This window comes from Nucisporomicrobium flavum (assembly GCF_016464385.1).
Taxonomy (GTDB): domain Bacteria; phylum Actinomycetota; class Actinomycetes; order Mycobacteriales; family Micromonosporaceae; genus Actinoplanes; species Actinoplanes flavus_A.
Map to the genome: position 1 here is coordinate 360,683 of NZ_JADMLH010000007.1, position 46,789 is coordinate 407,471.

Sequence of the window (46,789 nt, forward strand, 5' to 3'; positions counted from 1 at the left end):
GATGTCCGGCAACCTCTTCCGCAACGGCGCGAGGTCGACCGTGGTGCCCGGACGCTGCAGGAACTTGCGGAACCGGCTCTTCAGCCGCTGAGACACACCCATGGCGGGTTACGGTACTTCACTTTCCTGCGAGCGGGATGCCGACTCCCACCCGTTCACGGATCCGGCACGAGCAATTGGTGCGTGGCCAGCTCGCGGTAGAGCGGGCTGCCGGCGAGGAGCTTGTCGTGCGTACCGGCGGCGACGACCCGGCCCGCCTCGAGGACGACGATCAGGTCGCTGTCGACGACCGTGGAGAGCCGGTGCGCCACCACGATCAGCGTCCGCCGGGTCGCGGCGGCCGCGATGGCCTCGCGCAACGCCGCCTCGTTACGCGCGTCGAGGTTGCTGGTGGGCTCGTCGAGCAGCAGGATCGGCGACTCCGCGAGCAGGCTGCGCGCGATCGCGAGGCGCTGCCGTTCGCCGCCGGAGAGCATCACGCCGCCCTCGCCCACCTGCACGTCGAGCCCGTCGGGCGTACGGGTGGCGAGCGCCTCCAGGTTGACCTCCGCGAGCGCCCGCCGCAGCCGGGCCTCGTCGGCGTCCGGGGCGGTCAGCAGCAGGTTGTCGCGCAGCGTCCCGGCCAGCACCGGCGCCTCCTGCTCGACGTACCCGAGCCGGCGGCGCAGCGCGTCGCGGGGCAGCTGCCGGACGTCGGCGCCGTCGACGCGGACAGCCCCGCCGGTCACCTCGTAGAACCGCTCGATCAGGGCCAGCAGCGTCGACTTGCCCGCGCCCGACGGGCCGACGAGCGCGACCCGGGAGCCGCGAGGGACGGAGAAGCTCACCCCTCGCAGGACCGGGCTGCCTCCGGGGTACGCGAACGTGACGTCCTCGAAGGTCACCGCGTCGGCGTCCGCGCGGGTCGATCCGGTGCCGGCCGGCACGTCCGCCGCGGTCTCCGACGGCAGGTTCAGCACCTCCTCGATGCGCTGCAGGGCGCCCAGGCCGGTCTGCAGCCGGGTGTACGCGTGCAGCGCCTGACCCAGCGGCAGCACCAGGAAGAACAGGAAGAGGATGAACGCCACCAGGTCGCCGACCGAGATGGCGCCCGCCGCGACCCGGGCCCCGCCGACGGCCAGGACCAGCAGGAACGCGCCCTGGGTCGCCGCCGCCGCGACCGGGCCGATCACGGTTTCCAGGCGGGCCACCCGCATGCCGGCCGCGTACGCCTGCTCGGCGCTGCGGGTGACGGCGCGCGCCTCCCGCTCCTCCGCGCCGCCGGCCCGGATCGTCCGGACGGCCGAGATCGCCCGCTCCACCGCGGAGGTCATCTCGCCGAGCCGGGCCTGCGCCTGCTCGGACAGGCCACGGACCCGCCGGGAGACGACGAGCGCCACCGTCATTCCCACGGCGAGGCCGCCGGCGGCCACCACCAGCAGCACCGGGTCGAGCAGCGCCATGGCGATCGTCGCGCCGGCGACCATGACGACGCCCGTGACCAGCTCCAACAGGCCGGAGGTGACCACGGCCCGCAGCAGCGTCGTGTCGGCGCCCACCCGGGACAGCAGGTCACCGGTGCGGCGACGGTCGTACTCGGCGATCGGCAGCCGCAGCAGGTGCCGGGCGAGCCGGCGCCGCGTGGTCAGCACGACCCCCTCGGCCGTGCGCTGCAGCAGATAGTCCCGGATCCCGCCGAGCGCGGCGCCGGTGAGCAGCAGGGAGACCAGCAGGGCCACCGTCCCGCCGGTCGGGCGGCCCGCCGCGACGGCGTCGAGAAGATCGCGGACCAGCACCGGCTGTGCGAGCGAGGCACCCGCCGCCAGCAGGGACAACCCGGCGACGACCGCGAGCGTCCCGCGGTGCCGGCGCAGGTACGGCAGCAGCGCGGCGGGACCCACCTTCCCGGCGACCATGAGGGAAGCGTATCCATCACGCACCCGCCGCCGTTTCCGTCGTTGCACCGCAGACGTGGCGTCCGGGTTTGACCGGGCGCGCGGGCGGGCACAGGGTGCGGACGACGTGACGGCCACGACGCGACGCGGCGAGGCGGAGGGAGGCGGATGTCGAGCCAACTGGTCTGCCGGCCCGAGCAGGAACTGCCGGTCGCGATCCTGCGGGTCAGCGGGGTGCTCGACACCGTCACGGGTGACGCCCTCGAGCAGGCGGTCGCCCGCTGCCTGTCCGCGCAGCCCGAGGCTCTCCTGGTGGACGTCGCCGGCCTGGACGTCGCCGACCCGGTCGCGCTCGACGTGCTGAGCTCGGTGGTCTGCCGTACGGCCGAGTGGCCCGCGGCCCCGGTGATCCTGTGCGGGGCGGGACCGGGCACCGCGCGCGCCATCGCCCAGTGGCCCGGCTGCGACACCATCGAGGTCGCCGACGACTGCGGCAAGGCCCTCGCCGGGCTGCACGGGGCGCAGGAGACGCAACGGATCCGGGTCCGGCTGCGGCCCGTACCCGACGCCTGCCGCCAGGTGCGCCAGCTCGTCGCCCAGACCTGCGCCGCCTGGCACCACAAGGAACTAGCCGCCACGGTCGGGCTGATCGCCACCGAACTGGTGGCCAACGTGGTCCGGCACGCGCACACCACGATGGAACTCACCCTGGGGCTGCGCGACGGACGCGTCTGGCTGGCCGTACGCGACGGCAGCCGGCTCCTGCCCCGGCCCAAGGAGCCCGGCGTCTCCGAGGCCGGCGGCCGGGGTCTGCAACTCGTCCGCGAGCTCACCGACGCCTGGGGCGTGCTGCCGGTGCCCGACGGTAAGGTGGTCTGGACCAGACTGACGGCGTGAGCGGCGTGACGAGCGAGCACCGTGACGTCCTCAACGTGGACGTCGGGCTGCCGTTCGAGCAGTTCGGACCGCTGCTACGCGGCGCGCTCAGCGACGGCGGCGCGGCCGGTGAGATCTCCCTCGACGCGATCAACCGCCGCGGGCGGGCCGTCGTGGTCCGGGTGGCCTGCGCCCCGCTGCGCGGCCAGGACGCGGCCGGGGGACCCGAAGGTGCCATCATGGTCATGGAGGCGAACGACGTCTGACGTTTCGCCTGTGAGGCGCTGGGTACTCCGCGGCGTCGGCGGGCAGGAGGACACGGCAGTGGGCGTCGAAACGCAGGTGCACGCGGACGAAGGACGGGCGATCGTCCACGTCTCCGGACGCCTCGACCTGACCGACACGGCGCCGTTGCGCAACCGGCTCCTGAAGTGCCTGGCGGACCAGCCCGAGGCGTTGCTCGTCAACCTGGCCCGGCTGACCGTGCGGGAGCCGCTGGCCCTCGCGGTCTTCTCGGCGGTCGCACGCCAGGCGGCCCGCTGGCCCGCCATCCCGGTGGCGCTCTGCGCGCCGGAGCCGCACGTACGCCGGTCCCTGAGCCTCGCGGCGTACCAGCGCGTGCCGGTGTACGCCTCCGTGCAGGCGGCCAAGGACGGCCTCCCCGACCACCGGGCGGCGCTGCGCGCGCTCAGCGACGAACTCCTGCCGATCGCCGGAGCCGCGCGCCAGGCCCGCAACCGGGCGACCGAGGCCTGCGTGCTCTGGGACCTGCCCGAGCTGGTGGCGCCGGCCAGCCTGATCGCCAGCGAACTGGTCAGCAACGTCATCGACCATGCCGGCACGATGATGACGCTGCGGCTCACTCTGCGCAGCCGCTACCTGCAGATCGCGGTCACCGACGGCTCGACCGCGGTGCCGGCGCTGCAGATCGTCGCGCCGGCGCAAGTCTCCAGCGGGCGCGGGCTGATGCTCGTGGACGCGACCGCCCATGCCTGGGGGTGGCTGCCCTGCAACGGCGGCAAGGTGGTCTGGGCCTCCCTGCGCACCCCCTGATCCGGGCCTGCGGTGCCGCCGGTCAGCGCCGGCGTCAGCGCATCAAGCTCTGCAGACCCGACACACCGAGGATGCGGGCCACGTAGGGCTGCGCGCCGGTCAGGGTCAGCTCAGCCTCTGCCACGGCCGCCGCGGAAGCGGCATCGAGCAGGACCGCCACCCCGGCCGCGTCCACGAGCGGCACCGCCGCCAGGTCGATGACCAGCCCTCGGCCCGCCAGCGACGAGACGGCGTGCCGCACCACCGTCCGCAGCCGCTCGGCGGTGTCCCGGTCGACCTCGCCCCGGACCTGGACGGTCACCACACCGCCGCCGGACTGCACCGCGATCTGCATGCCGTGCGGGTCGGTCGGGCCGTTCGCGCCCTCCCAGCGCGGCAGGGTGTCGTTGAGCATCGCCTCGCGCAGCCATGCCAGCGACCGGCTGAGCAGCCGGGACACGTGCATCTGCGAGATGCCGAGCTCAACGGCGATCTCCGCCTGCGTCCGGTTGCCGTAGAAGCGCATCGCGAGCATCCGCCGCTCCCGGGCCGGCAGGCGCAGCAACAGACCGGCGACGGTCAGCTTGTCGTCGACCATCTCGAGGTCACTGTCCGTGCCGCCCAGCAGGTCACCGAACTCGGCGGCCCCGTCACCGCCCGCGGGGGCGTTGAGCGACGACGGCGAATACCCGGCAGCGGACTCCAGGGCCTCCAGCACGGCCGGCAGCGACACGTTGAGCCGCGCGGCGATCTCGGCCGGCGTAGGCGTGCGGGACAGCTCCGTGGTCAGCACCATCGAGGCGTGCCCGACCTCCAGGCTCAGGTCCTGCACCCGCCGCGGCACGTGCACCCCCCACGTCCGGTCACGGAAGTGCCGCTTGATCTCACCGGAGATCGTGATGACCGCGTACGCCGTGAAGGAGCCGCGCTCGGGGTCGTACCGGTCGATCGCCTTCACCAGGCCGAGCCGGGCGACCTGCTCGAGGTCCTCGAGATTCTCGCCCCGCCCGCGGTACCGGCGCGCCATGCGACCGGCGAACGGCAGGCAGATCCGCGTCAGCTCGTCACGCAACGCCGCCCGCGCGGGACCCGAGGCGCCGGCGATCCGCGTGGCGTAGTCCACGGCGGCGGCGTCGAGGTCTTCGAGGACGCGCGTCGATGAGTCCTCCTGTGCAGGCATGCTGCTCTCTCCCAGCCGGTGCGACAGATCATGACCGTGATGCGCGGCCACTGCTCCAGCGATATCGCGATATGACACGAACCGGCGGCGATCACGTGCCCGTCGGCGACCCAGTTCGCGGACGCTACTGCCCCCGGCGCGCCGGGCTAAACACACCCTCCGGATCGGTGACGCTCAGTGTACGCCCGAACACGGCCGTACCCGTGGACGTGGCCGGGATGTCACCCGTCCGTCACTGCTGCGGGCGCTGCGGGAGACCGCTCGGCGCGCCGTCCCCGTCGGCCTCCGGCGCACCCGGCTCAGCGTCCCGAGGCGGCGCGGCGGGTGCCTGACCCGCGGACTCCGGCTGCAGGGGCCGGTTGAGCTGGCCCATCTGCGGCGGCTCCAGCGGCGGACGGTTCGGCCGCGAAGGTGGCTGCTGCCCGGGTCCGGCGGCCGCGCCGGATCCGAACGGCGTCCGTCCGAGGCCCGACGGGGTGTTCGGACCCGGGCTGTCCACGCCCTGGACGGGATGGCCCAGGCCGGAGGGGGCGCCCTGACCGGGACGGCCCGGGCCGGACGGCGCGCCCTGAGCGGGGCGGCCCAGGCCCGACGGCGGCTCGGCGTCCGGGGCGGGACGGCCCAGACCCGACGGGGCTTCAGCGTCCGGGGCGGGACGGCCGAAGGCGGACTGCGGCGCGGCCGGGGCGGGACGACCGGGACCGGACTGCGGTACGGCACGGCCGAGGCCCGAGGGTGACTCGGCCTCCTGGCCAGGACGGCCCAGCCCCGACGGTGACTGGGCCTCCGGGGCGGGACGGCGCAGGCCGGAGGGTGACTGGGCGTCCTGCGCGGGACGGCCCAGACCCGCCGGCGACTGGGCATCCTGCGCGGGACGTCCCAGGCCCGACGGCGACTGGGCGTCCTGTGCGGGACGGCCGAGGCCGGAGGGCATGGCCGTCGCCGGGGCGGACGGGTGACCCGGAGCCGTCGGCGCGCCGGAGGCCACCGGTGGGCGGCCGAGGCCGGACGGTGCCGCCTGACCGGGAGCCGTCGGTGAGCCGGCGGCGGGCGGCGTGGGGGCGCCGGGCGGGCGCAGGAACGCGGACGAAAGATCGGGGCGGCCCGGCTCCGGGACCGGCCGGCCCCCGGACGCCGACTCGGGCACGGCGGGCGCCGGCGCCGCCGGACCGGACATCGGCGCCGCCGGACCGGACATCGACGCGGCCGGACCGGACATCGGCGCCGCCGGGCCGGGCAGGCCTGACCCGGGCGCGGGCGGTGCGGCGTTGCCGGGCGCGGCCGGGGCGTGTGCCTGGGCGCCCGCGTGCGGCGAATCCCAGCCGGAAGCAGGCGCGATGGGACCCGGCGCGGGCACGGTACCGGGACCCGGCGCGGTTGAACCCGACCCGGGCGGGGTCGGGCCCGGGGCATGCGGGGTTGAACCTGGCGCGGTCAGGCCCGGGGCAGGGGTGGACGGACCCGAGGCTGGGGCGGAGGCTCCCGGCGCAGGGGCCCCGGGAGCAGAGGCGGGCCGGCCGGCTGCAGGCGCAGCGGAACCCGCACCGGGCGCCGCGCCCGGAGCCGGCTCCGGGGGACGCGCCGAGGGGGTGAAGCGGGGCGCGTCCAGGGGACGGTTCTGCTGGACGAACAGGGGCGGGCCGAGCAGCAGCGGGTCCATGTCCGCGATGTCACGGGCCGTGGGAGCGCCCGGGGCCGGTTGGGCGGACGACTGCGCCGGCCCGGGCTGCCGGGCCGGCTGCTGCGGTCCGGGCCCCCCGGGCGCGGGCATGCGCGATCCGGTGGCCTCCGGCCCCGGCGGCCGGGAAGCCGGGGTGGCCGGCGCGGACGGCGAGGCGCCAGGACCGGCCGGCGCAGGCGGCCAGGCACCCGAACCACCCGGCGCGGACGGCGAGCCACCAGGACCGCCCGGCGCAGGCGGCCAGGCACCCGAACCACCCGGCGCGGACGGCGAGGCGCCAGGACCGGCCGGCGCGGGCGGCCAGGCGCCGGGGGCGGCCGGCGGCGGCGACTGGCCGCCGAACGACTCCGGCGCGGACATCCAGTCCCGGGCCGGCTCCGACCCGGGCTGCCGGTCCCCGGGCGGCTCCGGGGCGGACGCCCACTTCCCGGGCAGGTCAGGGCCGGACGGCTGGCCACCGGCTGCACCCGGCCCGGACGCCCGCTCCCCCGGCGGGCCGGACGGCGGGAACAACCGGCCGGGAGAAGCCGGCTCGGGCCTGGCACCGGCGTCCGCAGGCTGCGGCGAGGCCGGCTGGTCCGGACCGGCGGCGGGTTCCGGGGACGAGGACTCCGGGATCAGACCGGCCCGGGCGGCGAACGGGATGAAGCCCTCCGGGGCCCGGGCGGGCGGCTCGGTGCCCCGGGCCGGGTCGGCAGGGTCCGGTGCGGTCAGCCAGGCGGGTGCCGGGAGCTCCTCGGCGGGCGGGGTGAACGACGGTACGTCGCCGCGGGGCGGGTTCGCCGGCGGGAAGGCCGGTGCCGAGGCGGCCGGGGCGAATGCGGACGCCACCGGCGGGGTCGAGGGCGTCGGTACCGGCCCGGAGTCGAGCCGGACGGTGGCCTGCTGCGCGCCGGAGGCCGGGAGGCCGAGCGGGGAGGGCCCGAGGCCGCCGCGGGCCGCCTCGATCAGGCCGGACGACTCGGCCAGGCCGGCCGCCTCCACGACCTCGGCCGCGGCCCGGCCGGCCGCGCAGGGCAGGGGTTCGCCGCAGACCGGGCAGATCGTGATGCCGTCGTGCGGTCCGCGTCCGCCGGCGTGCGCCTGGACCATCTCCCAGGCCGTCCGCGCGAGCACGCTCTGCGGATTGATGTACTGCGTACCGATCGTGGCCATGCCGTTCGCACCCCCGTAGCTCGCCTGCGACAGGCGTCACCGGTCCAGTTCACCGTGAACCGGGCAGCTCCGCGCCGCTTTCGCGCAATCGGTAGACGTACGGGTCGGTGCGGGTTTCCGGGTGGGGTCCGCCGGGCAACCGCTGCGGCATGAGTGTTGCGGCTGATGACCACGGGGCGACGATCATCCCGTACGAGGATGGTCCGTACCTGCTGCGCGGGAACTTCACGTTGCGCACCCCGGACGGGGAGGTCATCGAGCCGGGGCGGGGCACGGTCGCGCTGTGCCGCTGCGGCAAGTCCGCGATCAAGCCTTTCTGCGACGGTACGCACAAGGCCATCGGCTTCCGCGCCGGAACCCGCCGGGACTCCCCCGCACCCCGCGACGCCTGATCACGAGCGCAGCGACGACTCGCCCGCCTCCCAGCGCGACAGGACGTACGCCGCCCAGCGGTCCTCCATCGTCAGCACGCAGCGGGCGCCGAACAGCACGTCCGCGGCGAGCTCCGGTTCGGCCGCGCAGAACGAGCCGCACATGTCGAAGGCCGCGATCTGCTCGTGGACCGCGTCCGCCTCGACGTGCTCGTCGTAGAAGCGGGTGGCGGACGCGTCCCCGCCGAGGCGGCGCAGCCCGTTGCCGTACGCGCGGTTCGGCCCGGTCGAGGTCATCTCGTACGCGGCCAGGTGCCCGAGCAGCGCCCCGCGCAGGCGCCGGTGCAGCCCGAACAGCGACATGACGTTGTTGTTGGCGAGGGTCTGCCAGGGCACTACGTCGACGTACGCCCCGTACGTGGTGTCGAGGCCGAGCGCCGTCATCGTGTCCTTGAACATCTCCTGGTGCATGCGGTGGGTCACGCCTCCGCCGTACTCGTCGATCTGGACCTCGATGAGGGCGGCCTTGGCCGCGCCGGCGAGCCGCGGGATCGCGAAGGTGTGCGGGTCCGCCTCGCGCAGGTGGTAGACCGAGCGGTGGGTGGCGAACTCCCGGAACTGTTCCCGGGTGGCACGCCCGCGGATGTACCCGGACAGCGACGGCCCGCCGGTCTCCCGGGTCATCTCGATGAGCGCGTGCGGCACGTCGTCCGTGGCGTCGGGTACGGGCAGCTCGCGCAGCGTGGCCTCGAAGCGCGCCTCGAGCCGGGCCCGGAGGCCGAGCAGCGCCGGGTGCCATTCCCACGTGTCGTCGACGCCGTCCCAGCCGCGGTAGTGCAGCTCGTACAGGAGGAACAGGGTGAGGTGCAGGTCGTCGTCGGAGCCGGGCTCTCCGGCGGTGAAGTCGTGCGGCGCCTGGACGAGGGCGTCGATGACCGCGTCGGAGACGGGTCCACGGGGTGAAGGCAGCTTCATGCAGCACTTCCTCCAGAGAGAAGGACGGACCGGATGAATGCCCGGCCCGACCCCTCCCAAACGATCACGCTTCCGGTCGCGGTGGGTACATGAATCGCAAATTCACTCACTGTGTCGGAAACGTCGCTCTCCGTACCATGAGATCACCCCTGGAGGTGATTCCCATGGATGACACCGAGCTGTACCGCGAGCAGATCCTCCGGCATGCCGGTCCGGTCGTCACCGGGCGGTTCCTCGGCTATCGCGCCTCGTACACCCGCGAGGTCAAGGTCGGGCAGCCGCTGCTCATCGCGGTGTTCGTGACCGCCACCATCGCCCAGCTGCTCGGCACGCTGCTGGTGGCCCTGCTGCGCACCGGCGGCACCGGCGGCGCGCGGCGCAAGTTCAAGGAGCTCAAGAAAGGGCCGGAGTACCTCGTCACGCCGGTCCGGCTGCGCGACGACCTCGGGCAGACGTACGAGGTCGAGATGCACGGCCAGCTCCCCCAGTCGGCGCTGCACCGCGGCGACCTGGTGCAGGTGCGTACGGTCCTGCAGAAGGACCCGGACCTGCCGGCGAAGCTGCAGCAGGTCCTGAACCTCGAGACGCTGCAGCCCTACACGCCGAGGATCCCGACGATGTGGTCCCACCTCGGGCCGGGGCTGCTGATCCAGGCCGTGCTCGGCCTGTCGGTGGCGACAGCCGTGGCAGCGGCCTGGATCGCCTGACGCGGCTACAGCTCCGACAGCGGGACCACCGCGGCCATCGCCGCGTCACCGGCGTCGTTGGGGTGCAGGTGGTCACCGCTGTCGTACGCGGGCAGCAGCCGCTGCGGGTCCGCCGGGTCCCGGGTCGCGGCGTCGAAGTCGGCGACCGCGTCCAGCGCCCCGTCGCCGCCCGCGCGGAGCCACGCGTTGACCGCCACCCGGACCTGCTCGAGCTCGAGCGTCCACGAGTTCCAGCCCTTCCAGGCCATGATGGTGGCGCCGACGACCCGCAGCCCGCGCGCCCGCGCCTGGGCGGAGATCTGCGCGAGCCCGACGATGATCTGCTGCGGGTCGGTCTGGTGCGGGGTCTGCTGGATGTCGTTGATGCCCTCGAACACGATGACCGTCCGGGCGCCGGCCCGCTCGAGCACGTCCCGGTCGAGCCGGGCGAGCGCGCTGGGCCCGAACGTGTCGTAGATCGTGTAGTCGGGCGCGTTGCTGTCGAGCAGCACCCGGTTGCCGCTGATGCCGGAGTTGGCGACGCCGTAGTCGGGCGCCGGGTCGGCGGCGAGGCGAGCGGCCAGGTAGTCGGTCCAGCGCCGGTTGGCGCCCCACGTCGAGGTGACGCCGTCGGTGATGGAGTCGCCGAGCGCCACGACCGTGCCGGGCCCGCCGGAGACGTCGACGCCGGTGACGTAGTGCCAGACGCGGGTGGTCTCGCCGTACGCCGTGGCCGCCTCGTCGCCCGCGTGGTCGGCCGGGCCGCGGCTGAAGAACGAGTCCTGCATCGCGGCCGGGTGGTAGGTCACCGTGCCGGACGGCTGCGGCGTCCACGTGCTGACGAGCAGATCCTGGTCGGCCGGTACGCGCAGCCGCACGGGGTCGCTCAGCACCTCGGCCCGCGCGGGGATCGTGACCTGCGCGCGCCCGTTGAACAGCACCTCGCGGACGGTGCCGGGCCGGGCCGAGCCGTCACTGCGGTCGACCGCGCCGTCGCGGCGGCCGCCGGCGTGGGCGGAGATCGCCACGGTCACGTGCCCCATCAGCACCGGCTGGGTGCCGAAGCGGTTGGACAGGTGGATCCGTACGCTCGCCCCGCCGGTGGTGGTGTGCACGACGTTGCGGATCGTGTAGCCGGCGTACCCCTGCTCGACGCCGGACACGGCGGCGGCGGGCGCGGTGGCCCAGGCGGTGGCCCAGCCGGTACCGCGCCGGTCGGCGTCCGCGGGCGCGGCGACGGCACCCAGGACCAGCGCGGACGCGGCGACGAGCCTGAGGAATCTGCGCATGCGTGCCCTCCCGGTCGATGTCGGACAACGATCAGTATCGATGGATGGCATGGGGCTGTGAAGGGCCGGGTACGGCAACGGGCATGTTCGAGGGGTTCACGCTGGAGTACGTGGACGTCGGCGGGGTGACGCTGCGGGTGCGCCACGGTGGCAGCGGCCCGCCGCTCGTCCTGCTGCACGGGCACCCGCGCACGCACGTCACCTGGCAGCATGTCGCGCCGGCGCTGGCGGACAGGTACACGGTGGTCTGCCCGGACCTGCGTGGGTACGGCCGTTCGTCCAAACCCCCGGCCGGCGACGACTTTTCCGGATACTCCAAACGGGCCATGGCGGGTGACGTGGTCGCGCTGATGCGGCACCTCGGCCATGAGCGGTTCGCGGTCGCCGGGCACGACCGCGGCTGCTACGTGGCGATGCGGGTGGCACTGGACTTCCCGGCCGCCGTGACGCATCTCGCCGTGCTGGACGGCGTACCCATAGGCGAAGCCCTCTCCCGGGCCGACGCCCGTTTCGCTCAGCTGTGGTGGCACTGGTTCTTCCTCGGCCAGACGGCGAAGCCGGCGGAACGTGTCATCGGCGCCGACCCGGCGGCGTGGTACCGGCTGCCCGACCACGTGCCGCCGGAGGAGCGCGACGCGATCCTCGACCCCGCGACGGTGCATGCGATGTGCTGCGACTACCGCGCGGGGCTGCGCGCGGACCGCGCCGCGGACGATGCGGACAAGGCCGCCGGGCGCCGGATCGCGTGCCCGGTGCTGTTCGCCTGGTCGACCCGCGACGACCTGGAGCTGCTCTACGGCGACCCGCTGGCCATCTGGAAGCAGTGGGCCGGCGACGTCGAGGGCGTGCCGATCGACAGCGGGCACCACATGGCCGAGGAGAACCCGGCCGCGCTGACGGCCGCGCTGCGGAGCCTGCTTCGACGTCGTTGATTGCGCCGCCGCGGAACCGGGCAGGTATGCGGGCACACACCGGTGGTGCGCGGCGCGGCGAACTGCCAGATTCTAGGGACGAGCTCGGTGAAGGGCGGTGCGCGGTGGGTGAAGAGGTCGAACGCAAGGACTTCACGCGCGAGGACCGGACGCGGTACCGGCAGAAGATCCGGCGCAGCCTCGACGTGTTCGCGTCGATGCTGCGCGAGGCGCGCTTCGACTTCGAGCGGCCGCTGACCGGCATGGAGATCGAGCTGAACCTGGTCGACGGCGACGCCGACCCGGCGATGCGCAACGCCGAGGTGCTCGGCTCGCTCGCCGACCCCGACTTCCAGACCGAACTGGGCCAGTTCAACGTCGAGATCAACGTGGCGCCCCGGCGACTCACCGGCGACGGCAGCGCCGAGCTGGAACGGGAGCTGCGGGCCAGCCTCAACAACGCCGAGGAGCACGCGCGCAGCGCCGGCGCGCACATGGTGATGATCGGCATCCTGCCGACGCTGCGCAAGGAGCACCTGACCGCGGACGCGCTGTCGGCCAACCCCCGGTACGCGCTGCTCAACGAGCAGATCTTCGCGGCCCGCGGCGAGGACCTGGACATCCGCATCGACGGCATCGACCGGCTGGCGGTCACCACCGACACGATCGCGCCCGAGGCGGCCTGCACGAGCACCCAGTTCCACCTGCAGGTCAGCCCGGACCAGTTCGCCGCGTACTGGAACGCCGCCCAGGTGATCGCGGGGGTGCAGGTGGCGCTGGGTGCCAACTCGCCGCTGCTGTTCGGCCGCGAGCTGTGGCGCGAGACCCGCATCCCGCTGTTCGAGCAGGCCACGGACACCCGGTCGGAGGAGATCCGGGCGCAGGGCGTACGCCCCCGGGTGTGGTTCGGCGAGCGCTGGATCACCTCGGTCTTCGACCTGTTCGAGGAGAACGTGCGCTACTTCCCCGCCCTGCTGCCGATCTGCGACGAGGACGACCCGGAGCAGATCCTGGAGAGCGGCGACACCCCCCAGCTGAGCGAGCTGCGGCTGCACAACGGCACGGTGTACCGCTGGAACCGGCCCATCTACGCCGTCGTCAAGGGCCGTCCCCACCTGCGCGTGGAGAACAGGGTGCTGCCGGCCGGCCCGACCGTGGTGGACACCGTCGCCAACGGCGCCTTCTACTACGGCCTGGTCCGCATGCTGGCCGAGGCCGAGCGTCCGGTCTGGACGCAGATGTCGTTCAGCGCCGCGGAGGAGAACTTCCACTCCTGCGCCCGGCACGGCATCGCGGCGTCGGTGTTCTGGCCGGGCCTGGGCTACGTGCCCGTGTCCGAGCTCGTGCTGCGCCGGCTGCTGCCCCTGGCCCGCGAGGGGCTCGACAAATGGGGTGTCGCCCCGGCGGAACGCGACCGGCTGCTCGGCATCATCGAGCAGCGCTGCCTGACCGGCCGCAACGGCGCGACCTGGCAGGTGGAGACGCTGCACGCGCTCGAGGGTGACGGGAAGGACCGGCAGGACGCGCTGCACGAGATGCTGCGCCGCTACCTGCCGCCGATGCACGAGAACGTCCCCGTCCACGAATGGCCGCTGCCCTGATCGTGAATGGAGAAGCTTTCGCCCCTGCTCCCGGCTAGCGTGACAGCACTGCCGAGGAGACGGAGACGCTATGAGCACGGCCCACACCGCCGACAGCCACGACCTCATCCGGGTGACCGGCGCGCGGGAGAACAACCTCAAGGACGTCAGCGTCGAGATCCCGAAGCGCCGGCTCACCGTGTTCACCGGCGTCTCCGGCTCGGGCAAGAGCTCGCTGGTGTTCGGCACGATCGCCGCCGAGTCCCAGCGGATGATCAACGAGACGTACAGCGCGTTCGTGCAGGGCTTCATGCCGACGCTGGCCCGGCCCGACGTCGACGTGCTCGAGGGGCTGACCACCGCGATCATCGTCGACCAGGAGCGGATGGGCGCCAACCCGCGGTCCACGGTCGGCACGGCCACCGACGCCAACGCCATGCTGCGCATCCTGTTCAGCCGGCTCGGCAAGCCGCACATCGGCTCGCCGCAGGCGTTCTCCTTCAACGTCGCGTCGATCAGCGGGGCCGGCGCGGTCACCGTGGAGAAGGCCGGCCGGACGGTGAAGGAGCGCCGCGCCTTCAGCATCACCGGCGGCATGTGCCCGCGCTGCGAGGGCATGGGCAAGGTCTCCGACATCGACCTGGCCCAGCTGTACGACGACAGCAAGTCGCTCAACGAGGGCGCGGTCACGATCCCCGGCTACAGCATGGAGGGCTGGTACGGGCGCATCTTCCGCGGCTGCGGCTTCTTCGACCCGGACAAGCCGATCGCGAAGTTCACCAAGCGCGAGCTCAACGACCTGCTCTACAAGGAACCGACCAAAATCAAGATCGAGGGCATCAACCTCACGTACGCCGGCCTCGTACCGTCGATCCAGAAGTCCTTCCTGTCCAAGGACGTCGACGCCCTGCAGCCGCACATCCGCGCCTTCGTGGACCGCGTGGTGACGTTCGCCGTCTGCCCCGAGTGCGACGGCACCCGGCTCAGCGAGGCCGCCCGCTCCTCGACGATCGAGGGCGTCTCCATCGCCGACGCGTGCGCCATGCAGATCAGTGACCTGGCCCAGTGGGTCGCCGGCCTCGACGAGCCGTCGGTCGCCCCGCTGCTGGGCAAGCTGCGGCACACGCTCGACTCGTTCGTCGGCATCGGGCTCGGCTACCTCAGCCTGGACCGGGCCGCCGGGACGCTGTCCGGCGGCGAGGCCCAGCGCACCAAGATGATCCGCCACCTCGGTTCCTCGCTCACCGACGTCACGTACGTCTTCGACGAGCCCACCATCGGGCTGCACCCGCACGACATCCAGCGGATGAACGAGCTGCTGCTGCAGCTGCGCGACAAGGGCAACACCGTGCTGGTCGTCGAGCACAAGCCGGAGGCCATCGCGATCGCCGACCACGTCGTCGACCTCGGTCCCGGCGCGGGCACCGCCGGCGGCGAGGTGGTGTTCGAGGGCAGTGTGGAGAGCTTGCGCGGCAGCGGCACGCTCACCGGCCGGCACCTGGACGACCGGGCCTCGCTCAAGGACACCGTCCGCGAACCGTCGGGCGCGCTGGAGATCCGCGGCGCCGCGACCCACAACCTGCGCGACGTCGACGTCGACATCCCGCTCGGCGTGCTCGTCGTCGTCACCGGCGTGGCCGGCTCCGGCAAGAGCTCGCTGATCCACGGCTCGGTGGCGGGCCGCGAGGGCGTGGTGGCGGTCGACCAGGCCCCGATCCGCGGGTCGCGGCGCAGCAACCCGGCGACCTACACCGGTCTGCTCGAGCCGATCCGCAAGGCCTTCGCGAAGGCGAACGGCGTGAAGCCGGCCCTGTTCAGCGCCAACTCCGAGGGCGCCTGCCCGGCCTGCAACGGCGCCGGGGTCATCTACACCGACCTGGCCATGATGGCCGGCGTCGCCACCGTCTGCGAGGAGTGCGAGGGCAAGCGGTTCCAGGCCTCGGTGCTCGAGTACACGTTCGGCGGCCGGGACATCAGCGAGGTGCTCGCGATGCCGGTCAGCGACGCCGAGAAGTTCTTCGGCGCCGGCGACGCCCGTACGCCCGCCGCGCACGCGATCCTCGAGCGGCTCGCCGACGTCGGGCTCGGCTACCTCAGCCTCGGCCAGCCGCTCACCACGCTCTCCGGCGGCGAACGGCAGCGGCTCAAGCTCGCCACCCACATGGGCGACAAGGGCGGCGTCTACGTGCTCGACGAGCCCACGACGGGCCTGCACCTCGCCGACGTCGAGCAGCTGCTCGCGCTGCTCGACCGGCTCGTCGACGCGGGCAAGTCGGTCATCGTCATCGAGCATCACCAGGCGGTGATGGCCCACGCCGACTGGATCATCGACCTCGGGCCGGGCGCCGGGCACGACGGGGGCCGGGTCGTCTTCGAGGGCACCCCGGCCGACCTGGTGGCCGGGCGGTCCACGCTCACGGGCGAGCACCTGGCGGCGTACGTGAGCTGACGGCCACCGTCACGCCACCGACCACCGTCTTCTCCAGCAGCAGGAAGGCCCCCGGCCCGGCGGCGAGCAGGGCCGCGGCCTCCGCGACGCTCGGGACGCCGGCGTGCGCCGCCACCACGGCGGACGGGTTCGGCGTCCCGACGCCCGCCAGCTCGCCGGCCGGGTAGGTCACCAGCGCCCAGCCGCGCCCTGCGGCCCAGGGCCCGATGACCGCGGCCCGACGGTCGAGGGTCGCGACGGCACCGACGTGCGCCGGGGTCAGCCGGATCGTCTCCAGGGCGGCGGCGACCGCGCGGTCCAGGTCCTCGGCGCCCACCCGGGAGTGCGCGCCGAGGCCCAGGAACACCGTCACGCGGCGGCGGCCGCCACGACGCGGCGGGCGATGGCCGGGTCGGCGGCCCAGTGCAGGTGCAGGTACGACGCGTGCAGGCGGGGAGCCGCGAAACCCTCGGGATCGGCGCCGCGCCACGCCCAGGCCGCTCCCCCGGCGGGCTCCAGCAGCAGCCCCGAGCGCGGGTGCACGCTCGTGCGATGGAACTCGTGGCCGGTGATCCGCGACCCCGCGGGCAGCAGCGGACTGTCCGACAGCGCCACCGCGTCGCGGTATCCCAGCGTGAGTGACGGGGTCATGGCGGCGTCCGCGTCCAGCACTCCGCACATCGGGGCGCCGTCGAGGGTGCGGCACAGCCAGAGCAGGCCCGCGCACTCGGCGACGATGGGCAGTCCCGCCGCGGCGGCGGACGCCACCGCCTTGCGCAGCTGCTCGTTGGCGGACAGCTCGGCCGCGTACACCTCGGGGAAGCCGCCGCCGACCACGAGCCCGCGGGCGCCCTCCGGCAGGGCCTCGTCGCGCAACGGGTCCACGACCACGACCTCGGCACCGGCCCCGGCGAGCAGCTCGGCCGTCTCGGCGTACGCGAAGGTGAAGGCCGGCCCACCGGCGAGCGCGACCACCGGACGGCCCGCGACCGGCTCCTCGGCCTCCGGCGACCACGGCTCCGCGTGCAGCGCAGGCGCCGAACGGGCCAGCGCGAGCACCGCCTCCAGGTCCACAGAGGACTCCACCAGCGACGCCAGCGCGGCGACCGACGCGAGCGCCTCGGACCGGCGCTCGGCGACCGGCACCAGGCCGAGGTGCCGCGACGGCGCCTCCACGGCGGCGGCCCGGCGCATCGCCCCCAGCACCGGGGTGCCGACCTCCTCGCACGCCTCGCGCAGCAGCGCCTCGTGCCGGTCGGAGCCGACCTGGTTGAGGATCACGCCGCCGATGCGCACCGAGCCGAAGCTGCGGAAGCCGTGCACGAGCGCGGCCACGGACCGGCCCTGCGCGGCGGCGTTGACCACCAGCACGACCGGCGCGTCCAGCAGGGCGGCCACCTGCGCGGTCGAGCCCGTGTCGCCCGCTCCGACCCGGCCGTCGTAGAGCCCCATGACGCCCTCGACCACCGCGAGGTCCGTGCCGGCCGACCCGTGCGCGAACAGCGGCCCGATCCGGTCCTCCCCCACCATCACCGGGTCCAGGTTGCGCCCCGGCCGCCCGGCGGCGAGCGCGTGGTACCCCGGATCGATGTAGTCCGGCCCCACCTTGAAGGGCGCGACCGGCAGACCCCGTTTCGCGTACGCCGCCAGCAGGCCCGTCGCCACGGTGGTCTTGCCGTGGCCGGAGGCCGGCGCCGCGATGACGATCCGGGGGACGCTCACCACTCGATGCCCCGCTGGCCCTTGCGGCCGGCGTCCATCGGATGCTTCACCTTCGTCATCTCGGTGACCAGGTCCGCGGCGGCGAGCAGGTCCGGGTGCGCGTCCCGGCCGGTGATGACCACGTGCTGGGTGCCGGGCCGCCCGCGCAGCGTCTCCACCACGTCCGCGACGTCGACCCAGCCCCACTTCATCGGGTACGTGAACTCGTCCAGCACGTAGAAGGTGTGCGTCTCGGCGGCGAGGTCCCGTTTGATCTGCGCCCAGCCCTCCGCGGCCTCGGCGGCGTGGTCCCGCTCGGTCCCGGCGCGCTGGATCCAGGACCAGCCCTCGCCCATCTTGTGCCAGGCCACGGCCGGGCCGCCGGGGACCTGGCCGAGGGCCTTGAGCGCGGCCTCCTCGCCGACCCGCCACTTCTCGCTCTTCACGAACTGGAACACGCCGATGGACCAGCCGGCGTTCCAGGCGCGCAGCGCCATCCCGAAGGCGGCCGTCGACTTGCCCTTGCCGTGTCCGGTGTGGACGGCGAGCAGCGCCTGGCGGCGGCGCTGCCGGGTGGTGAGCCCGTCGTCGGGCACGCTGGTGACCTGTCCCTGGGGCATCAGGCAGCCCTTCCGATCGATCCGGTCGCCGACAGGGCCTCCAGCGGCAGCACGTCCGCCTCCAGCGCGGCGGCGAGCCGGCGCGCCAGGCCCAGCCGGACCGGTCCGGACTCGCAGTCGACGACGACGGTGGCCACACCGGCCAGGGCGGGCGCGAGCGTCACCGGGTCGGGCCCGCTGGTGGCACGCCCGTCGGTCACCACGATCAGCAGCGGACGCCGGCGCGGGTCCCGCCGCCGCTCGGTGGCGATGGTGCTCGCCGCGGTGCGCAGGCCGGCGGCGAGCGGGGTACGCCCGCCGGTGCGCAACGCGGCCAGCCGCAGCACCCCCACCTCGTGGCTGGAGGTCGGCGGCAGCACCTGCTCGGCCGACGAGCCCCGGAACGTGATCATGCCGATCCGGTCCCGCCGCTGGTACGCGTCCCGCAGCAGCGACAGCACGGCGGTCTTCACGACGGTCATCCGCTTGCGCGCCGCCATCGAACCGGACGCGTCCACGACGAACAGCACCAGGTTGGCCTCGCGGCCGACGTGCACGGCCTCGCGCAGGTCCGAGGGCAGCACGAGCCCGTCCGCGCCCCGGTGGATCGCGGCGCGCAACGTCGCGGGCAGGTGCGGGGCGCCGCGCAGCTTGCCCCGCGGCACGCGCGAGCCGACGACCCGGCCGCGGCGGGCGAAGGCCGGTGAGCGCCGGCCGGCGTGACCCCCCTCGCCGCGAGCGGCGATCCGCAGCGCGCGGGGGCGGTAGGCCGGGCCGGGTGGCGCCGCGCCTTTGTCCGGCGCGTCTTTGCTCGTCGGCGTGTCGGCGGCCCGGGGCGCGTCGTCGGTCGCCGGCGTGTCGGCGGCCTGGGGCGCGTCGTCGGTCGCCGGCGTGTCGGCGGCCTGGGGCGCGTCGTCGTTCCTCGGCGTGTCGCCGGACGCGGGGGCGTCGCCGCTGCCCCCGGGCCCGCCACTGTCCGTCGGGCCGTTGCCCGGACCGTCGTCGCGTGGCCCGCCGCCCGGTGGCGGGGGTGGCGGAGGCGGGTCGTCGTCGGGATCCTCCGCGGCGGCCTGGTCGAGGGCCTCCTCGAGGCGCTGCTCGTCGGTGCCCGGCGGGTCGAGAGGATCCTTGCGGCGGCGGTGCGGCAGCGCGAGGCGGGCGGCGTCGCGGACGTCGTCGGCGGTGACCCGGTCGCGGCCGTGCCACGCGGCGAGCGCCACGGCGCAGCGGGCCACCACGATGTCGGCGCGCATGCCGTCCACCCCGTACGCGAGGCAGACCCGGGCGATCCGGTCGAGTTCGGCGTCGGGCAGCACCACCGAGGGCACGGCCCGGCGCGCGGTGAGGATGCGGGCGGCGAGCGCATCCTCCTCGGCGGCGAACCGGGCCGCGAACGCCTCGGAGCCGGCCTCGTACGCCAGCCGCCGCCGCACCACCTCGGCCCGCTGCCCGGCGTCGCGGGGTGCCGCGACGGTGACGACCAGCCCGAACCGGTCGACGAGCTGCGGGCGCGGCTCCCCCTCCTCCGGGTTCATGGTGCCGACCAGCAGGAACCGGGCGGCGTGCTTGACCGACACGCCGTCGCGCTCGACGTGCGCGCGGCCCATCGCGGCGGCGTCCAGCAGCAGGTCGACGAGGTGGTCGGGGAGCAGGTTGACCTCGTCGACGTAGAGCGCGCCCCGGTGCGCGGCGGCGAGCAGGCCGGGCTCGTACGCCTTCACCCCGTCGCTCAGCGCGCGCTGGATGTCGAGGGTGCCGACCACGCGGTCCTCGGTGGCGCCGACCGGCAGCTCGACGAGGGTGGCCGGGCGGTGCCCGTGCGGGGCGCCGGCCTCGTGCGGCCCGTCGGGGCACTGCGGGTCGGGGGCGGCCGGGTCGCAGGCGAAGCGGCAGCCCCGCACCACGTCGACCTCGGGCAGCAGGGTGGCGAGCGCGCGCACGACGGTGCTCTTGGCGGTGCCCTTCTCGCCGCGGACGAGCACGCCGCCGACGGCGGGTGAGACCGCGGTCAGCAGCAGGGCGAGGCGCAGGTCGTCGAGGCCGACGACGGCGGAGAACGGGTACGGCGTCACGGCCACGGTCCTTTCCGCGGGTGTCCACGCCCGCGTGTGGGAGGAACGAGCGGCCGGAGTCTCCTGGCTCCCGGGCACCGGCGGCGCCCGGTCACAGTGGCGGGACCGTCCCGGATTCGCACCGGGTTCCTCCGCTACCGCTCGCCGGTCACTCTGTCGCACCGCCTCCCGCGCCGTCAACGCGGGGGCCGCGTGGCCGTTCTCACCCGCCCTCGGCTCGTACCCCGGCGGCCTTGTTCCCGCCGACGGCCTTCTCCGTGCCGGGCAGCGGCGACGGGGCGATCCGGTCCAGCTCGGTGAGCACGTCGGTGACCGCGAGCGCCGACTTCTCCACCAGCGGGCGCATCCGCTTGTACAGGGCGGCGCTCTCCGGGTCGGGCCGGGTGTGGGCGGTGATGGCGACCAGCGCGGCGGCCTCGTCCAGGTCGGGCAGGTGGCCGATCGCGTGCAGGCCGAGCAGGCAGGCGCCGAGCGCGGTGCCCTCGGGCGTGTCCGCGATCGCGACGGGCAGGTCCAGCGCCGCCGCGAGCACGCCGACCCAGAGGTCCGAGGCGACCGCGCCGCCGGTGGCGCGTACCTCGGTCATCGGCACGCCCTCGGCCTCGAAGGTGTCACGGACCAGGGCGAGCTGCTGGCACACCCCCTCCACGGCCGCCCGGACCAGATGGGCACGCCCGTGCTCGCGGCGCAGGCCCAGGTACGCCCCGCGCATGCCGCCACGCCACCAGGGCGCCCGCTCCCCCAGCAGGTACGGCAGGCAGAGCAGCCCGTCGCTGCCGGCGCGTACGCCCGCCGCCTCGGTGAGCAGCGCGGCGTCGCGGACGTCGGCGTCCTCCCCCTCCGCGGCGGGACGGTCGAAGCCCTCGGCCATCGTCTGACCGGCCCAGCGCACCACCGAGCCGGCGTTGTTGATGGCGCCGCCCAGCACCCAGCGGTCCTCGGTGAGCGCGTAGCAGAACAGCCGGCCCGCCTTGTCCGCGGTGGGCCCGCCGACGAGGGTCCGCAGCGCCCCGCTGGTGCCGAGCGACACCGCGGCGACGCCGGCCGGGGTGGCGCCGACGCCGAGGTTGGCCAGCGGCCCGTCGGCGGCGCCGATGATCAGCGGCGTGTCCGGCGGCAGCCCGGCGGCGCCGGCGACGTCGGCGTGCAGCTTCAGCGTGGTGGTGGTCGGCACGACCTCGGCCAGCCGGTCGGCGGTGATCCCGGCGATGTCGAGCGCCTCGGGGTCCCAGCGGCGCTCGTGGATGTCGTACAGCCCGGTGCCGGAGGCGATCGAGAGGTCCACGACGAACCCCTCCCGCGCGAGGCCGCCGAGCACGAGCTCCTTCACGCCGCCCCACCGCGGGGTGTCGCGCAGGACGTCCGGGTCGGTGGCGCGCCACCAGGCGAGCTTGGCCAGCGGCGCCATGGGGTGCACCGGGGTGCCGGTGCGCGCCTGCAGCGGCTTGGCACGGCCGGCCTCGGCGAGGGCGTCGCTCTGCGCGGACGAGCGGTTGTCGGCCCAGGTGATCAGCGGGCCCCGCGGGGAGCCGTCGGGGTTCATCGGCGCCAGCCCGTGCAGGAACGCGCTGAGGCTGACGGCGAGGACCCGGTCGCCGCGTTCGCGGCACTGCCGGGCCACGGTCACGAGCGCCTCGACGGCGGCGTCGCGCAGCTGGGTGGAGTCGAGCTCGGCCCGGCCGGGGCCCGGCACGGAGAGCGGGTAGTGCACGCTGGTCACCGCCCGCACCTCGCCGTCCATCCCGGCCGCGATGCCCTTGGTGGCGGTGGTTCCGGTGTCGATCCCGATGACGACGTCCATGCATCCTCCCCGATCGTCCCGGCCGGCGACGCGTACGGAACATGCCCGATGCGCCGCCGCCTCATGCCGGTCTTCAGACGCTCTTCTCGTATGCGACGCGCAGATCCTCCCACCCGTGCGCCATGGCGTCCCGCCCGCGGATGACGCCGACCGGATCGCCGTCCAGCAGCCGGGCCAGGACTGCGACGCACAGGTGCCAGCCGGCCGCGTACATCGGGGCCGCGTCCCGGTCGGCGATCGTGTGCCGCAAGGTGAGGCGGGTGCCGCCCGGCGTCTGCTCGAGGTCCCACCGGAGCAGGTCGCCGCCCCAGGTGTATTCCAGCACGGCCGGCGGTTCGGCCCGCCGTACGGTCGCCGGGGTGTCCGTCCGATCCGGACCGTCGACCATGGTGAGGGTGACGTCGCCAGTCTGCGACAGGTCCCGCCCGGCGGCGAAGGGCGCCCACCGGTCGAGGCGGTGCGGGTCGGTCAGCGCCGACCAGACCTTCTCGCGGGGATGCGGCAGCTCACGGATGAACACGAGCGTCCAGCGGTCGCCGGCGGCCACCACGGTGGCGCCGCCGGCCGGGCCGGGATCGAACGGGGTCATGACTCCTCCAGGTGGCGTTCGAGCGCGTCGAGGTGCCGGTTCCACATCCGCCGGTACGGCGCCAGCCACGCGTCCAGCGCGCGGAACGGGCCGGGCTCGAGGCGGTAGATGCGGTGCTGTGCCGCCGTACGGCTGGACACGAACCCCGCCTCGCGCAGCACCTTGAGGTGCTTGGAGACGGCGGGCTGGCTCAGGTCCAGGGTGGCGACGAGGTCCCCGACGCTGCGTTCGGCGAGCCGCAGCTCGTCGAGGATGCGGCGGCGGGTCGGCTCGGCCAGTACGGCGATGGCGTCCACGGGCACGAGCCGACTATTCCACTCCAGTTATATAACCGTCAAGGCATGTACGGGATGCGAGGATGGCAGGGTGCGGGTACTGATCGTGACCTCCGGCTCGACCGGCGACGTGACCCCGTACACGGGTCTCGGGCAACGGCTGCAGGCCGCCGGTCACGAGGTCACCCTGGCCACCCACGAGCCGTTCCGCGACTCGGTGACGCTGCCGTTCGTGCCGATCCCCGGTGACCTGCGCGAGATCCTGCCCCAGGCGCACGGCCAGGACGGCACGGGCCGCGGCACCGGCCCGCGGGCGCTGCTCCGGCTGATGCGCATCGCCCGGCCCCTGGTCGCCGAGATGGGCGACGGCATCGCCGCCGCGGTGGCGCAGACCCGCGCGGAGGTGGTGCTGCTGTCCACGGTGGTGGCCCCGCTGGGCTACCAGGTCGCGGAGGCCGCGGGCATTCCCTGGGCGGGCGTGTTCCTCCAGCCGGTGTACCCGACCGGCGACTTCGGCCCGGTCCTGGTCGGCGGCCGGTCGGCGGGACGCCTGGGCAACCGGCTGATGGGCCGGGTCACGGAGGTCTCCGCGCATCCCCTCTACCGGCGTCCGGTGCGGCACCTGCGCGACTCGCTCGGCCTGCCCCGCAAGGGAATGGGACGGTTGCAACGCGAGCAGCAGCACCGCTGGCCGACGTTCCACGGCTTCAGCCCGTCGGTGGTGCCCCGGCCGTCCGACTGGCCGCCGTCGCAGGAGGTGGTCGGCTACTGGTGGCCCGCCGCGGCGCCCGGCTGGAGCCCGCCGGCCGAGGTGGACGCGTTCCTCGCCGCCGGACCGCCGCCGGTCTTCGTCGGCTTCGGCAGCATGGCGCCCGGGCACGGCGCCCGCCTGGCGGCACCGGTGCTCGCGGCCGTCCGCGCGGCCGGGGTCCGGGTGATCGTGCAGGCGGGCTGGTCCGGTCTGCACGCCGGGGACGACCCGGATGTGCTCAACGTCGGCCCGATGCCGCACGAGTGGCTCTTCCCCCGGGTGGCGACCGTCGTGCACCACGCGGGCGCGGGGACGACCGCGGCGGCGCTGCGCGCGGGTGTGCCGGCCGTACCGGTGCCGGTGCTGGCGGATCAGCCGTTCTGGGCGCGCCGCCTGCACGCGCTCGGGGTGGCGACGGCACCCATCCCGCTGTCACAGCTGACGGCGGAGCGTCTCGCGGCGGCCCTGCGCGCGGCACCCGACCTGCGCGGACCCGCCGGCGAGATGGCCGCCCGGCTGGCGGCCGAGGACGGTGCCGCGCGGATCCTCGCCTGGCTGGATGGCCTCTGAGACGGCCTGTGACACGCGCACGGCCGCCCCGGAGAACCGGGACGGCCGTGCGGGAGAGCGGGGACCTCAGCGCTCGGTGATGGGCACGAACTGCCGCTCGGCCTGACCGGTGTACAGCTGCCGCGGCCGGCCGATCTTCGTGGTCGGGTCGGCCATCATCTCGCCCCACTGCGCGACCCAGCCGGGCAGCCGGCCCAGCGCGAACAGCACCGTGAACATCTTCGTCGGGAAGCCCATGGCCTTGTAGATCAGGCCGGTGTAGAAGTCCACGTTGGGGTAGAGCTTGCGGGAGACGAAGTAGTCGTCCGCGAGCGCGATCTCCTCGAGCTGGAACGCGAGCTCCAGCAGCGGGTCCGGGCGCTCCATCGTGGCCACGACCTCCTGGGCCGCCTTCTTCACGATGGCGGCGCGGGGGTCGTAGTTCTTGTAGACCCGGTGGCCGAAGCCCATCAGCTTGACGCCCTTCTCCTTCGCCTTGACGCGGCGGACGAAGGACTGCACGTCGCCACCGTCGGCGCGGATGCCCTCGAGCATCTCGAGCACCGCCGAGTTGGCGCCGCCGTGCAGCGGGCCGGAGAGCGCGTTGATGCCCGCGGCCACCGAGGCGAACAGGTTGGCCTGGGCCGAGCCGACGAGGCGCACCGTCGAGGTGGAGCAGTTCTGCTCGTGGTCGGCGTGCAGCACGAACAGCATGTCGAGGATCTTGGCGACCTTCGGGTCCACCTCGTAGTTCACGGTGGGCAGCCCGAACGTCATGCGCAGGAAGTTCTCGACGTAGTCGAGCGAGTTGTCCGGGTACGGCAGCGGGTGGCCGATGGACTTCTTGTACGCGTACGCGGCGATGGTCGGAAGCTTCGCCATCAGCCGGATGCCGGAGATCTCGACCTGCTCGGGGTCGGTGGGGTCCAGCGCGTCCTGGTAGAACGTCGACAGCGCGGTGACGGCCGACGACAGCACGGCCATCGGGTGCGCGTCGCGCGGGAAGCCGGAGAAGAACGTGCGCATCTCCTCCTGCAGCAGCGTGTGCACGCGGATCTTGTCCGCGAACTCGGCCAGCTGCGCCGGGGTCGGCAGCGCGTCGTGGATCAGCAGGTACGACACCTCGAGGAACGACGCCTTGCCCGCCAGCTGCTCGATCGGGAAGCCCCGATACCGCAGGATGCCGGCGTCACCGTCGATGTAGGTGATCGCCGACGCGCACGAGGCTGTGTTCACGAACCCCTGGTCGAGCGTGACGTAGCCGGTCTCCTTGAGGAGGGCGCTGATCTCGACACCGCCCGGGCCCTCGACGGCCTCCCGTACCGGCAGGGACAACTGGCCACCGGGGTGGTCGAGCTTGACATCCGTCATGTATTTCCCTCACTTCACCGGCAGATGTCGCCAATAACCTGCCGTTCACCGTAAACCCTCAAGCTGAACGGGTCATCAGGCGGTCGACCGCTGAGGGATTGATCACCGACCGCCGCCCCCGGGAACACCATAGATAATGGTCTGTGGGCCGCGTCGTCGCGGTGCGGCATCGGTCAGCGGCACCGGTCAGCGGCGTCGGTCGGCGCGGAGGTGGTCAACCGATGCCCCATCCCACAATGATCCCCCCGATGACGGCAGCGCGCGACATCACGCCGAGATGATCGTGCAGCGGGCTGCCGCGGCCGCGGCCGCGGCATGCCGGGCGCCCGGCGATGTTCGTCCGCGGATTCCCTGCCGAGCAGGGCCGGGACAACGGTACGGTGCCCAAAGGCGGACGCGCTGACGAGCTGACCGGAGCCAGGGGGCGATGCGGAGTGCGATCCACTGCTCCGCTGTCCCGTGCGCACCCGTGGTGGCGGATGTTCGCTGTGGGCGGCGTGGCCGCGACGGTGCTCTACGCGTTCGACCTGTCCCCCGTCACCAACGCCGTGGGCTTCGCTGCCATCGCCCTGACCACCGTGTACGCCGTCTTCACGGCACCACGCCGGTTCGGTGCGGGCCCGCGCGCCGCCTGGCTCGCCATGGGCGCGGCCGCGGTGTGCTTCCTGGTGGGGGTGCTGCTGCGGCCGTACGTGACCGGTGAGCCGCTGCTCGCCGACGCCGCGACGGTCCCCGGGTACGCGCTGCTGGCCGTGTACTTCGCGCTGCTGCTGCGCTCGCGGGGCAGCACCGAGCGGCACGCCCTGCTCGACGGGCTCATCGTCTGCCTCGCCGGCGGGCTGGCCAGCGCCCTGCTGCTCGCCGCACCCACGGCCGCGATCGCCGACCGTCCCGCGATCCAGTCGGTGCTCGCCGCGCTGTACCCGCTCTTCGACGTGGTGCTGCTCGCCGCGTGCATCAACCTGACCTTCACCGCCCGCGTGTGGCCGCCGTCGCTGAAGTTCCTGATCGCCGGCATCGCGATGATCGTGATCGGCGACATGGCGTACGCGATCATCGGCGTGTCCGGCCAGACGTACGCGTCCCCGCTGCTCGACGTGCCGTTCCTGCTGGCGTACACGATGCTCGGGGTGACCGCCCTGCACCCGTCGGTCGTGCAGCTCGGGCGCGCGGACCGGCATCCCGTGCAGGCCTGGTCCTGGCGCCGCATGCTGCTGCTGGCGCCCGCCGTGGCAACGCCGTTCGTGCTGCTCGTGACGGTCGGCGGCTCCTCACCGGCGTTCCGGCTGCTGATCGGCACGTGCGGCCTGGCGATCGTGACGCTGCTGTTCCTGCGCGCGGTCTCCGCCGTGCAGGCGCACGTGGCGGCCCAGCTGCACTCGGAGTACCAGGCGATGCACGATCCGCTGACCGGCCTGCCGAACCGGCGCCGGATCACCGCGGAGGTGGAACGGCTCGCCGCCGAGACGCCCGCCGACGGACCGGACCGGGTCTGGGTCGGGTTCCTCGACCTCGACGGGTTCAAGTGGGTCAACGACTCGTGGGGGCACGACGCCGGCGACCAGCTCGTCATCGGGGTGGCCCGCCGGCTGCGCGCCGCGATACCGCCCGGTGTCATGCTCGCCCGCGTCGGCGGTGACGAGTTCGTGGCGGCCACGGCCTGCGACGAGGCCGCGGCGCTGCGCCTGGTCGACGCCGTCCAGGCCTGCTTCGCCAACGCCGTGCCCGTACGCGACACCGAGGTCGTCATCAGCGCCTCGATCGGGCTGGCGCACGCGCCCGGCGGAGGTGACCCCGCGAAGGCCGCCGAGGCGTTGCTGCGCGACGCCGACACGGCCATGTACCGGTCCAAGGCCGAGGGGCCGGGCCGCGCGACGGTCTTCGACGCCTCCATGCACGACCGGGTCCGCGAGCGGATCGAGCTGGAGGGCGCCCTGCGCACGGCGCTGGCCGGGGAGCAGCTCACCGTCGTCTACCAGCCGATCGTGCGGCTGGACACCGGCCGGCCGTGCGCCGCCGAGGCCCTTGTCCGCTGGCAGCACCCCGAGCGGGGCCCGATCCCGCCCATGACGTTCATCCCGGTCGCCGAGGACGCCGGGCTGATCGACGTGCTCGGCACGTTCGTCCGCAACCAGGCGCTGCGCCAGCTCGGCCGGTGGCGCGCCGACGGCACGGTCGACGGCGACTTCTACCTGTCCATCAACGTCTCGCCCCGGCAGCTCGAGGATGCGGCGTTCGCCCAGATCGTCGCCGCGGAGCTGGTCCACCACGGCGTACCGGCCTCCGCGGTGGCGCTGGAGATGACCGAGTCGGTGATGGCCGACGGTGGCGGCGTGGCGGCCCGGGTGCTGTTCGAGCTGCGCGAGCTTGGCGTACGGCTGCTCGTCGACGACTTCGGCACCGGCTTCTCCGCGCTGGGCTACCTGCGGCAGTTCCCGGTCACCGGGGTGAAGATCGACCGGTCGTTCGTCAGCGGGCTGGGTGAGAGCTCCGAGGACGAGGAGATCGTCCGGGCGGTGGTGGCGATGGCGCGGGCGCTGGGCCTGAGCATTGTCGCCGAGGGCGTGGAGACCCGTACGCAGCGCGACGCGCTCGCCGCCGTGGGCGTCACGCAGGCGCAGGGCTGGCTCTGGGGACCCGGGGTGGCGGCCGGCGACTTCGCCCTGCACTGGGCCGCGGACCGGCACGTACCCGGGCCCGCGCCGGTGGTCGTCCGGCACCCCTGACCACGCCTCAGGTTTACCAGGACGTGACAAAGGTCTCGTCGCCCCCTGGCGTACCGCGGTGGGTCTCCGGCATTATTCGCTCGCCGGGGTCCTCGCATCGGATCCCGTGCTGCCGATCACATGGGGACAAGGGAGGCGACACATGGCGACTTTGATCGGTTCCAACGGCTCGGTGATCTGGCTCGTGGCCGTCCTGCTCGTCCTGGCCTCCGGCCTCGCCGCCGCCCTGCTCGCCGCCACCCGCGCGGACGCCGCCCCGATGCGGGCCCAGCGCCGCTCCCCGGACCGGCCCGCCCGATTCGCCCCGGAGCGCTGACCGGCACCACGCCGCCGGATGCGGCAGGCTAGGCGGATGCGCTTCGCTACCTGGAACGTGAACTCGGTCAAGGCCCGCCTGCCCCGCCTCCTCGAATGGCTGGAGCAGACCCGGCCGGACGTGCTCTGCCTGCAGGAGACCAAGGTCAGCGCCGACGCCTTCCCGGCCGCCGAGGTCGCCGGCCTGGGCTACGAGACCGCCGCGTACGGCCAGGGCCGCTGGAATGGCGTCGCGCTGCTGTCCCGCATCGGCCTCGACGACGTCCGGCGCGGCTTCGACGGCGAACCGGGGTACCCCGACCCCGAGGCGCGCGCCGTCAGCGCCACCTGCGGCGGCATCCGGTTCACCTCGATCTACGTGCCCAACGGGCGCACTCCCGAGGACCCGCACTACGTGTACAAGCTGTCCTGGCTCGCCGCGCTGCGCTCGGCGCTGGCGGAGCAGAAGGGGCCAGCCGTGCTCGCGGGCGACTTCAACGTCGCGCCCACCGACGACGACGTCTGGGATCGCCGGGTCTTCGACGGCTCGACCCACGTCACCCCGCCGGAGCGTGACGCCCTCGCCGCGCTGCGCGACCTGGGCCTCACGGATGTCGTGCCCCGTCCGCTCAAGGGCGACCACCCGTTCACCTACTGGGACTACCGTGCCGGGATGTTCCACCAGAACAAGGGCATGCGGATCGATCTCGTGTACGCGACCGCCGACGTGGCCGCGGCCGTCCGCGACGCGGTCGTGGACCGGGAGGCCCGCAAGGGCAAGGGACCCTCCGATCACGCGCCGATCGTGGTGGACACCGATCCGGCGTCCACCTTCTGAGCCGAGCCGCCCGGCCGGCCTGCGCGTAGGCTGGGTCGGATCACCCGCCTACCGGCGGTGACATCCGGAGGTGGAGAGGAGGACCGCGGTGACGGCACAGCTCCCGATTCGGCATGGGACCGTACGGGCCGGCACGACGATCCCGGCTCCTGCCCCCGGCCTGCTGCGCGCCGCCCTGGACGCCTCCAGCGAGGCCATCATCGTCTGCGCCGCCGGCACGGACACGATCGTGCTGGTCAACGCGGCGGCCGCCGACCTGGTTCCCGGGCTGCGTCCCGGCGCCCGCGCCGCCGACAGCTCGCTGGCGGCCCTGGCCCGGGCCACCGAGGATGACGCCACGGCGTTCACCGGGGAGCACGAGGGCCGCACGCTGCAGGGGACGCGCCGGCCGCTCGGCGACGACCACTACGGGTGGTACCTGCGCGACACCACCGAGGAGCAGCGCCGGGCCCGGGCCTTCGACACCGAGCGCGCCCGTACGGCGTTCCTCGCCGAGGCGGGGCGGCGGCTCTCCGCGTCGCTGCATCAGCGGCGCTGCCTGCGGACGACCATCGAGCTGGCCGCGTCCCACCTGGCCGACGCCGCGATCGTGGTGTTGCCGGCGAACCGCCGGCAGAGCGAGTGGATGCGGCTGGTCGGCGGCGGCACGGTCGAGGAGGGCACGCTGCGCGAGACCCTGCTCGGTGAGGTCCCGGGGCTGGAGGAGGCGCTCGCCGGGTTCCCGCCCATCCCGAGCCGCTGGCTCGACGCCAACCAGGTGCCCGCGTGGCTGCTGCCCGAGGGCTTCGGCGAGGTCGGCGCGCTGCTCGTCACCCCGTTGCCCGGCAACGCGGAGCCCGCCGGCGCGCTGATCCTGGCCCGCCGCGGCCACGGCACCGTCTTCTCCGCCGAGGACGAGATGCTGGCCCGCATCTTCGCGGCCCGCGCCGGTGCCGCGATCTCCGCCGCCGCGCTCTACCGCGAGCAGGTCGACACGACCGCGATCCTGCAGGCCGACCTGCTCCCCCCGGACCTGCCGCGCCCCGACGGCATCGAGCTCGTCGGCTCCTACCAGGCGGCCCGCGACGCCCTGCGCATCGGCGGCGACTTCTACGACGTCTTCGAACCCACCGAGCGCAACCCGCACACCGTCGTCGTGCTCGGCGACGTCTGCGGCAAGGGTCCCGAGGCCGCGGTGCTCACCGGGAAGATCCGCCAGACGCTGCGCGCGCTGTGCCTGGTCGAGGACGACCCGGCGGTGATGCTGCAGGTGCTGAACCGCGCCCTGCTCGGTGCCGGCCGCCAGCACCGGTTCGTCACGCTCGTGCTGGGCGCGATCAGCCGCGCCGAGCACGGCCGGGTCCGCATCGACCTGGCCACCGGCGGGCATCCCGTACCGCTCGTGCTGCGCGCCGACGGGACCGTGGAGCAGGCGCCGGTCAAGGGCACGCTGGTCGGGGTGGTGCCGGACATCACCGTACGACCCGCCACGATCGAGCTCGCGCCCGGCGAGATCTGCCTGCTGTACAGCGACGGGCTCACCGAGGCGCGCGGCGGCGGCAGCGGCCACGAGCAGTACGGCGAGTCCCGCCTGCACGACGCTCTCGCCAGCTGCCACGGCATGCCCGCCGACGCGGCCGTGGAACGGATCCGCCAGCTCGTCTCCGACTGGGTGCACGGCGGCGTCCGCGACGACATCGCCATGCTCGCGGTCCGGGCGCCGGCCCGCACCAAGCTCAGCCTGATGGACACCGGCGTGCCGGCCGGGTCCCCGTTCGCCATCGACGCCCGGCGCGGCGACAGGAGGTCCCGCACCCGCTGATGACCGTTTTCACCTCGGACCCGCCCCGTTCGTTCGGCGACCCCGGCCTCGGCGACCATTTCCTGAGCCTGGTCGGCGACGGCGACGAGTACGGCGCCGTCGGCCTGGTCACCGGGCTGCTCGACGACGGGGTGCCGGCGCAGCGCATCATGCTGGACCTCATCGCGCCGACGCAGAGCCGCGTCGGCGAGCTGTGGGCGGCCAACGAGTGGTCGGTCGCCCGCGAGCACGCCGCGACGGCGATCAGCGAACGGGTGCTGGCGGCCGTGTCGGCCCGCACGAATGTCCGGCCCACCCGCGGGCGCATCACGGTGGCCTGCGTCGACGGGGAATGGCACGCGCTGCCGGTACGGATCCTCGGCGAGATGCTGCGCCTCGACGGCTGGCGGGTCGACTTCCTCGGCGCCAACGTGCCGGGCCCGCACCTGGTCACCCACCTGCACCAGACCGGCCCGGACGCGGTCGCCCTCAGCTGCATGATCGCGACCCGGCTCCCCCGGGCCCACATGGCCATCACCGCGTGCCGCTCGGTGGGCGTGCCGGTCATCGCCGGCGGCCGCGGCTTCGGCCCGGACGGGCGGTGGGCGCAGAAGCTCGGCGCCGACGCCTGGGCCGCCGGGGCGGAGGAGGCGGTGGCGCGGCTCGCCCACCGGTGGCCCCCGGTCGTCGGGGACCCGTACGAGACGGCTTTCGTGGGCGACGACGAATACACGTACGTGGCGCGCAGCCGCGGCGACCTTGTCCGCACGGCCCTCGACAGGCTCGCCGCCACGTACCCGCCGATGGCCGCGTACGACCAGCGCCAGCACGACGCGACGGTGGAGGACCTCGGCCACATCGTCGACTTCCTCGCGGCGTCGCTGTACGTGGGCGACGAAACGATCTTCACCGGCTTCGTGGAGTGGACCGCCGCGGTGCTCGGGGCGCGCGGGGTGCCGCCGGTGGCGTTGCAGGTCGGCCTGCGGCTGGTGAAGGACCAGCTACGCGACTACCCGACGGCCTGCGCGACGCTCGAGGCCGGCCTGCGCCTGACCGCCCGGTAAATCGCTCGCGCGGCCGCGCTGCCGGCGATTACCGTGGCGGCATGATCTCCTGATCCGCTACCCCGTTCGCCTCCCCGGGCTCCCGGCCACGTCCGTGCCGGCCCGGGTGGAGGCATCTGCCGCATCCTCCGGCACCGGGTAGTTCCGGCGGCACAGCCTGCCGACGGTCGCCGCGACCGGCACCCGGGCCCGTCCCTTCCCTCTTTCAGGAGGCACCTTTGCCTGCTCAGCCCTTCTCCGTCCACGTCGACGCCGACGACCTCGCCCGCCGCGACCTGGCGGCCGCCGTGCCGCTGCCGTCCGTGACCGCCGGCGGCGACGACCGCAAGCCCGCCGCCGATCACCACGGCGCCCGCGACAGCCGCCAGGCCGCCCGGGAACGCTCCGGGCGCGCCCGGTCCGGCCGGGCCGCGGGTGCGGCCGGGGGTCGCTCGTACGCGTTCCGCCGCAGCTGACCGGGCCCGCCCGCCGCACCGAGCGGATCGGGCGTCCGACCGGCATGCCGATGGCCGGGACCCTCTTGAGGGTCCCGGCCATCATCGTGTGCGGCCGCGTGCGGCGGACCGGCGTGTCAGCCCGGCGGCGCGATCACGCCCGCGCGCCCCGGCCGGGCCGGTGGGGCCGGCACGCCTCAGCCTGGCCGGTGCTGCCGGCGAGCCTCGGCTTGGCCGGCGGTGCCGGTCAGCCCACCCGGGCCCAGACGTCGTCGAGCAGGCCGTGGAACATGTCGCTGCGGGTGTGGAAGTTGGGGCCACCGATGCGCAACGGCAGGTTGTTGGAGATCGACAGGGTGGCCGGGATGGTGACCTTGCCGCGGGCCGTACCGTCGATGTAGACCGTCAGGGTCGAGCGCGACCGCTGGCACATCACGGTGTGCCACTTGTTGTCGGCGATGCCGATGGTCGAGCGGACGATCCGCGGTTCCGCCCGCTCCGAGCCGGTGCCGACCACGACGCACTGGGCCTTGCCCTGGTTGGCGCCGATCTGCATCTTCCACTGGCTGTCGGTGTCCGCCACGCCCTTCTGCATGACGTTGGACGAGTCGGTGACCTGCGCCTTGGTGAGGCGTACGGTCGCGCCCCAGCGGAAGAGGCGGGTGCCCGGGTCGAGGTCCGCGTCGTCGGTGCCCTCCAGCAGGACGCGGGGGCAGGCGGAGGCCGAGGCGGCGCACGGCGCGGGGAACGCGGCGTACTTGTCGGAGGTGGTGCCGTTGAAGTGGATGCTGCCGCCGTCCGCCCGGCGGACGGTGAGGGCGGAGCCACGGCCCGAGCGGTCGGCGATCCTGCCGCCGCCGACGGTGCCCGTGTCGAACGTGTAGCGCGCGACCGTGACGGGCGCGGAGGAGACCGGGGCCGCCGGTGCTGCGGGGGCCGCGAGCGCGGGCGCGGGGAGCGCCGCGGCGGCCAGGGCGGGCAGGGACAGGGCCAGTGCGGTGATTCTCGAGTGGTGGTGCATGCCCAAAACGTACTTTCGGGGCCTAACTACTCGAAAGTTCGTGGCCTCCGCGTTTCGGGCAGGGAATCAGAGCAGTCCGGCCGACTCCGCAATCATGCAGACGGCCACAAGTCGCATCAGGTGCCACTCGGCGGCGAGCCAGGCGGAACCCGACACGTACGCGAACCCCGGCTGCGGCACCGGCCGGCCCATCCGCTCGGCGGCGGCGGCGATCGACTTGGCGTACGCGGCGAGCCCGTCCGCGTCGATCTGCCGGCCGGCCTGGTGCAAGGCGTCGCGGACGGCGGCGGCGTGCTGGTCGACCTGGGCGAGCAGGCCGGCGTCCGCCAGCGCCGCGGCGAGGCCGTCGACGCCGACCCGCGCCATCATCTCGTCCAGCAGCGCGCGGGCCGGGTCGACGGCGGGAGCGGCGGAAATCGGGGCGAAGGCGAGGAATTCGTTCGTCATGGGAAGGACGCTAGGGCCTCCGGGGGCCCCATGGCAGCCGGGTAACCGAACGGCACCCGACCGCTCCCCGCAGCGCACCTCCCCGGGCGCGGAAACGTCAGGCGGGCAGCTGGTCCATCGCCTTGAAGATGCGTTTGTCCGACACCGGGTACGCCGTCCCGAGCGACTGCGCGAAGAAGTTGATCCGCAGCTCCTCGAGCATCCAGCGGATCTCCCTCAGCCCCTCCTCGGCCGGCCCGCCCTTCGGCAGCTCGGCCCGCAGCTCGCGGTACTCCGCCTCGATCTCGTGCAGCTGGGCCATCAACTGACGGTCGCGCGCCAGGGTGCCGCCGAGGCGGTCGAGGCGGTGAACGATGCCCTTGAGGTAGCGCGGCAGGTGGTGCAGCTGCTTCCAGCCGGTGTCGGTGACGAACCCCGGGTAGACGAGGCTCTTGAGCTGCGCCCGGACGTCCGCGAGCGCCGGCACGAGCGCCGGGTCGCGGGTGGTGCCGAGACGCTGGCCGATCTCGTACGCGGTCGCCAGCACCGCCTGCACCTGCTTCACCACGGTGGCCGTGGCGTCCACCAGCTCGGCGCGTACCTCCTCGCGCAGGGCCGTGAAGGCCTCCGACGACCAGGCCGGGCCGCCGGCGTCCTGCACGAGCCGGTCCACGGCCGCGCCCGCGCAGTCGTCGAGCAGCTCCGCGATCGAGCGGTACGGGTTGCCCCGCGACAGCTCCAGCTTCGCCCGGTTGTCCAGCCGCCCCTGCAGGTAGCGGGCTGCCGGGGGCAGCGTGAGCAGCAGGAGGCGGCGGGTGCCGGCGCGCATCGCCTCGCGCTGCTCCGCCTCGGTCTCGAAGACCCGCACCGCCACGCTGTCGCCCTCGTCGGCGAGCGCCGGGTACACCGTGACCTCGTAGCCGCCGCGGATCTGCTTGACGGTGCGGGGCAGCGTACCGAAGTCGTTGGTCCGGATGCCGCGCCGCTCGATGTCGCCGGCGGCGGCCGAGATGGTCTCCTGGACCTTGGGCGCGAGGCTGGTGCGCAGCACGTCGAGGTCGCGGCCCTCGCCCACCACCGTGCCGTCCTCGCCGACCACGCGGAAGTTCATCCGCAGGTGCTCCGGCACCTGGCCGGGGCGCCACGCGTCGCGCGGCACGACCACACCGGTGAGGCGGCGCAGCTCGTCGCCGACCGCGTCGCTGAGCGCGCCGCGGCGGGCCGGGATGCGCGCCAGCACGGCGTCGGCCCAGTCCGGTACGGGCACGAAGCTGGTCCGCAGCTGCTTCGGCAGTGCCCGGATCAGCGCGACGATGATCTCCTTGCGCAGGCCCGGCACGTTCCAGCCGAAGTCGTCGGCGTCGAGTTTGTTGAGCAGCGGGAGCGGCACCTGCACGGTCACGCCGTCCGCCGCCCTGCCCGGCTCGAACTGGTAGCTCAGCGGCAGCCGTACGCCCCCGGCGAGCCAGGCGTCCGGGTACGCGGCCGGGTCTACCGCGTCGCGCCCGGAGTTGACGAGCTGCTCGCGGGTGAAGGTGAGCAGCTGCGGATCCTCGCGCCGCGCCTTCTTCCACCAGGCGTCGAAGTGCCGGGCGGAAACCACGTCAGCGGGGATGCGGGCGTCGTAAAGCGCGAACACGGTCTCGTCGTCGACCATGATGTCGCGCCGGCGGGCCCTGTTCTCGATCTCCTCGATGCGGGCCAGCAGCTTGGCGTTGTCGGCGAGGAACGCGTGGTGGGTGTCCCAGTCGCCCTCGACCAGCGCGTGCCGGATGAACAGCTCGCGCGACAGCGCCGGGTCGATGCGCCCGTAGCCGACCTTGCGGCGGGGCACGATCGGCAGGCCGTACAGGGTGACCTTCTCGTACGCCATGACGGCGCCCTGCTTCTTCTCCCAGTGCGGCTCGCTGTAGCTGCGCTTCACCAGGTGCGGCGCGAGCTTCTCGGCCCACTCCGGCTCGATGCGGGCGTTGACCCGGCCCCAGAGCCGGGAGGTCTCCACCAGCTCGGCGGCCATCACCCAGCGGGGCTGCTTCTTGAACAGCGCCGAGCCCGGGAAGATGGCGAACTTCGCGCCGCGGGCGCCGAGGTACTCCCGCTTGTCGGTGTCCTTGAGGCCGATGTGGCTGAGCAGGCCGGAGAGCAGCGCGGTGTGGAACTGCTGGGCGTCGGGGACCCGCTCGTCGTCCTCGGTGATCGTCAGCCCCAGCCCGCGGGCGACCTGTCGCAGCTGCGAGTAGATGTCCTGCCACTCGCGCACCCGCAGGTAGTTGAGGAACTCGGCGCGGCACAGCCTGCGGAACTGGTTGCCGGACAGCTCGCGCTGCTTGTCGCGCAGGTAGCGCCACAGGTTGAGGTACGTGAAGAAGTCGGATTCCTTGTCGGTGAAGCGCCCGTGCTTCTCGTCGGCCTGCTGCTGCCGCTCCGCCGGCCGCTCCCGCGGATCCTGGATGGACAGGGCGGCGGCGACCACCATCACCTCGGCGGCGCAGTCCTGTTTCCCGGCCTCGATCACCATGCGGGCCAGCCGCGGGTCGACGGGCAGCTGGGCGAGCTGCCGGCCCATCGGGGTCAGCTTCCTCTTGTCCAGGGCGCCGAGCTCTTCCAGGAGCTTGACGCCGTCGGTGACGTTGCGGCGGTCCGGCGGGTCGATGAACGGGAACGCCGCGAGGTCGCCGAGACCCAGGTTGGTCATCTGCAGGATGACCGAGGCCAGGTTGGTCCGCAGGATCTCCGGTTCGGTGAAGGCGGGGCGGCCCTCGAAGTCCTCTTCGGAGTAGAGCCGGATGCAGATGCCCTCGCTGGTCCGCCCGCACCGGCCCTTGCGCTGGTTGGCGCTGGCCTGCGACACGGGCTCGATCGGCAGCCGCTGCACCTTGAGCCGGTTGCTGTACCGCGAGATCCGGGCGGTGCCGGGGTCGATGACGTACTTGATGCCGGGCACGGTCAGCGAGGTCTCGGCGACGTTGGTGGCCAGCACGACGCGGCGGCCGGTGTGGCGTTCGAACACGCGGTGCTGCTCGGCGGCGGAGAGGCGGCCGTACAGCGGGACGATCTCGGTGTTGCGCAGATCCTTCCTGGTGAGCGCCTCGGCGGTGTCGCGGATCTCCCGCTCGCCGCTGAGGAACACGAGGATGTCCCCGCTGCTCTCCCGGCCCAGTTCGTCGACCGCGGCGGCGATGCCGTCCACCTGATCGATCGGCTCCTCGCGGCTCTCCTCGCCCTCGTCCCCGGTCTCCTCCACCAGAGGGCGGTAGCGCACCTCCACCGGGTACGTACGCCCGGAGACCTCGATGACCGGCGCGGGGCCGTTCGGACCGGCGAAGTGCTCGGCGAAGCGCTGCGTCTCGATCGTCGCGGAAGTGATGATGAGTTTGAGGTCGGGACGCTGCGGGAGCAGCTGGTGCAGGTACCCGAGGATGAAGTCGATGTTGAGGCTGCGCTCGTGCGCCTCGTCGATGATGAGCGTGTCGTAGCGGCGCAGCATCCGGTCGTGCTGGATCTCGGCGAGCAGGATGCCGTCGGTCATCACCTTGATCATGGTGTCGTCGGACACCTGGTCGGTGAAGCGCACCTTGTAGCCCACGGTCGCGCCGAGCGGGGTGTCCAGCTCCTCGGCGATGCGTTCGGCGACCGTGCGGGCGGCGATGCGCCGCGGCTGGGTGTGCCCGATCTGCCCGCGCAGCCCCCGGCCCAGCTCGAGGCAGATCTTCGGCAGCTGGGTGGTCTTGCCGGAGCCGGTCTCGCCCGCCACGATCACGACCTGGTGGTCGCGGATGGCGGCGAGCAGGTCGTCCCGGCGCTGGCTGACCGGCAGGTCCTCGGGATAGGACACCGCCGGCACGGACGCCAGGCGCGCGTCGCGGCGCTGCTCCGCCCGGGTCAGCTCGTCGGTGATCTCCGCCAGGACGGCGGCCCGCGCGGCCTCGTCGCGGATCCTTCTGGTGCCCTCGAGCCGCCGCTGCAGCCGGCGTTCGTCGCGGGGAAGCAGGTCGGACATCCTGCGGCGGAGCTCGGCGAGGTCCTGGCTGATGGGGGTCACAGACATAACCGCTCAACAATAGAGACTGCCCGCGCGGAATGCCTGGTGATTATCGCCGCTGTCAGGACAGCGGCGACAGCGCGTCGATCGCCGCCATCTCCTCGTCGCTGAGCACGAAGCCGTCGAGGCGCGCGTTGCTCGCGATCCGCTCCGGCGTGCCGCTCTTCGGGATCACCACGACGCCGTGCTGCACGTGCCAGCGCAGCACCACCCGGGCCGGGTCGACGCCGTGGGCGGTGGCGATGCCGGTGAGCACGGGGTCGTGCAGGTTCGTCGTCTTGAACGGCGAGTACCCCTCCACGACGATGCCGCGCTCGCGGTGGTCGGCGACGAGCTTGGGGTCGTACAGCTTGGGGCCCCAGCGGATCTGGTTGACCGCGGGCGTCACCCCGGTGGCGGCGATCAGCTCGTCGAGGTCGCCGATGTCGTAGTTGCTCACCCCGATGGCGTGGGCGTGGCCCCGGTCGCGGGCGGCCACGAACTCGCGCCACACCGCCACGGACCGGCCCCGGCGCGGCGGCCAGTGGATGAGCCACAGGTCGACCGCGTCCACGCCGAGCGCGCGGCGGCTGGCGTCGAGGGTGTCGCGCTCCTGCCCGGCCCGTTCCGGCGGCAGCTTGGTGGTCACGAAGACCTCGTCGCGGGGTACGCCGCTGTCGGCGAGGGCCCGGCCGACCTCGGCCTCGTTGCCGTACATGGTCGCGGTGTCGAGGTGGCGGTAGCCGGCTTCGAGGGCCTCGCGGACCGCCTCGTAGGCGGCGTCCCCGCGGATCTGCCACGTGCCGAAGCCCAGCAGCGGCATGGCGAGCGGCCCGCCGAGCGGCGCGGACGGAATCGTCATGGCTCCCATCCTGCTACAAAATGGCGGCCCGCCCGTTTCCCGTGCCCGGTTCGGTCTTTATGTCTGCCGACAACGTCGTCGGAGAAAGCAGGGCACGGAGCATGATCGTCGTCGCAGAGGACCACGAGGACATCCTGTTCGTCCTGCAACGCGCCCTCGAACGCGCGGGCCACGAGGTGGTCGCCACGACCGACGGCGAGGCCGCGCTGGAGGCGGTCCGCCGGCACCGCCCGGACGTCGTGGTCACCGACGTGGACATGCCCCGGATGACCGGGCTGGACCTGTGCCGGGCCATCCGCGCCGACGAGCACCTGCGGCACATCCCGGTGGTCCTGGCCAGCGGGTCGCTGCTGCCGGGCGACGAGCGCGCGGCCGAGGTGGGTGCCACCGCGACGCTGCTCAAGCCGTTCCTGCCGGCCCAGCTCCTGGCGTGCGTCGCGGCGTTGCTGCCGCCACGGCAGGCCTGAGTACCGGCGCCCCGGACGACGACGGCGGCGCGGCGGCCCTGGCGGGGGCCTCCGCCACGCAGGGCGGGCGAATTGCGGGCGGCCTCAACGCCTCGCCGACGGCGGGCAGCGCGGCCGCTTCCGCCTCGGCCCGCTCGGACAGCGCCCGGTCCAGCGCCACCCGATCGTCCCGGTCCGCGCCGGGATCCCCGGCCTCCGGGGCGGCCAGGGGCAGTGTGAAGTGGAAGCGCGTACCGCCGCCGGGGTTGTCGGCCACCCCGATCGTGCCGCCGTGGCGCTCCACGATGCGCCGGCAGATCGCCAGGCCGAGGCCGGTGCCTGCGTACCCGGCGGCGGTCCGGGCCCGGTGGAACGACTCGAAGATGGCCGGCTTGTCGTCCGCCGGGATGCCGATGCCGCGGTCGGCCACCTCGATGCGGGCCCAGCCCGGTTCGGCCGGCCCGGCGGTGACATCGATGCGGGCGGCGCGCCCGGGCGGCACGTACTTGAGGGCGTTGCCGACGAGGTTGTCGAGCACGTGCCGCAGCATCGCGGGGTCCGCGCGCACCTCGGGCAGCGGGCCCACGTACACGTCGGGCGGCGGGCCGGCGCCCGGCCGCACGTGCTCGGTGCGCTGCGCGACCACCTCCGCGACCAGCGGGCCCAGCGGGACGTTCCGCGGGGTGAGCGGGGCGTCCCGCGACGTCGTGTACGCCAGCAGCGTGTCGATCAGCGCCGCCATCCGGTCCACCGCGTTCATGATCCGGTCGAGCGCGGCCCGCACCTCGGTGACCTCCGGGCCCGGCGGCGCGTCGGCCAGCTCGTCGCCGGCGGTCTCGCAGTGCCCGCGGATGACCGCCAGCGGCGCCTTGAGGTCGTGCGCCACCACGCCGGCGAAGACGGCCAGGTCGTTCTCGTACCGGCGCAGCTCGGTGATGTCGTGGAACACCGCGACGGCGCCGTGCTGCCCCGCGCTGGGGTCGAGCGGGCGCCCGTCGACGCTGATCAGGATGCCGTCCGGGCGCTGCTCGTTGCGGATGAGCATCTCGACGCCGTCCGACACCTCCCCCTGCAGGGCGCGCACCAGCGGCATGTCCTCCAGCGGGAAGGGCGTACGGCCGTCCGGGCGGAAGATGCCGTAGTGCGCCTGCCAGTCGTCCGGCCGGTCGGCGTCGACGGCCACGCCGAGCAGCGCCTTGGCCGCGGGGTTGTGCAGCAGGAACGCGCCGTTCTCGTCCACCACCCCGACGCCGTCGCCGAGGCTGGCCATGATCGCACCGAGCAGGCCCGCCTGCCGGCGGCTCTCCGCCTCGGCCGACCGGAGCTCCGCCGTCGCCACGAGCACCTGCTCCCGGGCGCGGGACCGGCCCGTCGCGAGTACCCACACGAGCACGGCCAGCATGAGCGTGAGGAGGATGCCGCCGAGCAGCACGGTGGTCGGCGTGCCGTTGCGGGCGCCGGGCAGCCGGTGCGAGTCCGCGCCGGTCAGCAGCGTCCACTGGTGGTCCGCCACCGGGAAGGTCGCCTGCCGTTCGAGATCACGCCGGCCGGGGGCGTCGTACGCGGCCACCTTGAGGCGCTGGCCCTGGCCGTCGGTCGCGTACAGCTCGCCGTCGAGCAGGCCCTGGCTGGCGGTGCCGAGCACGCCGCCGAGGAAGTCCTGCCCGCGCAGCCCCATGGCGACCCAGCCCTGGAAACTCGGCAGGTCGCCGTCGCCGGCGGGCGCGGTGAAGACGGGCGCGACGAAGATGAACGACAGCTGCCGGTGGATCAGGGGCACGTTCCGGTCGCGCAGCAGCACGTACGCGTCCGACACGGTGGGCCGGCCGGTTCGGCGTGCCTCCAGCAGCGCGGCGGCACCCTCGGGCGCGGACGCCACGTCGATACCGGAGGCGACGGCGGCGCTGTTGTTGAGGGTGCGCTGGAAGATCGAGAAGAGGTGCAGGTCCGGGTCGCCGCGCGGCTGCAGGGTGAGCCCGTCCGCGCCGCGGGAGCGCCAGAACCGCTCGGTCTCCTCGATCTCGCCGGAGGGCGTCGCGACGACGAACGCCACCGACGTGGCACCGACCAGCCCGGCCGTCTCGAGGGGCGCGGTGGCGGCGGCGAAGTCCCCGGCGGTGAGCCTCGTGTTCGTGCCCAGCCCGGCAGCCACGGCCTGCATGAGGTCCCGGTACCGGCCGGTCTCGGCGGTGACGGCGGCGCGGGCCACGGCCGTCCGCTGGTCCATCACCCGGGCCGCGGCGGCGCGCTGGTCGTCGTGCAGCGCGCCGACGGTACGCAGCGTGACGGCGAGCCCGATGACGAGTACGGCAGCGGCGAGCAGCGGACCGGCGAGGCGCGCTCGCCGCGTCTCACCGTGCGCGATGGTCCCCCTGCTCCCCACTGAACGGAGCATAAAACGCAAATCACCCCCGTCGGCGAGGTTCCGCCGACGGGGATGAAGATCACTCACTTACTTCCAGGTGTCGTACTGGTACAGGTTCCAGCTCGCCATGATGCCGGTGACCTTCGTGTAGTAGTTCGGGTCGGTGGCGTACCCGGCCTTCCAGACCTTCCAGATGAACTTGTTGGCGTCGCGGGTGTACTCGAACGCCGGCGCGTACCGGGGGTTCACCCGCAGGAAGCTGCCGTGGTCGCGGAACGAGTGGCCCTGGGTGGCGTACGTGCGGAACGCCGCCGAGGTCGAGAAGCAGTCGCCCGCCTTCGTGCACTCGTTCGTCCGGTACACGTGGCAGCCGTTCGCCAGCTTGCCGTACGAGCCGTTCTGGCACTTGATGCCGAAGTAGTTCTTGTCCACCGAGGCGAGGCCGCTGCGGCCCCAGCCGGACTCGAGGATGGCCTGGGCGATCGTCACCGACGGCGGGACGCCGTACTCGCGCCAGCCGCGCTGCGCGCCGGAAACGGACGCCCGGATGAACTGGTCAGGGGTCAGCGACACCGTGGGTGCGGGAGCCGACGAGCCGGTGCACGCCGGGAGCGGCCCGGAGTACATGTACCCGTGCGAGATGTAGGTGCCCGCCGACGTCCGGTCCCACTGCGAGGTGGTGCGCACGGTGCCGGAGACGCTCTGCCCGGTGACCGCGCACGCCAGGTTGACCTTGTCGCCGCTGGCGGCCGTACCGAGCACCGAGGACGAGGTCGACGGCGCCGAGCGCAGGTTGACCTTGCCTTCGAAGCTCTTGACCGTGCCGACCACGTACCGCTTTCCGGCCGGGGTGGACGGCTTCGCCTTGACGGGCACGGCGGTGGGCGAGGTCGCGGCGCACCGCGGGGCGGCCTTGGCCGACTTCACGTACGCGTGCGAGATGTACCGCCCGGTGCCGAGCCTGTCCCAGGCGGTGGTGGTGCGGACGGCGCCGCGGACGTTCTGGCCGGTCACGGTGCACACGACGGTGATCTTCTGCCCGTTGCGCAGCGATCCGACGGCCTTCGCGGCCAGCGACGGCGCGGAGCGCACCTTCAGCGAGCTCCCCACCTTGATCGTGGCGGTCACCCCGGCGGCACTGGCCACGCCGGGCGCCGCGACCAGCCCGGCTCCGAGCGCGGCGACCAGCAGCGGCCCGGTGAGCAGTCGTCGGGCGGCGGTGTACGTCATCTATGTCCCCTCCATAGCGGCGTCGGCGTCCGTGCTTCGGCTCCGTTAGAAGGTCTCGGCGGGCCGTTGCGGGCCCAGGCACCGCCGGGGTGCAGTCGAGTTGCCGCTCCTTTCCTCCCGGGATCCGCGCCGGTCCGCGCTTGAAATTCACGCCGAATGGGCATTGCGGGACCGCCCCGCAGTGACGTTCAGGAGGAAACCGCCCATGACGGCCCTGGCCTCGCGCCCCGCCCCCGCCGCCGAAGCCCCCAGCCCGCGCCGGGGAGTCAGCCACGTGCTGGCGCACGCCCTCGTCGGCGTGCTGGCGGCCCTGGGCGTGGCAGCCGTCTACTACGCCTGCGTGCGGACGCCGCTCGGCCAGACGATCGACACGCTGGTCATGCGCGGCGCCGACGTGCAGCACCCACGCGTCGTGCAGGTTCTGGACCGGGCGCTGAACGGCACGACCCTGGTCAGCCTCGTGGCCATCTGCCTCGCGGCCGCGGCGATCGGCGTGGTCCGCCGCCGCGCCGACCTGGCCTTCGCCGCGGCGGTCCTGGTGCTCGGCGCCAACGCCAGCACCCGGCTGCTCAAGACCCACCTGGCCCGGCCCGACCTGGACGGCTTCCCCGCGCCGAACTCGTTCCCGAGCGGGCACACCACCGCGGCCGCCTCGGTGGCGTTCGCGCTGATCCTGGTGCTGCCGTTCGCCATCCGCGGCACCGTCGCGCTGATCGGGGCGGCGTACGTCACGATCATCGCCGTGGCCACCGTCTGGGCCGAGTGGCACCGCCCGAGCGACACCGTCGCGGCCCTGCTGGTCGTCCTCGCGTGGAGCGCGCTCGCGTCGACGATCGTGCGCGCCCGCCGCGTCCGCATCACCGGCGTGACCGCCCGCCCCAACCGCCTCGCCATGCTGCTGTTCACCGTGACAGGCGCGATCAGCTCGGTCGCCGCGCTGCTCGGCCTCGGCGCGGTCGCGCTCTCCGAGCGGGTCGTCCCCGACCTGGTCTCCGGCCGGTTCGCCTTCGCGGCCGGCACCGCGGCGGTCACGGCCGCGGTCGCCGGAACCTTCGCGGTCTGGGTCCGCCTCGCCGCGGGCGACCAGCCCTCCACCCCGGACGCTGCCCCGGTCCCCGCCTCGGCCCAGTCCGGACCCCTCACCGACTGACACCCTGGAGGAGCCACCATGACCACCCCGACCCCGGAACCGGGAATGCCCGGCACGTCCGGCACCGTCCCGCCCGGCCCGGCCGGCGTACCGGCCACCCCCGCCGCCGACCCCACGGCCCGGAGCACCATGCCCGGCGCCACCGTCCAGATGGCCACGTACCCGAACTACGCGCTGGCCCAGCAGGCGGTGGACTACCTGTCGGACAACAAGTTCCCCGTCGAACGGACCAGCATCGTCGGCACCGACCTGCGCCTCGTGGAGAACGTCCTCGGCCGCATGACCACCGCCCGCGCCGCGCTCGCGGGCGCGGCCAGCGGCGCCTGGTTCGGCCTGTTCATCGGCCTGTTCTTCGGCATCTTCAGCGACTCCAACTGGGTCGGCGTGATCCTGCTCGGCCTCATCATCGGCGGCATCTGGGGTGCCGTCTTCGGCGCGATCGCCCAGGCCATGACCGGCGGCCGCCGCGACTTCTCGTCGCGCAGCAGCCTGCAGGCCGCCCAGTACGCGGTGGTCGTCGAGGCGGAGGTCGCGGACGGGGCACGGCAGCTGCTCACCCGGCTGAACTGGCAGAACAGCGGCGCCAGCTGACCGGCTCCCGCATCGGCGCGCCGTCCCTGCTCGTCAGGGGCGGCGCGTCCGTCGTCGGCCGGGGTCAGGAGCGCCGGGCGGCGACCGCGACGCCGGCCCGGGCGTACCGTTCGGCGATGTCCTCCGTGGCCGGGGACCGCATGACCGCGAGTTCGTAGAAGATCGGCGCGCACGAGGCGATGAGGACGGTCCGGGCATCGACGTTCCCGGCGGCTTCGCCCCGGCGCGCGGCGCGTTCGACGGCGACGGCCGCGCGGGCGTAGCGGTCCTCCCAGAACGACCGGAGCGCCCGGGCCGCCGCCGGTGAGCGGAACGACGCCGCGATGAGGGCCCGGGTGATCGACGGGTCCTCGGTCAGGGCGGCGACGATCTGGCGGTTGATGCCGGTCAGGTCGCCGAGGAGCGTGCCGGTGTCCGGTGGCTCCCACGTCTGTTCACGGGCGGCGTCGAGGGAGTCGGCGAGCAGGCTGCCGGTGTCCCGCCAGCGGCGGTAGACCGTCGTGCGGTGCACTCCGGAGCGCGCGGCCACGGCGTCCACCGTCAGGGCCTCGTACCCCTCTTCGAGCAGCAGCGACGTCACGGCGTCGAGCACGCGCTCCCGCGTGCGGGCCGTGCGGCCGCCCGGCCGGGCCGCACCCGGGCGCGTGGAACGGGCTTGCGCGTCGGATGACATGTGGTTAATGCTACAGATGTAGCGTTAGAAGGAGGAGGCCCATGTCGTCACTCCGGCCGGAGATGTGCCGCGAGGTGGTCCTGCCGCCGGGCTGGGCACCGTACGCGCTGGCCCGAGATGCCACCGGCGCCCTGTGGACGACGGTCCTGGATCCGCCGGGACTCGCCCGCATGCTGCCGGGCGGCGGGTTCGAGCACGAGGCGCTCCCGCCGGGCGAGGGCCGGCCGATGCTGCTGACCGTCGCAGCCGACGGCGCGCTCTGGTGCACCAGGAGTGACGATCGGCTGACCAGGCGGGACGCCTCGGGCGGCCGTACTGTGATCGACCTGGAGCCCGGATCGGCGCCCTACGGCATCGCCGCCGCCCCCGGCGGTGACGTCTGGTTCACCGCACCGGGGCGCAACCGGATCGGCCGGGTCACCGCGGCGGGCACCGTCACGTCGGTCGATCTGCCGGTCGCGGACGCCCGGGCGGCGATGCTCACCGTCGACGCAGACGGCCGGCCCTGGGCCGCGCTCAACGCCGCCGGCGCCCTCGCCTGCGTGCGCGACGGCACGGTGCGGCTCGTCGAGCTCCCCGCCGGCCGGGCCCCGGCCGCGCCCGTCGGCGTCGCGGCCTCCGCTGCGGGCGTCTGGTACGCGGACATCGCCGGCGGTTGCGTCGGTCGCGTCGACCCGTCCGGCTCGGTGGAGCGGATCGAGTTCGCCGACGCCGCCTGCCGGCCGCACGCCGTCGCGGTGGACACCGACGGCGCGTGCTGGGTGACGCTGTGGGGCTCCGGCCAGGTGGCCCGGGTCTCCGCCGACGGTGAGATCACCCTCGGCGACCTGCCCGGCAAGGAGCCGCACGGACTGTGGGTCGAGGAGTCCCGGGTGTGGGTCGCGATGGAGAGCGGTTCCCTGGTCGCGATCGAGAAGAGCGTGGTCGCCTGAGCCAGGAGGTCGCCGACACGGCGAACGCCGGCTCCCAGGGGGCCGGCGTTCGTGGCGTCGTACGGGTCAGAGGGTCTCGGCGGCGAGCTGGGTGCGCAGCTTGGTCAGGGCCTTGGTGAGCAGGCGGCTGACGTGCATCTGGGAGATGCCGATCTGCTCGGCGATCTGCGACTGGGTCAGGTTGCCGTAG

General features: G+C 73.9%; 41 protein-coding genes and 1 riboswitch (1 of these 42 only partly in view). Of the genes, 19 read left to right on the forward strand and 22 right to left on the reverse strand.

Annotated elements, in window-relative coordinates; translation table 11 throughout:
• Positions 1-102, reverse strand: partial view of an accessory Sec system translocase SecA2 gene (gene secA2 / locus IT780_RS19690; RefSeq protein ID WP_199513043.1) — the start only. It extends 2,187 nt beyond the left edge of the window; the window shows 102 of its 2,289 coding nt (coding positions 1-102); the start codon lies at positions 100-102; the stop codon falls past the left edge of the window.
• A 53-nt stretch (positions 103-155) separates the two neighbouring features.
• The gene (locus IT780_RS19695; RefSeq protein ID WP_199513044.1) at positions 156-1,895 is read right to left on the reverse strand and encodes an ABC transporter ATP-binding protein; all 1,740 of its coding nucleotides are present in this window, start codon (positions 1,893-1,895) and stop codon (positions 156-158) included.
• Between the two features lie 147 nt (positions 1,896-2,042).
• Here IT780_RS19695 and IT780_RS19700 point away from each other — a divergent pair, with 147 nt between their 5' ends.
• Genes IT780_RS19700 through IT780_RS19710 form a run of 3 tightly spaced genes read left to right on the forward strand, consistent with a single transcriptional unit; the run spans position 2,043 to position 3,803 of the window.
• On the forward strand, positions 2,043-2,771 hold the full coding sequence (locus IT780_RS19700) for an ATP-binding protein (protein ID WP_199513045.1): 729 nt from the start codon (positions 2,043-2,045) through the stop codon (positions 2,769-2,771).
• Positions 2,768-3,016, forward strand: a complete 249-nt coding sequence (locus IT780_RS19705) for a hypothetical protein (protein ID WP_199513046.1) — start codon at positions 2,768-2,770, stop codon at positions 3,014-3,016. The genes IT780_RS19700 and IT780_RS19705 overlap by 4 nt, the downstream gene beginning before the upstream one ends.
• Before the next feature lie 10 nt (positions 3,017-3,026).
• Complete coding sequence (locus tag IT780_RS19710) at positions 3,027-3,803, forward strand: STAS domain-containing protein (protein ID WP_233413090.1); 777 nt, start codon at positions 3,027-3,029, stop codon at positions 3,801-3,803.
• A 34-nt stretch (positions 3,804-3,837) separates the two neighbouring features.
• Here the strand turns inward: IT780_RS19710 and IT780_RS19715 are convergent, their stop codons facing one another.
• Entirely contained in the window at positions 3,838-4,962 is a 1,125-nt protein-coding gene (locus IT780_RS19715) for a SigB/SigF/SigG family RNA polymerase sigma factor (protein WP_199513047.1), read from the reverse strand.
• Between the two features lie 232 nt (positions 4,963-5,194).
• Positions 5,195-7,798 (reverse strand): hypothetical protein, encoded by a 2,604-nt coding sequence (locus tag IT780_RS19720; RefSeq protein ID WP_199513048.1) that lies wholly within the window; start codon positions 7,796-7,798, stop codon positions 5,195-5,197.
• 149 nt (positions 7,799-7,947) lie between these two features.
• Between IT780_RS19720 and IT780_RS19725 the strand changes: the two genes are divergently transcribed.
• Positions 7,948-8,190, forward strand: coding sequence for a CDGSH iron-sulfur domain-containing protein (locus IT780_RS19725; RefSeq protein ID WP_199513049.1), 243 nt, complete (start codon positions 7,948-7,950; stop codon positions 8,188-8,190).
• On the opposite strand, the gene IT780_RS19730 is transcribed toward IT780_RS19725, so the two are convergent.
• The gene (locus IT780_RS19730) at positions 8,191-9,144 is read right to left on the reverse strand and encodes an iron-containing redox enzyme family protein (protein WP_199513050.1); all 954 of its coding nucleotides are present in this window, start codon (positions 9,142-9,144) and stop codon (positions 8,191-8,193) included. It abuts the gene before it with no gap.
• Between the two features lie 164 nt (positions 9,145-9,308).
• On the opposite strand from IT780_RS19730, the gene IT780_RS19735 reads away from it, so the two are divergent.
• A complete protein-coding gene (locus tag IT780_RS19735) occupies positions 9,309-9,851 on the forward strand; it encodes a hypothetical protein (protein WP_199513051.1) in 543 nt (180 codons plus the stop codon).
• A gap of 5 nt (positions 9,852-9,856) precedes the next feature.
• On the opposite strand, the gene IT780_RS19740 is transcribed toward IT780_RS19735, so the two are convergent.
• Positions 9,857-11,119 carry an SGNH/GDSL hydrolase family protein gene (locus tag IT780_RS19740; RefSeq protein ID WP_199513052.1) on the reverse strand — a complete coding sequence of 421 codons (1,263 nt, stop codon included), beginning with the start codon at positions 11,117-11,119 and terminating at the stop codon, positions 9,857-9,859.
• Between the two features lie 83 nt (positions 11,120-11,202).
• Here IT780_RS19740 and IT780_RS19745 point away from each other — a divergent pair, with 83 nt between their 5' ends.
• The 3 genes from IT780_RS19745 (at position 11,203) to IT780_RS19755 (ending at position 16,059) form a co-directional block, all read left to right on the forward strand.
• Positions 11,203-12,051 carry an alpha/beta fold hydrolase gene (locus IT780_RS19745; RefSeq protein ID WP_199513053.1) on the forward strand — a complete coding sequence of 283 codons (849 nt, stop codon included), beginning with the start codon at positions 11,203-11,205 and terminating at the stop codon, positions 12,049-12,051.
• 104 nt (positions 12,052-12,155) lie between these two features.
• Entirely contained in the window at positions 12,156-13,631 is a 1,476-nt protein-coding gene (locus IT780_RS19750) for a glutamate-cysteine ligase family protein (RefSeq protein ID WP_199513054.1), read from the forward strand.
• A gap of 70 nt (positions 13,632-13,701) precedes the next feature.
• Entirely contained in the window at positions 13,702-16,059 is a 2,358-nt protein-coding gene (locus tag IT780_RS19755) for an ATP-binding cassette domain-containing protein (RefSeq protein WP_199513055.1), read from the forward strand.
• Here the strand turns inward: IT780_RS19755 and IT780_RS19760 are convergent.
• The 7 genes from IT780_RS19760 to IT780_RS19790 form a co-directional block, all read right to left on the reverse strand.
• The gene (locus IT780_RS19760; protein ID WP_199513056.1) at positions 16,025-16,411 is read right to left on the reverse strand and encodes a cobalamin biosynthesis protein; all 387 of its coding nucleotides are present in this window, start codon (positions 16,409-16,411) and stop codon (positions 16,025-16,027) included. The two genes, IT780_RS19755 and IT780_RS19760, sit on opposite strands and share 35 nt — an antisense overlap.
• Positions 16,408-17,763, reverse strand: coding sequence for a cobyrinic acid a,c-diamide synthase CobB (locus IT780_RS19765; protein ID WP_199513057.1), 1,356 nt, complete (start codon positions 17,761-17,763; stop codon positions 16,408-16,410). The genes IT780_RS19760 and IT780_RS19765 overlap by 4 nt, the downstream gene beginning before the upstream one ends.
• The gene (gene cobO / locus IT780_RS19770; RefSeq protein WP_199513058.1) at positions 17,757-18,359 is read right to left on the reverse strand and encodes a cob(I)yrinic acid a,c-diamide adenosyltransferase; all 603 of its coding nucleotides are present in this window, start codon (positions 18,357-18,359) and stop codon (positions 17,757-17,759) included. Before cobO ends, IT780_RS19765 begins: the two co-directional genes overlap by 7 nt.
• On the reverse strand, positions 18,359-20,410 hold the full coding sequence (locus IT780_RS19775) for a VWA domain-containing protein (RefSeq protein WP_199513059.1): 2,052 nt from the start codon (positions 20,408-20,410) through the stop codon (positions 18,359-18,361). Before IT780_RS19775 ends, cobO begins: the two co-directional genes overlap by 1 nt.
• 34 nt (positions 20,411-20,444) lie before the next feature.
• A riboswitch (cobalamin riboswitch) is annotated at positions 20,445-20,567 on the reverse strand.
• 45 nt (positions 20,568-20,612) lie between these two features.
• Positions 20,613-22,211, reverse strand: coding sequence for a gluconokinase (locus tag IT780_RS19780; RefSeq protein WP_199513060.1), 1,599 nt, complete (start codon positions 22,209-22,211; stop codon positions 20,613-20,615).
• 73 nt (positions 22,212-22,284) lie between these two features.
• Positions 22,285-22,800 (reverse strand): SRPBCC family protein, encoded by a 516-nt coding sequence (locus IT780_RS19785; protein WP_199513061.1) that lies wholly within the window; start codon positions 22,798-22,800, stop codon positions 22,285-22,287.
• Entirely contained in the window at positions 22,797-23,102 is a 306-nt protein-coding gene (locus tag IT780_RS19790; RefSeq protein WP_199513062.1) for an ArsR/SmtB family transcription factor, read from the reverse strand. Before IT780_RS19790 ends, IT780_RS19785 begins: the two co-directional genes overlap by 4 nt.
• A gap of 64 nt (positions 23,103-23,166) precedes the next feature.
• On the opposite strand from IT780_RS19790, the gene IT780_RS19795 reads away from it, so the two are divergent.
• Entirely contained in the window at positions 23,167-24,396 is a 1,230-nt protein-coding gene (locus IT780_RS19795; protein WP_199513063.1) for a glycosyltransferase, read from the forward strand.
• A gap of 66 nt (positions 24,397-24,462) precedes the next feature.
• On the opposite strand, the gene IT780_RS19800 is transcribed toward IT780_RS19795, so the two are convergent.
• On the reverse strand, positions 24,463-25,746 hold the full coding sequence (locus IT780_RS19800; RefSeq protein WP_199513064.1) for a citrate synthase: 1,284 nt from the start codon (positions 25,744-25,746) through the stop codon (positions 24,463-24,465).
• A gap of 479 nt (positions 25,747-26,225) precedes the next feature.
• On the opposite strand from IT780_RS19800, the gene IT780_RS19805 reads away from it, so the two are divergent.
• The 6 genes from IT780_RS19805 to IT780_RS19830 all read left to right on the forward strand — a co-directional run bounded on the left by IT780_RS19805 (position 26,226) and on the right by IT780_RS19830 (position 32,903).
• Positions 26,226-28,472 (forward strand): putative bifunctional diguanylate cyclase/phosphodiesterase, encoded by a 2,247-nt coding sequence (locus tag IT780_RS19805; RefSeq protein WP_199513065.1) that lies wholly within the window; start codon positions 26,226-26,228, stop codon positions 28,470-28,472.
• 142 nt (positions 28,473-28,614) lie between these two features.
• The gene (locus tag IT780_RS19810; protein WP_199513066.1) at positions 28,615-28,788 is read left to right on the forward strand and encodes a hypothetical protein; all 174 of its coding nucleotides are present in this window, start codon (positions 28,615-28,617) and stop codon (positions 28,786-28,788) included.
• 36 nt (positions 28,789-28,824) lie between these two features.
• Positions 28,825-29,604 (forward strand): exodeoxyribonuclease III, encoded by a 780-nt coding sequence (locus IT780_RS19815; protein WP_199513067.1) that lies wholly within the window; start codon positions 28,825-28,827, stop codon positions 29,602-29,604.
• A gap of 88 nt (positions 29,605-29,692) precedes the next feature.
• Positions 29,693-31,405: a PP2C family protein-serine/threonine phosphatase gene (locus IT780_RS19820; RefSeq protein WP_199513068.1), complete on the forward strand. Its 1,713-nt coding sequence runs from the start codon at positions 29,693-29,695 to the stop codon at positions 31,403-31,405.
• The gene (locus IT780_RS19825; protein WP_199513069.1) at positions 31,405-32,448 is read left to right on the forward strand and encodes a cobalamin B12-binding domain-containing protein; all 1,044 of its coding nucleotides are present in this window, start codon (positions 31,405-31,407) and stop codon (positions 32,446-32,448) included. Before IT780_RS19820 ends, IT780_RS19825 begins: the two co-directional genes overlap by 1 nt.
• 218 nt (positions 32,449-32,666) lie before the next feature.
• Complete coding sequence (locus IT780_RS19830; protein ID WP_199513070.1) at positions 32,667-32,903, forward strand: hypothetical protein; 237 nt, start codon at positions 32,667-32,669, stop codon at positions 32,901-32,903.
• A 226-nt stretch (positions 32,904-33,129) separates the two neighbouring features.
• On the opposite strand, the gene IT780_RS19835 is transcribed toward IT780_RS19830, so the two are convergent.
• The 4 genes from IT780_RS19835 to IT780_RS19850 form a co-directional block, all read right to left on the reverse strand.
• Entirely contained in the window at positions 33,130-33,903 is a 774-nt protein-coding gene (locus tag IT780_RS19835) for a LamG-like jellyroll fold domain-containing protein (protein ID WP_199513071.1), read from the reverse strand.
• Positions 33,904-33,969: 66 nt separating this feature from the next.
• Positions 33,970-34,350, reverse strand: a complete 381-nt coding sequence (locus tag IT780_RS19840; protein WP_199513072.1) for a DUF6401 family natural product biosynthesis protein — start codon at positions 34,348-34,350, stop codon at positions 33,970-33,972.
• Positions 34,351-34,447: 97 nt separating this feature from the next.
• Positions 34,448-38,377 (reverse strand): ATP-dependent RNA helicase HrpA, encoded by a 3,930-nt coding sequence (gene hrpA, locus IT780_RS19845; protein WP_199513073.1) that lies wholly within the window; start codon positions 38,375-38,377, stop codon positions 34,448-34,450.
• A 55-nt stretch (positions 38,378-38,432) separates the two neighbouring features.
• On the reverse strand, positions 38,433-39,212 hold the full coding sequence (locus IT780_RS19850) for an aldo/keto reductase (protein WP_233413091.1): 780 nt from the start codon (positions 39,210-39,212) through the stop codon (positions 38,433-38,435).
• A gap of 101 nt (positions 39,213-39,313) precedes the next feature.
• Here IT780_RS19850 and IT780_RS19855 point away from each other — a divergent pair, with 101 nt between their 5' ends.
• Entirely contained in the window at positions 39,314-39,679 is a 366-nt protein-coding gene (locus tag IT780_RS19855) for a response regulator (RefSeq protein WP_199513074.1), read from the forward strand.
• On the opposite strand, the gene IT780_RS19860 is transcribed toward IT780_RS19855, so the two are convergent.
• Entirely contained in the window at positions 39,612-42,041 is a 2,430-nt protein-coding gene (locus IT780_RS19860; RefSeq protein WP_307831268.1) for an ATP-binding protein, read from the reverse strand. The two genes, IT780_RS19855 and IT780_RS19860, sit on opposite strands and share 68 nt — an antisense overlap.
• A gap of 69 nt (positions 42,042-42,110) precedes the next feature.
• Complete coding sequence (gsmA, locus tag IT780_RS43200) at positions 42,111-43,253, reverse strand: sporangiospore maturation cell wall hydrolase GsmA (RefSeq protein WP_199513076.1); 1,143 nt, start codon at positions 43,251-43,253, stop codon at positions 42,111-42,113.
• A gap of 205 nt (positions 43,254-43,458) precedes the next feature.
• On the opposite strand from gsmA, the gene IT780_RS19870 reads away from it, so the two are divergent.
• Together IT780_RS19870 and IT780_RS19875 are read left to right on the forward strand one after the other, a co-directional pair.
• Positions 43,459-44,403 (forward strand): phosphatase PAP2 family protein, encoded by a 945-nt coding sequence (locus IT780_RS19870; protein ID WP_199513077.1) that lies wholly within the window; start codon positions 43,459-43,461, stop codon positions 44,401-44,403.
• Between the two features lie 18 nt (positions 44,404-44,421).
• A complete protein-coding gene (locus tag IT780_RS19875; RefSeq protein WP_199513078.1) occupies positions 44,422-44,994 on the forward strand; it encodes a YflT domain-containing protein in 573 nt (190 codons plus the stop codon).
• Positions 44,995-45,058: 64 nt separating this feature from the next.
• Here IT780_RS19875 and IT780_RS19880 read toward each other — a convergent pair whose 3' ends face one another.
• Positions 45,059-45,667, reverse strand: a complete 609-nt coding sequence (locus tag IT780_RS19880) for a TetR/AcrR family transcriptional regulator (protein WP_233413092.1) — start codon at positions 45,665-45,667, stop codon at positions 45,059-45,061.
• Between the two features lie 41 nt (positions 45,668-45,708).
• Here IT780_RS19880 and IT780_RS19885 point away from each other — a divergent pair, with 41 nt between their 5' ends.
• Entirely contained in the window at positions 45,709-46,599 is an 891-nt protein-coding gene (locus IT780_RS19885; RefSeq protein WP_233413093.1) for a Vgb family protein, read from the forward strand.
• Positions 46,600-46,665: 66 nt separating this feature from the next.
• Here the strand turns inward: IT780_RS19885 and IT780_RS19890 are convergent.
• Positions 46,666-46,789: sigma factor-like helix-turn-helix DNA-binding protein (locus tag IT780_RS19890; protein ID WP_267910100.1), on the reverse strand; the 124-nt coding region annotated here is incomplete at its 5' end.

What these genes read in the sequence shown, in the direction of transcription:
- IT780_RS19780 (WP_199513060.1), bottom strand. Translation starts at nt 22,211, where the DNA reads ATGGACGTCGTCATCGGGATCGACACCGGAACCACCGCCACCAAGGGC.
- IT780_RS19815 (WP_199513067.1), top strand. Translation starts at nt 28,825, where the DNA reads ATGCGCTTCGCTACCTGGAACGTGAACTCGGTCAAGGCCCGCCTGCCC.
- gsmA (WP_199513076.1), bottom strand. Translation starts at nt 43,253, where the DNA reads ATGACGTACACCGCCGCCCGACGACTGCTCACCGGGCCGCTGCTGGTC.
- IT780_RS19800 (WP_199513064.1), bottom strand. Translation starts at nt 25,746, where the DNA reads ATGACGGATGTCAAGCTCGACCACCCCGGTGGCCAGTTGTCCCTGCCG.
- IT780_RS19855 (WP_199513074.1), top strand. Translation starts at nt 39,314, where the DNA reads ATGATCGTCGTCGCAGAGGACCACGAGGACATCCTGTTCGTCCTGCAA.
- IT780_RS19810 (WP_199513066.1), top strand. Translation starts at nt 28,615, where the DNA reads ATGGCGACTTTGATCGGTTCCAACGGCTCGGTGATCTGGCTCGTGGCC.
- IT780_RS19825 (WP_199513069.1), top strand. Translation starts at nt 31,405, where the DNA reads ATGACCGTTTTCACCTCGGACCCGCCCCGTTCGTTCGGCGACCCCGGC.
- IT780_RS19875 (WP_199513078.1), top strand. Translation starts at nt 44,422, where the DNA reads ATGACCACCCCGACCCCGGAACCGGGAATGCCCGGCACGTCCGGCACC.
- IT780_RS19885 (WP_233413093.1), top strand. Translation starts at nt 45,709, where the DNA reads ATGTCGTCACTCCGGCCGGAGATGTGCCGCGAGGTGGTCCTGCCGCCG.
- IT780_RS19695 (WP_199513044.1), bottom strand. Translation starts at nt 1,895, where the DNA reads ATGGTCGCCGGGAAGGTGGGTCCCGCCGCGCTGCTGCCGTACCTGCGC.
- IT780_RS19755 (WP_199513055.1), top strand. Translation starts at nt 13,702, where the DNA reads ATGAGCACGGCCCACACCGCCGACAGCCACGACCTCATCCGGGTGACC.
- IT780_RS19840 (WP_199513072.1), bottom strand. Translation starts at nt 34,350, where the DNA reads ATGACGAACGAATTCCTCGCCTTCGCCCCGATTTCCGCCGCTCCCGCC.
- IT780_RS19850 (WP_233413091.1), bottom strand. Translation starts at nt 39,212, where the DNA reads ATGACGATTCCGTCCGCGCCGCTCGGCGGGCCGCTCGCCATGCCGCTG.
- IT780_RS19730 (WP_199513050.1), bottom strand. Translation starts at nt 9,144, where the DNA reads ATGAAGCTGCCTTCACCCCGTGGACCCGTCTCCGACGCGGTCATCGAC.
- IT780_RS19735 (WP_199513051.1), top strand. Translation starts at nt 9,309, where the DNA reads ATGGATGACACCGAGCTGTACCGCGAGCAGATCCTCCGGCATGCCGGT.
- IT780_RS19745 (WP_199513053.1), top strand. Translation starts at nt 11,203, where the DNA reads ATGTTCGAGGGGTTCACGCTGGAGTACGTGGACGTCGGCGGGGTGACG.
- IT780_RS19700 (WP_199513045.1), top strand. Translation starts at nt 2,043, where the DNA reads ATGTCGAGCCAACTGGTCTGCCGGCCCGAGCAGGAACTGCCGGTCGCG.
- IT780_RS19805 (WP_199513065.1), top strand. Translation starts at nt 26,226, where the DNA reads ATGTTCGCTGTGGGCGGCGTGGCCGCGACGGTGCTCTACGCGTTCGAC.
- IT780_RS19725 (WP_199513049.1), top strand. Translation starts at nt 7,948, where the DNA reads ATGAGTGTTGCGGCTGATGACCACGGGGCGACGATCATCCCGTACGAG.
- cobO (WP_199513058.1), bottom strand. Translation starts at nt 18,359, where the DNA reads ATGCCCCAGGGACAGGTCACCAGCGTGCCCGACGACGGGCTCACCACC.
- IT780_RS19720 (WP_199513048.1), bottom strand. Translation starts at nt 7,798, where the DNA reads ATGGCCACGATCGGTACGCAGTACATCAATCCGCAGAGCGTGCTCGCG.
- IT780_RS19740 (WP_199513052.1), bottom strand. Translation starts at nt 11,119, where the DNA reads ATGCGCAGATTCCTCAGGCTCGTCGCCGCGTCCGCGCTGGTCCTGGGT.
- hrpA (WP_199513073.1), bottom strand. Translation starts at nt 38,377, where the DNA reads ATGTCTGTGACCCCCATCAGCCAGGACCTCGCCGAGCTCCGCCGCAGG.
- IT780_RS19785 (WP_199513061.1), bottom strand. Translation starts at nt 22,800, where the DNA reads ATGACCCCGTTCGATCCCGGCCCGGCCGGCGGCGCCACCGTGGTGGCC.
- IT780_RS19880 (WP_233413092.1), bottom strand. Translation starts at nt 45,667, where the DNA reads ATGTCATCCGACGCGCAAGCCCGTTCCACGCGCCCGGGTGCGGCCCGG.
- IT780_RS19715 (WP_199513047.1), bottom strand. Translation starts at nt 4,962, where the DNA reads ATGCCTGCACAGGAGGACTCATCGACGCGCGTCCTCGAAGACCTCGAC.
- IT780_RS19870 (WP_199513077.1), top strand. Translation starts at nt 43,459, where the DNA reads ATGACGGCCCTGGCCTCGCGCCCCGCCCCCGCCGCCGAAGCCCCCAGC.
- IT780_RS19835 (WP_199513071.1), bottom strand. Translation starts at nt 33,903, where the DNA reads ATGCACCACCACTCGAGAATCACCGCACTGGCCCTGTCCCTGCCCGCC.